Source organism: Arsenicicoccus cauae, assembly GCF_009707125.1.
In the GTDB taxonomy this organism is placed as follows: domain Bacteria; phylum Actinomycetota; class Actinomycetes; order Actinomycetales; family Dermatophilaceae; genus Arsenicicoccus; species Arsenicicoccus cauae.
Genome location: NZ_WLVL01000018.1, coordinates 1 through 55737 on the forward strand (window position 1 = coordinate 1; position 55737 = coordinate 55737).

The following is a 55737-nucleotide window of genomic DNA, read 5'->3' on the forward strand; positions in this document are numbered from 1 at the left end:
TGCGGAGTCGCGGCAGCGGCCGGCTTGTCCGAGGCGGGGGCCGGCTTGGCGGCGGGTCCCGGCGTCGGCCTCGACGTGCTGCCGGCGGCGGGTCCCGGCGTCGGCCTCGCCGTGGTGCCGGCGGCGGGCCTGGGGGCCGCCGCAGGGCTCTTGGGGGAGCCGCCGGCCTTGCCGGCGAGCTCGGCCGGGAAGGACTCCCGGATGCGGCGCACGACCGGCGCCTCGATGGTGGAGGACGCCGCGCGGACGAACTCTCCCTGGTTCTTCAGGTGCTCGAGCAGAACCTTGCTCTCGACTCCGAGCTCCTTGGCGAGCTCGTAGACCCGGACCTTAGCCACAATTCTCCTTGATCTCGGTCCGGGCGGGCGCGGAGAGGTCCTCCGCCGGTCACGGACCGTCGTTAGTGCTGGGGCATGCTCATCGCTGAGTACTCATCGGGTGCTCATAGCGTCAAACCCGCTTTCGGTTCTCATCGGACGGTGCTGTCACGGCCTCGACGGCGGGTGCCGTCAGGACCGGTCGTGCTCGCTCTCCACCCACGCCCGCAGCGCGGCGACGTCGGTCGTGACCTCCGCGCGCAGGGCACGCCCGAACGCCTTGCGACGCACGGCGAGGTCCAGGCAGGCGGGGTCCGGGTGGAGCCAGGCCCCACGTCCGGCCCTGCGCCTGCGCGGGTCCGGAACGACGTGGAGCGACCCACGCTCGTCCGGCTCCGCCACCACTCGCAGGAGAGCCGCCCGGTCACCGACACCACGGCAGCCCACGCACGTTCGGGAGGGACCCGGGGCGGACGAGGACGCGGTGGTCGCTGGACCAGACTGACCCATCCTACCGCGTCCCCGGGCGTGTCGTCGCACCGTGACGACCGGCTCGACGTGCTCCCGGGGGTGAGGGACCTCAGGCACCCTGCTCGGAACCGGCCGACGGCTCAGCCGACTCATCCGACCCGGCCGACTCATCCGACCCGGCCGACCCGGCCGACCCGGCCGCTGCCTGACCGCCACCCGCGGGGGTGTCGGGGTGGATGTCGATGCGCCACCCGGTGAGCTTGGCGGCCAGGCGGGCGTTCTGGCCCTCCTTGCCGATGGCCAGGGACAGCTGGTAGTCGGGCACCACGACCCGCGCGGCACGCAGCTTGGGGTCCACGACCTCGACCGACAGCACGCGGGACGGCGACAGCGCCGCGGCCACGAACTCGTCGGGCTGGGCGGAGTAGTCGACGATGTCGATCTTCTCGCCGTGCAGCTCGGTCATGACGGCCCGGACACGGGCCCCCATCGGACCGATGCAGGCGCCCTTGGCGTTGACCCCCGGGGTCTTGGCCGTGACGGCGATCTTGGTGCGGTGCCCCGCCTCGCGTGCGAGGGCTGCGATCTCGACGGTGCCGTCCGCGATCTCGGGCACCTCGAGGGCAAAGAGCTTGCGCACCAGGTTGGGGTGGGTGCGGGACAGCATGATCTGCGGGCCGCGGTTGCCCCGCTTGACGCTCACGCAGTAGCAGCGGATGCGATCCCCGTGGGCGTAGCGCTCACCCGGCACCTGCTCGGAGACGTGCAGCTCACCCTCGACACCTCCACCGAGCGCCACCTGGACGACGCGGGGGTTGGAGCTCTGCTGCACCACGCCGGAGAGGATGTCCCCCTCCTTGCCGCGGAAGTCGCCGAGCACCGACTCGTCCTCGAGGTCGCGCATGCGCTGGTGGATGACCTGCCGCGCCGTCGAGGCGGCGACCCGGCCGAAGTCGGCAGGCGTGTCGTCATACTCCCTCGGCTCGGGACGGGGCTCGCCCTCGGCGACCGGCTCGAGGTCCTCCAGGGCCCACACCGTGACCTTGCCGGACTTGCGGTCGAGCTCCACTCGGGCCCGGCGCGCCGCCCCCTCGGTCTTGGAGTACGCGAGGAGCATGGCGTCCTCCATGGTCTTGACGAGCACCTCGAGGGGGATCTCGCGCTCGGTGGCGAGCATCCGCAGGACCGCCATGTCGATGTCCATCAGTTCTTCTCCTCGGTCGCGCGGGTGAACTCGACCTGCACCTGGGCGCGGGCGATGTCGGGGTAGGCGAGCTGCCGGGTCGACGACGCCCCCTTGGTGGTGACCTCCAGGGCCACCTGCTCCGGGCCGGCGGCGACGATGCGTCCGGTGACCTGGCCGTCGGGGGTCGATGCCTTGACGAGACGACCGACGTTGCGGCGGAAGTGCCGCGGCTCGGTGAGCAGCCGGTCGACACCGGGCGAGCCCACCTCGAGGACGTAGGGCTGCTCGCCCATGACCTCGGACTCGTCGAGGAGCTCGCTCACGCGGCGCGTGGCGTCCGCCACGAGGTCCAGGTCCAGGGGCTCGATGGCCGTCGTGTCGTCGGCAGGGGGCGCGGTCACCAGGTCGGTGTCGACGGTCAGCCGCACGAGGCGACGCTTGCCCACCTGCTGCACGGTGAGCTGCTCGACCATGAGCCCCAGCTCGGCGAGCGCGGGGTCCAGCAGCGTGCGGACGTCCTGCTCGGTGCTCCGGGTGACCATCGTTTCCTCCGCTGTCGGTGATGTGCGCCTGCGCCGCGTCACGGCTGCGCGCGGGCCGGCAAAGTCCACACCCTATGCCATCGACCCTGCTGGAACTCTATCGAGCGGGCGAGCGGGATGACAGCGCGCGTCCGGCTGCTCTCGGGCTGTGTCACGTCCACGGGAGCCCGCTCACGGGTGGCAGGATCGCAGGCATGGTCGACCGGTCGTCCCCGCACGCCCCGCGCACCTCGCGCGACGTCGCGGCCGTGCCCTCGCGGCGCGCGGTGGTGGCGGCTGCCTCGCTCGTCCCGCTGGGGCTGCTGACCGCCTGCCGCGTCCGGCTGGAGGACGACGCGCCGCGGATCCCGCTCGTCCCGACCCGCGAGCCCACCGAGGACGAGGCGCTCCTGCTCGCGGCCTGGCGCACCGCGACGGACCTCGGCCGTATGACGACCGGCCTGGCCGGTGACGGGGCTGCGGCACCGCGCCTGCACGCCGTCCACGCCCGCACCTTCGACCAGCTGCTGCGCGACCGACGGGTGCCGCAGGCGCAGCGCGTCACGACTCCGACCCCCTCCGTCTCGACCAGCGGGTCCGACGCCGGCGCGTCCGGCACCGTCGGCACATCCGGCGCATCCGGCGCATCCGGCACCCCGGCGGACCGGGGCGCCGCCGCCCGGGCCGAGGCCGCCGCCGTGTCACCCGCCGCCCTCGCGGAGCTGGCGTCGGCCCACGCCGGCCAGCTGCCGCTGCTGGGGTCCTTCGGGGCGTGCCGCGCCCGCCTGGCGGGCCTGCTCGGGTCCCCTGCCCGCTGGCCGGAGTGGGGCACGGCTGCCTCCCCCGCCGACGGCGGGCTGCTGGCCGCGCACCGGCGAGCGCGCTACCACCTCGAGGTGGCCGCCGCCCGCACGCCGGACGACGACCGTGGAGCGGTCTCGCGCGAGCTGGCCCGGGTCGCCGGTGTCGTCGTGCGGCTGGAGTCGCGAGGCGGCTCCTCGGGGGCGCCTCCCGCCGGCTACCCGCTGCCCTTCCCCGTGCGCGACGGCGCCGCCGCACGCCGCCTCGTCACCCACGCGCTCACCACGCTCGAGACGGCCTGCGGCACGACCTGGGCTGCCGGCTCGGGGTCGACGGAGGCGGTCACGACCACCACCCGCCTCGTCGTCGACGCCGTGACCGCCGGGGATGCGTGGGGGGTGCCGCTGCGGGCGTTCCCGGGGCTCTTGTCGTGAGCGGCGCGACCCGAGACCTGGTCCCGGCATCTCTGACCGCGCTGGTGTCCGGCCGCCCGGCGGACGAGGGGGTCCGCGACCCGGTCGATGGTGACACCTGGCTGCGGCGGCTGCCCGGCACCCTGGACGAGATCCTCGCCGCGCAGGACCTCGCCGTGGACGGGCGACCACGGCACGGGGTGTCCGCGATCGTCCTACCGGTGCGCAGGCAGGGCAGACCGGCCGTCCTCAAGGTGAGCTGGCCGCACGCCGAGGCGGCGCACGAGCACCTGGCGCTGCGCGCGTGGGACGGCACGGGGGCCGTGCGCCTGCTGGCGGCCGACCCCGCCCGCTGGGCGCTGCTGCTCGAACGGCTGGACCCCGACCAGGCGCTGAGCAGTGAGCCCGTGCTCGACGCGTGCGAGACGGTGGGCCGGCTGCACGCCCTGCTCGACCGGCCAGCGCTCCCCCGCCTCGACACGGCGAGCGCCTGGTGCGGGCGCATCCGTGAGCGCCTCACGAGCTCACCCCCTCCCGTCCCGCCCAGGGTGGTCGACCAGGGGGTCCGCCTTGCCGCGGAGCTGGCCGAGGACGCAGAGGTCGACGCCCGGCTCGTGCACAGCGACCTTCACGACGGCAACGTGCTGCGCGTGCCGGAGGAAGTGGCGCCGCGGGTCGGCACCGTCGACGGCTGGCTCGCCATCGACCCCAAGCCCCTCGCCGGCGAGCTCGCCCTGACGATCGCCCCTCTGCTGTGGAACCGCTGGGACGAGGCCGTCCGCGCGCACCACCTGCGCAACCACCTGAGGTTCCGGGTGGACTACGCCTGCGACGCGGCGGGGATCAACCCGGCACGGGCGCGCGCGTGGACGATCCTGCGGGAGCTGGACAACGCCTGGTGGGCCGCGCGGGAGCCCGACGGGCACGAGCGCATCACGCAGGCCGTCGCGATCATCAAGGCCATGCAGGACTGACGCACTCGTCTGCGCCCCTCGACGCACCCGACCCGCGCTCAGGACGTGGTCGCGGCCCGTCCCGACAGCGCCGCAACCAGCCCGTCGACGTCGCGCGGTCGGGCGTCGGCGTCGAGCAGCCCGGCCCGCGCGAGGCGGGCGGCCAGCTCGAGCGGCCAAGGGCGGCGCAACCGGGCCCGCGCGACGAGCAGGTCGTCGCCGAGCACCTCCTCGACCAGGCCCTGGGTGACCGTCCCGTCGACCACCACGGCCGCGTCGTCCGCCCACGACAGCGCGAGGTCGACCTCGTGCGTGGCGAGCACCACCGTGGTCCCGTGCTCCTCGAGGCGGGTCAGGGCACCCAGCATCTCCTCGACGCCGGCCGGGTCCAGGCCCGCCGTGGGCTCGTCGAGCAGCAGCACCGCGGGGCGCATGGCGACGGCGCCCGCGGTGGCCGCACGCTTGCGCTCGCCGTAGGACAGCTGGTGCGTCGGACGATCCGCGAGATGCTCGATGCCGAGCAGGGCGAGCGCCTCGGCCACCCGCTCGCGCACCTCGGCCACGGGCAGGCCGAGGTTCATCGGCCCGAAGGACACGTCCTGGGTCACGTCGGCGCTGAACAGCTGGTCGTCGGGGTCCTGGAGCACGAGCTGCACGCGCTGCCGGTGCTCGCGCAGACCCTTGCGGGAGTAGTCGACCCGCCGGCCGTCGACCTGCACCTCGCCGGCCGAGGGCTGGTGCCCACCGCTCAGGCAGCGCAGAAGCGTCGTCTTGCCGGAGCCGTTGGCCCCGAGCAGCGCGGTGCGGCGCCCCGCCCCCACCTGCAGGTCCACCCCGGTGAGCACGGGCGGACCCCCGGGATAGGCCGCGTGCAGCGCCGTGGTGGCCAGCCGCTGCCCAATCGCCGCGAGCGGGGGGTGGTGGCAGTCCTCGCGGTGGCTCATGGCCCTCCCACCCCCGCTGAGGTGGCGAGGGACAGCACCACCAGGGACACGAGCAAGAGCATGCTGGCGACGAGGAAGCCGGCCGAGCGTCGCTGCTCGCGCGGCAGGGTGAGCAGCGCGGACTCGTAGCCCCGCCCCGCCAGCCCCTCCTCCATGCGGCGGGCCCGGTCCCACGACCGGGTCAGGGCGGCGGCGGTGAGCATGCCCGCGGAGCGCAGCGCGGCTCGGCGGCCGTGGTAGCCGAGCCGGCCGGACTGCGCCTCCCGGATCGAGCGCACGGAGTCCAGCAGCACGAACAGCAGGCGATAGGTCAGCGCCGCGATCTCCACGCAGGCGTCCGGCACGCGCACGCGACGCGCGGAGGCGAGCAGGTCGACCATGGGTGTCGTGCTGGCGAGGACGAGCACCGCCAGCGTGCCGGCCACGGCGTGGGCGGTCAGGCCCGCGGCGGCCGCCAGGCTCTCGGGCGTCACCGCGAGCGGTCCCCAGCGCCAGTATGCCGAGGGCCCGGCCCCTCCCTGGGTCGCCTCCTGGGCGCCGACGGTCACCGCCACCGACAGCCCGCTGACGACGATGAAGGCCAAGGGTCCACGAAGCGCGCGCAGCACCAGGGACACCGGCACCCGGGCCGGGCCGACCAGGACGATCACGCTGGTGAGGGCTACCAGCGGTGAGGCCGGCCAGGGGGGCAGGAGCAGCGCGACGAGCACCAGCCCCAGGCTCAGCAGCGCCTTGTCACCGACGGCGCGCGTCCGCCAGGTGCCCGCCCAGGCGGCGTCGTCGATCGCGAGCCCCGCCACCTCAGTCGGAGCCTTGCGGGCGGGGGCGGCTGCGGCCGCGCAGGTAGCCGATGACGTAGCCGAGCACGCCCGCGCCGACGGCGGCCTGCAGGGCGAACAGCCCCGACTCGACCTCGCCGCTGGGCTCGAACACGCTGCGGAACCACGGCTGGTAGTCCGGGTGGGCCTGCTCGATGGCGCTGGTGGCGGCGCTGTCCGTCCCCACGAACCGTTCCTCGGGACCGCTGCGCCGGGCGTCCAGCAGCAGCGGCACCGCGAGCAGTGCCACGAGGGCCAGCAGGCAGACGACGGTCAGCAGGTGTCGGCGTGGTCGCATGCTCAGCCCTCCGTCGTGAGGGACGGAGCGGACGCGCCGGCGCCCGGCCGCCCGGGACCGCCACGCCCGTCGAGGCCGGTCCTCGCGTCGGCCTCGCGCGGCAGCACCCCGAGGCGCCGCAGCTCGGGGGCCGCGACGTCGCGCAGCACACGGATGACGAGGACGCCGAGGACACCCTCGGCGAGGGCCAGCGGGACCTGGGTGAGGGCAAAGATGCCGAGGAACTTCGCTAGCGCCCCGGGGAACCCGCTGGCCGGGTCGGGATGAGCCAGCGCAAGCTGCAGGGCGGTCGTCGCATAGGTCGCGAGGTCGGCGGCGGCCATCGCCACGAACACGCCGCCCAGGAGGGGCAGCCCAGCGCGGCGGCATACGGCGTAGCACGAGTAGCCCACCCACGGACCGACCACGGCCATGCTCATGACGTTGGCGCCCCAGGTGGTGAGGCCTCCGTGGGCGAGCAGGAGCGCCTGGAAGGCGAGGACGATGCCGCCGAGCAGCGCCATGACAGGGGGCCCGAAGAGCACGGCGCCGAGGCCGGTGCCCGTCGGGTGGCTGGAGCTGCCCGTCACCGACGGGAGCTTGATGGCGGACAGCACGAAGGTGAAGGCGCCGGCCGCCCCCAGCAGCAGGCGGTTCTCGGGATGCTCACGGACCTGACGCACGACCTGTCGCGCTCCGTGGACGACGAACGGGGTGGCGACGGCCGTCCAGGCCGCGGCGTGCCAGGGAGGGAGGTAGCCCTCGGCGATGTGCATCTGCGCACTCCTTGAGATCGGGGATCACGCGTCCCCCTCGCGGTGGACCCGACGAGCAGTTCCTGGCTCCCGCGCCCCCGTCGGGGACCCGGTCACAGTGGCGCGACCGCGCCGGTCTCTCACCGGCTTCCTGGCACCGTCGGGCTGGTTCTCGGAGTATGCCACACCAGATGCAGGTGAGAACTCTTATCATCTGGGTGGGGGCGATCGCTAGTCTCGCCGTATGCCGACCGCGCCACCCCCTTCCCCGACCGCCCCCGACGCCGCGGGGACGACGCAGCTGCCCGCCCTCCCCGACCTGCCCGTCCGCCCCCGCACGACGCAGCGGCTGGTCCTGCGGCCCTGGCGCGACCTGGACGCCGAGGAGTTCGCGCGCCTCAACGCCGACCCGGAGGTCATGGCGTGCTTCCCCGCCCCGCTGGACCGGGCCGCCAGCGACGAGCTGCTGGGTCGCGCGCGGGGCCACGTCGACGAGCACGGGTGGGGACTGTGGGCCCTGGAGGAGCGCAGCACCGGCGCCTTCGTGGGTTTCACGGGTCTGGTCCGGCCGCGGTTCGAGGCGGCGTTCACGCCGTGCGTGGAGATCGGCTGGCGGCTCGCCCGGTCGGCGTGGGGGCGGGGCTACGCGACGGAGGCTGCCCTGGCCGCCCTGGACGTGGGCTTCCGCGAGCTCGGGCTGCGGCAGGTCGTGTCCTTCACGGCCTCGGTCAACCTGCCGTCGCGGGCAGTCATGCAGCGCATCGGCATGATGCACGACCTCGCCGACGACTTCGACCACCCGCTGATCGACCCGGCGAGCGAGCTGTGCCACCACGTGCTGTACCGCATCGACCGGGCCGACGACCACTCGAGCGGTCCGGACGACCAGGTCGTCCCGGTCGGGGCGGGGCCCGTCGACTGACCCCGTCGCCCAAGGCCACTCAGGACCCCGGGACCGGCGCGACCTCGCGGATCGCGGGTGGGGTGATGCGCGCGACGGCGCCCCACTCGCTGAACGCGATCGTGCCGGCCGTGCGGGGCGCGGAGGAGCTGAGCCGCAGCAGTCGCCCCGACCCGTCTGCTGCCACGATCGCTGTGGTCGGCCCGCCGGAGCGGAGCTCGTAGGCCTGGGTGCCCTCGTAGGAGGTCCGCCCCACGACCGTGCGGTCGCCCGGGTCGCGGAGGGCGGCCTCGACGGCGTCCAGCAGCTCGCTGAGGCTGAGGACGGCGAGCTGGTTGGCCGCCGCACCGGACAGCTGCACGAAGCGGCCGCGGGCGCTGCCGGAGAGGGCCGCGGACCGCACGAACGTCCGCCCCTCGCTGCGCACGATCTCGAACGGCGCGGACACCCCCATCGACACGGTGCCCCGGACGCTCAGCCCGTCACGCGTGCCCCGCAGGTCGAAGGTCATGGGCGCGCCCTGGACGTTGAGGGTGCCCACCGCTCGCACGCTGGTCGCCGCCGCGACGAAATCCGCGGCGGCAGCGGCGAGTCGGTCCGCCTCATCGGCCGTCGCGTCGCCTCCTGGGGCGGCGGGCGAGGACGGCTCCGGCGCCACGTCGTCGAGGCTCGGTGCCCCGAGGTCGGGGATGCTGGTCGTGGGCCCCGCCGAGGTCGCCCCGTCGTCGCCCGTCCCCCGGCCGGAGGAGGACGCGGCGGGCGGGGGACGGTTGGGAGCGCCCTGGCACCCGGCGGTCGTCACCGCGACGAGGGCAGCGACGGCGACGGTCGCCGCCGCGCGCCCCACCGGACGCCCCGGCCCGGCGAGGGCGCGGCGCGTCACGCGTCGTAGTCGAGGCGCACGTGGTCGGTGACCGGGCGCGACTGGCACGCGAGCACGATGCCGTCCGCGACCTCGTCTTCCTCGAGGGCGTAGTTGCGGTCCATGCGGACCTCTCCCTCGACCAGCCGCGCCCGGCAGGTGCCGCACACCCCGCCGGTGCAGGAGTAGGGCGCGTCCGGACGGGCCCGGAGCGTCGCGGCCAGGATGGTCTCGCCGGGGTCGGTCATCGCGATCTCGGTCGTGCGTCCGTCGAGGTTGACCGTGACCCTCGCGAGGACGCCGGTGCGCTCCCCGGCGGCGCCGACCCCGGGGTCGGTCTCGGCCCGCGGCTCGTCGTCGACGTGAAAGACCTCGAAGTGGACGTGCTCGTTGGCGACCCCCTCGGCCGCGAGGACCTCGCGGGCGTTCTCGACCAGGGAGAAGGGTCCGCAGAGGTACCACTCGTCGACCGTGTCGACGGGGACGAGGGAGTCGAAGATCCGGCGCAGCCGCTCCTCGTCCAGACGCCCGCTGAACAGGTCGACGTCACGGGCCTCACGGGACAGGACGTGCATGAGCTGGAACCGGCTGCGGTAGAGGTTCTTGAGGTCCTCGAGCTCCTCCAGGAACATGATCGAGCTCGTCGACCGGTTGCCGAACAGCAAGGTCACCCGGCTGCCGGGCTCGTCCTCGAGGACGGTCGTGAGCAGGGACAGGACAGGTGTGATCCCCGACCCGGCGACGATGGCGACGTGGTGACGGGCGCGGTCGGGCTCCGTGGGCACGACGAACGAGCCGAGCGGCGGCATGACCTCGATCGTGTCGCCCGGGCGCACCTCGTCGACCAGCCACGGCGAGACGGCACCGCCGGCCACGCGCCCGGCAGCCACCCGCAGGACCCCTCGGTCGGCGGCCGCCTTGCGGGACAGACAGATCGAGTAGGAGCGCCGCTGCTCCTGGCCGTCCCGCTCGACTCTCAAGGTGAGGTGCTGGCCGGGGGCGAAGGTGAACTCCTCTCGCAGCTCCTCGGGCACGGCGAAGGTGATCGCCGCGGCGTCGTCCGTGAGCGGCTCGACCCCGGCCACCGTGAGGGGGTGGAACTGGGGGCGGTGGCGCACGGGCTTGCTGAGCAGGGCCATCAGATCACCTTGAACTCGTCGAAGGGCTCACGACAGACGTCGCACCGGCGCAACGCCTTGCAGGCGGTGGACCCGAACCGGGCCACCTCCGTGGTCTGGTCGCTGCCGCAGCGGGGGCAGCGCACCTGGTGCCGGGTCAGCTGAACGGGCACCGGCGCGTGGGCGCTCCCGGCAGCTCCGGCAGCTCCGGCAGCTCCGGCGGTGGGCGGGGCGATGCCGAACTCGCGCAGGCGTTCGCGCCCCCGCTGGCTCATCCAGTCGGTGGTCCAGGCGGGCGACAGCTGGGTGACGACCTCCGCCGTCATGAGGGCGCGACTCGCCTCGTGCCGCACGAGGTCCTCGATCAGCCCCATGGCGGGGCAGCCGGAGTAGGTCGGGCTGAGGACGACGCGCACGAGACGCCGCTCCTCGTCGACCTCGATCGACCGCACGATGCCGAGGTCGTCGATCGTGATGACCGGGATCTCGGGGTCGGGGATGGCCCGTATGGCGTCGGCCAGCTGCTCGGCCGAGCGCCCCGACCGGGCCGGCGCCGCCACGGCGCTCACCAGGTGGCGCCGGGGTGCGAGCGTGCGATGTGCTGCATCTCGGCGAGCAGGTAGCCCATCGGCCGCGAGTGGATCCCGCGCCGACCGTCCCGGGCCGTCCAGCGGGACGGCTCGGCTGGGGTCAGGGACGCCTCGGAGAGCACGCTCGCGACATACGCGCGCACCTCGTCCTCGACCTCGCTGGGGCGCACGCCCGCCCCGGACTCCGCGGCGGCGACGGCCGCGTCGTCGTCGGCGAACAGCTCGGCGACGTACGGCTCGACCACCGCGAGGGCCGCCTGCATGCGGCGGTGCGACTCCTCGGTGCCGTCGCCCAGGCGCACCACCCAGCTGCGGGCGTGGTCGCGGTGGTAGGCAAGCTCCTTGACGGCCTTGCCCGCGACGCCGCGCAGCGTCTCGTCCTCGGACCCGGTGAGCCGCTGCATGACCGCCAGCCGAGCGGTGGCGAACCACAGCAGCCGGGCCATCTCCACGCCGAAGTCGCCGCGCTCCATCTCGACGAGGTGGACGCTGCGGAACTCGCGCTCGTCGCGCAGGTAGGCGTAGTCGTCCTCGGAGCGCCCCGTCCCGTCGAGGGACCCGGCGTAGGTCAGCAGGCTGCGCGCCTGGCCCAGGAGGTCGAGCGCGATGTTGCCGATCGCCATGTCCTCCTCGATGGCGGGGGCGTCGGCCACCCACTCCCCCAGGCGCTGGGTGTAGACGAGCGCGTCGTCCGCGAGTCCCAGGACGTAGTCCGCGAGGGTGCCCGAGGTGCCGGGCGGGGGCGGGGCACCGGGCCCGGCGACGGTGCTGGCGTTCATAGGTACTCCACGTCCTCCGGCACGTCGTAGAACGTGGGGTGGCGGTAGACCTTGTCCGCGCTGGGGTCGAAGAGCGGTCCGCGCTCGTCGGGGCTGGACGCCGTGATGCTGTCCGCCTCGACGACCCAGATCGACACGCCCTCCTGCCGGCGGGTGTAGAGGTCGCGGGCGTTGTGCAGCGCCATCGGGGCGTCCGGCGCGTGCAGGGATCCCACGTGGACGTGGGACAGACCCCGCTTGGCGCGGACGAACACCTCGTACAACGGCCAGGTGGCCTCGGTCATGCGGCACTCTCCTTCGAGCGCGAGGCCTGCTTGGCGGCATACGCGTTGGCGGCCTCTCGCACCCACACCCCGTCCTCGTGAGCCCGGATCCGGTTGCTCATGCGCTCGGCGTTGCACGGACCGTCACCCTTGAGGACCCGCCAGAACTCCTCCCAGTCGATCTGGCCGAAGTCCCAGTGACCGCGCTCGTCGTTCCAGCGCAGGTCGGGGTCGGGGAGGGCGATGCCGAGCTTCTGCGCCTGGGGTACCGTCATGTCGACGAACTTCTGGCGCAGGTCGTCGTTGCTGAACCGCTTGATGCCCCACGCCATGTTCTGCGCGGTGTGGCCCTGCTGGGCGGCCTCGCCGGAGTCCTCGGGGCCGAACATCATGAGTGCGGGCCACCACCAGCGGTTGGCGGCGTCCTGCGCCATCGCGCGCTGCTCCTCGGTACCCCGGGCGAGCACCCACAGGATCTCGAAGCCCTGTCGCTGGTGGAAGGACTCCTCCTTGCAGACGCGGATCATCGCGCGGCTGTAAGGGCCGTAGGAGCACCGGCACAACGGCACCTGGTTCATGATCGCGGCGCCGTCGACCAGCCAGCCGATCGCCCCCACGTCGGCCCAGGTCAGCGTCGGGTAGTTGAAGATCGAGGAGTACTTCTGCCTGCCCGCGTGGAGCTTGTCGAGCAGCTCGGCCTTGTCGACGCCGAGCGTCTCGGCCGCGGAGTAGAGGTAGAGGCCGTGCCCGGCCTCGTCCTGCACCTTGGCGATCAGGATGGCCTTGCGCCGCAGGCTCGGGGCGCGGGTGATCCAGTTGGCCTCGGGCCGCATCCCGATGATCTCGGAGTGAGCGTGCTGGGCGATCTGTCGGATCAGGGTCTGGCGGTAGCCCTCCGGCATGTCGTCGCGCGGCTCGATGCGCAGGTCACGGGCGATGAGGTCGTCGAACGACGTCGTGTCCCCCGGAGCTCGGTCCGCGTCGGCCGAGGCCTCGCGGGCCCGGGTGTAGTCGTCGGTCTCGGCCGCGTTCAGCGGCTCGTCCGGGTCGATGACATCGTTGCCATACATGCTGGCCAGTATCCTCGCCCGCGTCAGCGCCTGCAAAGGCGCCCGAGGCCGGTGAGGTGTCGTCCGTCACGCTACCGGCCGGTAGCTCGCAGGTCGGTCTGAGAGGATCGGTCGGTGAGCGACCACGACCACCAGCACGAGCGCGACCACCGGCACGAGCACGACCACCAGCACGAGCACGAGGGCGCCGCCGGCCCCACCGCCGACGCCAGCGTCCGTCAGGCTCGCGTCAACGACGCCCCGGCGGTGGGCACGGTCCAGTCGGCCGTATGGCGCCAGGCCTTCGCGGGGCTCATCCCCGCCGAGGTGCTCGAGGGATTCGAGCCGCTGCCCTTCGCCCGCGCCTGGCGCGCCTCGCTGGAGCAGCCGCCGTCCCCGCGCCACGTGCTGGTCGTGTCCTGCGCCGGCCCCCAGGTGCTGGGCTACGCGGCCATCGGACCGTGCGAGGACCCGGACGCCGAGGACGGCGACGGCGAGATCATCACGCTGGGCGTCCACCCGGACGCGCGCCGTCAGGGCCACGGCTCCCGCCTGCTCAACGCGGCGGTCGACCTGCTCCGCGACGGGGGTTTCGCGCACGCCTACGCCTGGGTCCCGGCCGAGGACGTCACGACACGGGCCTTCCTCGAGGCGGGGGGCTTCGCGCCGGACAGCGCCTACCGCGACCGCGTCGTGGGACCGGGCGACCAGGACCTCCTGCGGGAGATCCGCCTCACCGCCGCGCTCACCTAGCACGACCCACCGACGGGCGAGCACGATCGGAGGATCGCGTACGCCGCCCGGATGTGGGACTCCACCAGGTCTGCCGCCCGTTGGCCGTCCCCGGCGACCACGGACTCGTAGATCGCCTCGAGGTGCTCCTGCGGCTGGCCACCGAACCCGGCCCAGTCGCCGAGCGACCGCTCCGCGTCGAGGATGGGCCGGCGCAGCGACTCGCGGACGGCGACGGTCATGTCGGCCATCAGCCGGTGGCGCCCCACCTCCGCCAGCTCGACGTGGAAGTCGGTGTCCGGCGCGTTGAGCTGGGCGCCCACGCGCTGGGAGCCGGCCAGGATGCCGGACTCGACGTGGTGGACTACGGACTCGTAGCCCTCCATGCGCGCTATTGCGACAACCGGCTGGATCGATCACGCGGTCCCGGGTCTTGCAGTTGGTCTGACCGCACTCCATAGTGGCTTCAATGGTCTGACCGGAGGCGTCGGTCGACCGCGTGACCGACCTGAGAACGATGGAGTTCCCATGACCTTCCGCCCCGACCTGGACCCCGTCGGAGGCAGCCTCCTGCTGTCGGCCCTCGTGGCCCTCCTGCCCCTCGCCACGATCTTCGTGACCCTCGGCGCCCTGCGCTGGAAGGCCCACGTGGCCGGCCTCACCGCCCTCGCCGTCTCCCTGGTCGTGGCCGTGCTGGCCTTCAAGATGCCGGTCGGGCTGGCCCTGCTGTCCGCCACCGAGGGCGCGGTGTTCGGCCTCTTCCCCATCGTCTGGATCGTGTTCACCGCGATCGTGCTCTACCAGGTCACCGTGGTGAGCGGTCGGTTCGAGGACCTGCGCGCGGTGTTCAACATCATCAGCGACGACCCGCGGGTGCAGGCCATCTTGATCGCCTTCTGCTTCGGGGGGCTGCTGGAGGCCCTCGCGGGCTTCGGGGCTCCCGTGGCCATCACCGGCGTCATGCTCATGGCCGTCGGTTTCTCCGCCCTGCGCGCCGCCACCGTCGTGCTGCTGGCCAACACCGCACCCGTCGCCTTCGGCGCCATCGCCATCCCGATCATCACCGCGGGCAACCTCACCAAGATCCCGTACACCGAGATCGGCGCCTACGTCGGGCACCAGACCCCGGTCCTTGCGATGTTCGTCCCGCTGTTCCTCGTCTTCCTGGCCGACGGGCGACGCGGCCTGCGCCAGACCTGGCCGATCGCGCTCGTCACCGGCGTGGCGTTCGCCGTGGCCCAGTGGATCTCCGCGACCTGGGTGTCGGTCGAGCTGACGGACATCATCGCGTCCCTGGTCGGGCTCGCCGCGGCCGTCGTGATGCTTCGCCTCTGGCAGCCCGAGGGCCGCGACGCCGCCCTGGAGCGCATGAGCGAGGAGAAGCGCGAGGAGCGCGCGGGCATGACCGAAGAGCAGCGCGCCCAGCTGCCCAGCTCGTCCGACGCGCCCGCCGCGACCCACCTGGCGCCTTCCCGCATCGCCATGGCGTTGTTCCCCTACCTGCTCGTCATCGTGATCTTCTCGTTGTCCAAGCTGGTCTCCCCGATCAAGGCCTGGCTCGCCTCGACCGACGTCAAGGTCCGCTGGCCCGGCCTCGACGGGCACGTCCTCAACGCCGCGGGCAAGGTCAACGGCTCCACGGTCTACACCTTCCAGTGGCTCTCCAGCCCCGGCACCATGCTGCTGATCAGCACGGTGATCATCGCCCTCGTCTACCGGGTGAGCGCCCGCGACACCGCCCGGCAGCTCACCGAGACCGCCCACAAGCTGCGCTTCTCGATCCTCACCATCGCCTCGGTGCTGTCGCTGGCGTACGTCATGAACCTGTCTGGGCAGACGATCACGATCGGCACCTGGATCGCCGGGACGGGTGCGGCGTTCGCGTTCTTCTCCCCCGTCCTCGGCTGGCTCGGCACCGCCGTCACCGGCTCGGACACCAGCGCCAACGCGCTCTTCGCGACCCTGCAGCAGACCGCCGCCAAGCACGCCGGCATCGACCCCACGCTGCTCGTCGCCGCCAACACCTCCGGCGGCGTCGTGGGCAAGATGGTCAGCCCGCAGAACCTCACGATCGCGGCCACGGCCGTCGGTCTGCTCGGGCGCGAGTCCGAGATCCTGCGCCGCGTGATCTGGTGGAGCCTCGGCCTACTCGTCGTGCTCTGCCTGCTCGTCGGCCTGCAATCCACGCCCGTTCTTGCTTGGATGCTGCCATGAGCCCCGAGCGCCCCGGTGAGGGCAAGACCGTCGCGTTGTTCGCCACCTGCGTCAACGACACCATGTATCCCGGCACCCCCCAGGCCGTCGTGCGGCTCCTGGAGCGGTTGGGCTGCGAGGTCGCGTTCCCGCCCGAGCAGACCTGCTGCGGGCAGATGTTCACCAACACGGGCTACCTCGACGAGGCCCTGCCGACGGTCCGGACCTACCTCGCCGCGTTCGAGCGCTTCGACTACGTGGTGGGACCGTCGGGGTCCTGCATCGGGTCCGTCCGCGAGCAGCACCCGATGCTGGCGGAGCGGTCGGGCAGCACCGAGCTCCAGCGGCGGGTCGCCGACGTCGTGGCCAAGACCTACGACCTGCCCGAGCTGCTCGTGGACGTCCTCGGGGTCACCGACGTGGGGGCCTACTTCCCGCACCGGGTGACCTACCACCCGACCTGCCACTCGCTGCGTATCACCAAGGTCGGGGACCGCCCCTACCAGCTGCTGCGCGCGGTCCGCGGCATCGACCTGGTCGAGCTGCCGGACGCGGACCGCTGCTGCGGCTTCGGCGGGACCTTCGCGCTCAAGAACTCCGACGTCTCGGTCGCCATGACCGCCGACAAGGCCCGCCACATCGCCGACACCGACGCGGAGTACGTCGTGGCCGGAGACAACAGCTGCCTGATGAGCATCGGCGGCGTGCTCGCCCGCCAGCGCACCGGCATCCGCACCATCCATCTGGCCGAGGTGCTCGCCAGCACCGAGGAGACCATGGAGGAGCCCGTATGACCCAGCCCGCCCACCGCCTCACCCCCGCGCCGCCCTCGGGGGAGCTCGCCGACTCGCCGCCCTTCCCGGCCGCCGCGCGCCGTGAGCTGGCGAACCCCGTGCAGCGCAAGAACCTCCACCACGCCATGACCACCATCCGCGACAAGCGCGCCCGCGTGGTGGCCGAGCGGCCCGACTGGGAGCAGATGCGGGTGGCCGGCGAGGAGATCAAGGACCGCACCCTGCGGCACCTCGACCACTACCTGCTGCAGCTCGAGGAGTCCCTCACCCGGGCCGGCACGACCGTCCACTGGGCGAGCGACGCCGAGGAGGCCAACCGGATCATCGTGGGCCTGGTGCGGGACGCGCTGCGCGACCAGCCGCGCCAGGTGGACCCCACGGGGCGCGAGGTCCCCCCGGAGGTGGTCAAGGTCAAGTCGATGGCCACCCAGGAGATCGAGATGAACGAGGCCCTCGAGGCCGCGGGCATCGCCGCGTGGGAGACCGACCTGGCCGAGCTCATCGTGCAGCTGGGCCACGACCGACCCTCGCACTTCCTGGTCCCGGCGATCCACCGCAACCGCGCCGAGGTCCGCGAGATCTTCCTCGACGAGATGGGCGACTACGGCCGCCCCGCGCCGGACGACCTGGACGCCGAGCCCGCGCACCTCGCAGGGGCCGCCCGCCTGCACCTGCGCGAGAAGTTCCTGCGCGCCTCGGTGGCGATCTCGGGGGCGAACTTCGCGGTGGCCGAGACCGGCACGCTGTGCGTCGTCGAGTCCGAGGGCAACGGTCGCATGTGCCTGACCCTCCCCGAGACGCTGATCTCGGTGGTCGGGATCGAGAAGGTCGTGCCGACCTTTGCCGACCTCGAGGTCTTCCTGCAGCTGCTCCCCCGGTCCTCCACCGCCGAGCGGATGAACCCGTACACCTCGTTGTGGACGGGTCCGACGCCCGGTGACGGGCCGCAGCAGATGCACGTGGTCCTGCTCGACAACGGCCGCACCAAGGTGCTCGCCGACGACTTCGGCCGCACCGCGCTGCGCTGCATCCGGTGCTCTGCGTGCCTCAACGTGTGCCCGGTCTACGAGAAGGTCGGGGGCCACGCCTACGGCTCGGTCTACCCCGGGCCGATCGGTGCCGTGCTGACGCCGCAGCTGCGCGGCACCGCCTCCGCGGTCGACCGCTCGCTCCCCTACGCCTCATCCCTCTGCGGGGCGTGCTTCGACGTGTGCCCGGTGCGCATCGACATCCCCAGGATGCTCGTCCACATGCGCGGCAAGGTCGTCGAGGCGAAGAAGGCCGACCGGATGCCGCACTCCGAGGCGGGGGTGATGCGCGCCACCTCGTGGATGATGGCCGACCACCGGCGCTGGGGTGCCGCCATGAAGGGCTCCGGCCTGGCGGGGCGCCTGCTGGGGTCGCGGTTCGACCACTTCGGGACGCTGCCGTGGCCGGCGTCGAAGTGGACGAACGCGCGCGACGTGCAGATGCTGCCCACGGAGTCCTTCCGCGACTGGTGGGCCCGCGAGCGCGCAGATCGTCCCGGCACGCCGGGGCATGGCGGGCCTGCCGGTCCTCGGCACGACGCGTCCACCGAGGCGCACCGGGCGTCCGACCAGCGCGCGCACGGCAGCACCGAGCAGCCCGAGGCAGAGCAGCGATGAGTCGGGAGCAGATCCTCGGACGGGTCCGGGCCGCGCTGGCGGACGTGCCGCGCTCCACGCCCGAGGCGGACGTCCCCGTCGCCTGGGAGTACGCCCGCCCCACACCGGTGGACGACCTGCTTGGTCGGTTCGTCGAGCGGGTCGAGGACTACCGGGCCGTGGTGGAGCGGTGCGCCCCGGACGACGTCGGGGCCCGCGTGACGGCGGCCCTGCAGAGCCACGGTGTCGACACGGTCGTGCTCCCCGACGGGCTCGACGAGGGGTGGCGCGCCACCATCGCGGGCGCCGGGCTGTCGCTCCTCGAGGACGCGGACCTCACGGCCGCCCAGCTCAACGCGGTCGACGCCGTGGTCACGGGGGCGTCCGTGGGGGTGGCCGAGACGGGCACGATCGTGCTGGACCACGGCCCCGACCAGGGTCGTCGCGCCCTCTCGCTGGTGCCTGACGTGCACGTGTGCGTCGTGCGGGCCGACCAGGTCGTGTCGGACGTCCCCGAGGCGGTGGCCCGGCTCGCCGGTGTGGCCCGCACAGGTCGCCCGCTCACCTGGATCAGCGGGCCGAGTGCCACCAGCGACATCGAGCTGTCCCGCGTGGAGGGCGTCCACGGCCCCCGGACGCTGCACGTGATCCTCGCCGACTGACCCAGGGGCGCACCCCTGGGTCAGCGGCGGGTGCGGGCCCCGTGCCGTATGCCGGCCCCGCCCGTCAGAGCCCGAGGTAGTGCTCGAGCCCCACCGTCACGCCGGGGTGCTCCGCCACGCGCCGCACGCCCTCGACCACCCCGGGCATGAACGAGACCCGGTCGAAGGAGTCGTGCCGGATCGTCAGCTGCTCTCCCTCGGCACCGAAGAGCACCTCCTGGTGCGCGACCAGCCCGCGCAGCCGGACCGAGTGGACGGGGACGCCGTGCACGCGGGCACCCCGGGCGCCGTCGGGGTCGTGCTCAGTCGCGTCCGGCACGTCGCCCAGGCCGGTCTCGGACCGGGCGGCCCCGATCAGGTCGGCGGTGCGGGCGGCCGTGCCGGACGGTGCGTCGACCTTGCGAGGGTGGTGCAGCTCGATGACCTCGACGGACTCGTAGAAGCGGGCCGCCTGCTCGGCGAAGGTCATCATGAGGATCGCGCCGATGGCGAAGTTGGGGGCGATGAGCACACCGGTCCCCTCGGGGGCCGCCGCCACCTGGTTGCGCAGCGTCTGCAATCGCGGCTCGGTCCAGCCGGTCGTCCCCACGACCACGTGGACTCCCTGCGCGACGCAGTGCGCGACGTTGGCCGGCGACGCGTCCGGCACCGAGAACTCCACGACCACGTCCGCGCCGGCCAGGTCGCCCAGCTCGTCCCCCACGTCGAAGCGCCCGACAAGCTCGAGGCCCTCGGCCGCGTCGACCGCGTCGCAGACGGTGGAGCCCATGCGCCCGGAGGCGCCGATGACAGAGACCTTGATGATGTCGCTCACGCCGTCCACCCTAGGCGCCGGTGCGGCGGCGCGCCGCGAGCGACCAAGCGCGCCGTGGCCGGGGCGAGCGGCATACCGCGGCATAGAGTGGCAGGACCCCAACGACGAGGAGGTCGCTCGCATGACCGTCACGACCAGCGCACTGGATCGCAGCGTCGGCACCATCACCTCCCGCCGCCTGGTGGACCGGGTGTCCAAGGCCCACGACGCGTCCCACTACCTGCTCACGCCGCAGGCCGTGGTGACCGCGCGCACCGTCGATGACGTCGCCCGCACCCTCGCGGCGGCCCGGGCGGACGGCGTCCCCGTGACCTTCCGATCTGGCGGGACCAGCCTGTCCGGGCAGGCGCTCTCCGACGGCATCCTGCTCGACACGCGCACCCACTTCCGTGGCGTCGAGGTGCTCGACGGGGGCGAGCGCGTCCGCTGCCGGCCTGGCGCCACGCTGCGCTCGGTCAACGCCCACCTGGCCCGCTACCGGCGACGTCTGGGGCCGGACCCGGCCAGCGAGATCGCCTGCACCGTGGGCGGGGTCGTGGCCAACAACTCCTCGGGCATGCAGTGCGGCACCGAGCTCAACACCTATCGCACCCTCGACTCCCTGGTCCTGGTCCTGCCGAGCGGCACCGTCGTCGACACCAGCCTCCCGGACGCCGACGAGTTCCTCCGCCGCGCCGAGCCGGAGCTGTGGGAGGGGCTCGCCGGGCTGCGCGACCGGGTGCGCGCCGACCCGGACTCGACGGCGCGCATCGCGCACCAGTACTCGATGAAGAACACCATGGGCTACGGCGTCAACGCGTTCGTCGACTTCGACGAGCCGGTGCGCATCCTCGAGCACCTGGTCGTCGGGTCCGAGGGGACCCTGGGCTGGGTGGCCGAGGTCACCTTCCGCACCGTGCCCATCAGCCCCTATGCCGCCACCGCCCTGCTCGTGGTCGACGAGATCGGCCAGGCCACCGACGCCCTCGGTGATCTCGTCGGGGCCGGCGCCAAGGCCCTCGAGCTGCTCGACGCCGCGTCGCTGCGCGTCGTGCAGCGCTACCGCGAGGCGAGCCCCGAGCTGGCCGGCCTCGACGTCGACCGGCACGCGGCCCTGCTCGTCGAGGCGACCACCGACGACAGCGCGGAGCTCGACCGCCGCATCGGCGAGCTCGACGACGTCGTCGCCTCCCTCGGCCTCCCTCACCGCGCCACCTTCACCCGCGACGCGCGCGAGCGGGCGGACCTGTGGCACCTGCGCAAGGGGCTCTACACCTCGGTGGCCGGGGCCCGGCCGCAGGGCACGACCAACCTGCTCGAGGACATCGCCGTCCCGCTGGCCTCGCTCAGCGCCACGGTCGCGGACCTGACGGAGTCCTTCCGGCGCCACGGCTACGACGACGCCGTCACCTTCGGTCACGCCAAGGACGGCAACCTGCACTTCATGATCAACCCGCGCCTGGACGACCCGGCCGCGCTCGAGACCTATGAGGCGTTCACCGAGGAGATGGTGTCTCTGGTGCTCGGGCACGAGGGCACCCTCAAGGCCGAGCACGGCACCGGGCGGATCATGGCGCCCTACGTGCGCCGGCAGTTCGGGGACGAGCTCTACGCCGTGATGCAGGAGGTCAAGCGCCTCGCCGACCCGTCCGGGGTGCTCAACCCCGGGACTCTGCTCGACGACGACCCCGGCGCTCACCTGCGGCACCTCAAGACGATGCCCGCCGTCGACCCGGCGGTGGACCGCTGCGTGGAGTGCGGCTACTGCGAGCCCGTCTGCCCCTCACGGGATCTCACCACCACGCCGCGGCGCCGCATCACGCTCCTGCGCGACCTCGGCCGGCTCCCCGAGGACCAGGCCGCGGAGCTCCGCGCGGCCTACGACTACGAGGCCGTGGACACCTGCGCGGTGGACTCGCTGTGCGTCAAGGCGTGCCCGGTCGGCATCGACACCGGCCTGTTCATGAAGTCCCTCCGCGCCGACCGCCACTCGGCGAGGACCCAGCGGGCCGGCATACGGCTGGCCGAGGGCTGGGGCACCACCATGACGATGTTGCGCACGGCCTTGGCGGTCGCCGACACGGTGCCCGGGTCGCTCAAGACTGGCGCGACCAGCGCTCTGCGGCGGGTGATCTCGCCGGACGTGGTGCCGCTGGTCGGCGACGACCTGCCGGGCCGCGGACCGCGCCGCCCGGCCCCCCAGCACCCGACGGGCGCGGCGTTCGTCTACTTCTCCTCCTGCCTCGGGTCGCTCTTCGCCCCCTCCGCGGACTCGACCGGCGCGGGGGTGGTCGACGCGTTCTTCGCCCTGACCCGCCGCGCCGGGCTGGAGGCGGTAGTGCCCGACGAGCTGCAGGGCCTGTGCTGCGGCACCCCCTGGGTCTCCAAGGGCCTCACGCAGGGAGCAGATGCCATGTCCCGCAAGGTCTTCCGGGCGCTGTGGCGCGCCACGGAGCAGGGGCGGCTGCCCGTCGTGTGCGACGCCGCGTCGTGCACCCACGGCCTGGCCGACCTCGCGCACCACCTTCCGGAGGAGGATGCCGAGCGGTGGGGTCGGGTGCGGGTGATCGACGCCGTGACGTATGTCGCCCGCGAGGTCCTGCCTCACGTCGAGGTCGGCGAGCCCCTCGGCACCGTGGCCGTGCACCCGACCTGCTCGACCGTGCACCTCGGCGTGGTGGACGACCTGGTGGCCTGCGCCCAGGCCGCGGCGCGCGAGGTCGTGGTGCCCGTCGACTGGGGCTGCTGCGGCTTCGCCGGCGACCGCGGCATGCTCCACCCCGAGCTGACGGCGTCCGCCACCCGGCTGGAGGCCCATGAGCTGGACGGGCGCGCCTTCGACGCCTACGTCTCCGCCAACCGGGCCTGCGAGCTGGGCATGTCCCGCGCCACGGGCCGCCCCTACCGCCACGTCCTCGAGGTGCTGGCCGAGCGCGTCCCGGGCTGCCGCTGACGGATCGGGGCCACTCCTGGTGGGCATAGCCACCAGAAGTGGCCCCGATCCCTGGACGTGGGCCGTGGCGCGCGGCAGTCAGCCGGTCGACGCCCGGGGCGGGGCTACTCGGAACCGTAGTACTCGTCCTCCATGTCCTTGAGCGACCGCTCGAAGGACACGTCGACCTGCTGGAAACCCTTGAGCCGGTTGGCGTTGACGAGTCCCTCGTAGTACTTCTTGTCGGCCTCGGTCAGCTCGACGTCGTCGGTGAACACCGTGAGCAGGGCCCGCGGCCACAGGTGCTTGGCAAGGACGACGTTGAGCTCGATGGCCATGACCACGCCGCAGGCCGCCAGGAAGCCCCACCCCATGAGGCCGAGGACCAGGGCGAAGACGCCGTATGCGTCGCTCGATCCCTTGACCACGAAGGACACGTACGCCGTGCCGACCGTCTGCAGCGTCTGCCACCACGCCGCCGCTGCCAGGGCGCCGGGGATGGAGCGGCGCCACCGCATCGGGTGCGCCGTCGCGATGCGAAAGATCAGCAGGAAGATCCCGGCGTTGAGCACCACGGCGAGCACGGTGAGCAGGTAGGCACCCGCGGTGCCGAGGTCCAGGCCATACGCCGAGGCCGAGCTGCCGATGCCGGAGATCACGGTGGTGACGATGAGGAACAACCCCGCCGTCACGATGAGCAGCAGGGACCGGCCGCGCGAGACGAAGGGGTTGGGGCGCTGGTTGCGCGGCACCGCCCAGCACACGTTGAGGGCGTTCTGCAGCGCCTGCCCCACGCCGAGGGCGCCGTACAACGCCACCAGCAGACCGATCGCGATGGCCTTCCAGTCCCCTTGCAGCCCCTGCGTGCTCAGCTGGGTGCCGATGACCGGGAACTGGCTGAGGGCCGACTCGAGCAGGCGCTGCTCGAGCTCGGGACGGTCCTGCAGGACGAAGCCGAGGACCGAGGACAGGAGCAGGAGCAGCGGGAAGGACGACAGGAAGCCGTAATAGGTGATCAGCGCTCCGAGGTAGGGCCCCTGGTCGTCGAAGAACTTGTAGAGCACCGCGAGCGGGAAGCCGACCCCGCGGTGGCGCCGCTGGAACCGATCCACCTTGTCCACGAACGACATCCACGCTCCCTCCGTCGCAGACATTCTGCCCCGGATCGCGCGGGAGCTCCTGGTGTGGTCGACGCTGCGGCGAGCAGCCGTGCGCCGCCCGCCGCCGCGCCGCCCTGGATCAGCCCTGCTGGTCCTGCTGGCCCTGCTGGTCGCGCCCGGTCGCCGCCTGGAGCCGGTCGATGTGCTCCGAGGCCTCGGCCTTGGTCAGGTCGGCGGGGATCTGCTCTCCCGCCTGGCGCGCCAAGGAGTCCAGGTAGGACTTCTGGGCGTCGGTGGCCGGCTGGTCACCCGTCACCCAGTCGTCGGGGTCCTTGACCGGGCCGTCGGTCGGGCCGGTGCCGGCGCCCAGCATCTCGCCGTCGCCGGAGGCCTGTTGCTTGCCGGAGGCCTGCTGGTTGCCCGACGCCTGCTGGTTGCCCTGGGCGGCGAACCCTTCGCGCGCGACGGTCGGGTCACCTGCGGGCGACCCGGCCCGGGCGGGGTCCACACCGACCTGCTCGGTCCCGGTCTGGTCGGAGGACGGACCCCGCTGGCCACGTTCGGCGTTCGCGGGCACCTCCTCGGCGGCAGGCGGAGCCTCCTCCAGTGGCGGCTCGTCGAGGGGCGGGATCTGCTGGGTGGGGTCCTGTGCGTTCATGACGGTCGGCATACCCACCGGGGTGCTGTCCCCAACCCCCGTCCCCGGCCGGTCCGGTGCGCTTCGGTCCGGTGAGCACGTATGCCGGAGGGCCGGTCACCCTGTGCGGGGTGACCGGCCCTCCCTGCTGAGCCGGACGCTCAGGCTGCGGCTCAGGCGTCCTCGGAGGACGGCGTGGCCTCGTTGCCCGTGTCGCTGGAGTCGGCGAGGCGGTCCGCCTCTGGCGTGCCCTGGCCCTCCTCGACGTCGCTGCGACGGCGACGGGTGCGCGAGCGCGGGCGGCGGTCGCCGTCGCCCTCGCCGCGCTCCCCGGAGCGCTCGCGGCGGGGCCCGCGGTCACCGTTGCGGTCACCACGGTCGCTGCGCTCGCTACCACGGTCGCTGCGCTCACCACCACGGTCACCGCGCTCCGGGCGGGAGGCCCTGGCCTCCTCCGCGGCAGCGGCGTTGGCGGCCTCCTGCTCCTCGGTCAGGACAGCGGCCAGCGAGAGCTTGCCGCGGGGGTCGATCTCCTTGAGCTCGACCTGGACCTTCTGGCCCACGCCGAGGACGTCCTCGACCGCATCGATGCGCTTGCCGCCGACGAGCTTGCGCACCTCGGAGATGTGCAGCAGGCCGTCCTTGCCGGGCAGCAGCGACACGAAGGCGCCGAAGGTCGTGGTCTTGACGACCGTCCCCAGGAAGCGCTCGCCGACCTCGGGCATCTGCGGGTTGGCGATGGCGTTGACGGCCGCGCGGGCCGCCTCGGCCGAGGGACCGTCGGTCGCGCCAATGTAGACGGTGCCGTCGTCCTCGATGGAGATGTCGGCGCCGGTCTCCTCCTGGATCTGGTTGATCATCTTGCCCTTGGGCCCGATGACCTCGCCGATCTTGTCGACCGGGACCTGGACGGCGATGACGCGCGGCGCGTGCGGGCTCATCTCGTCCGGCACGTCGATGGCCTCGGCCATGACGTCCAGGATGTGCAGGCGGGCGTCGCGAGCCTGGGTGAGGGCGCCACGGAGCACGGAGGCGGGGATGCCGTCGAGCTTGGTGTCGAGCTGGATCGCCGTGACGAACTCCTTGGTGCCGGCGACCTTGAAGTCCATGTCGCCGAAGGCGTCCTCGGCGCCGAGGATGTCGGTGAGCGCGGCGTACTGCGTCTCGCCGTCGATCTCGGCGGAGACCAGACCCATCGCGATGCCCGCGACCGCGGCGCGCAGCGGCACGCCGGCGTTGAGCAGCGAGAGGGTGGACGCGCAGACCGAGCCCATCGAGGTGGAGCCGTTGGAGCCCAGCGCCTCGGAGACCTGACGGATCGCGTAGGGGAACTCCTCGCGGGTCGGCAGGACCGGCATGAGAGCGCGCTCCGCGAGGGCGCCGTGACCGATCTCGCGCCGCTTGGGCGAGCCCACGCGGCCGGTCTCGCCGGTGGAGAACGGCGGGAAGTTGTAGTTGTGCATGTAGCGCTTGCGCGTCACCGGCGACAGCGAGTCGATCTGCTGCTCCATGCGGAGCATGTTGAGCGTGGTCACGCCCATGATCTGGGTCTCGCCGCGCTCGAAGATCGCGGAACCGTGCACGCGGGGCAGCACCTCGACCTCGGCGGACAGGGCCCGGATGTCAGCGAGCCCGCGGCCGTCGATGCGAACCTTGTCGCGCAGGATGCGCTCGCGGACGAGCTTCTTCTGCACGGCGCGGTAGGCCGCCGAGATCTCCTTGTCCCGCCCGTTCAGCGGCTGGTGCGCGGCGCCCAGCTCGGCCTTGAGACGCTCCTTGAGGGCGTCGAGCTTGTCCTCGCGCTCCTGCTTGCCGGCGATCGCGAGGAGGTCCTTGAGCTCGCCCTCGGCGGCCTGCGCGACGGCCTCGTAGGCGTCGTCCTCGTAGTCGAGGAAGATCGGGAACTCCTGGACCGGCTTGGCGGCCTGCGCGGCCAGCTCCTCCTGCGCGGTGCACAGGACGGCGATGAACTTCTTGGCGGCCTCGAGACCCTCGGCGACGACCTCCTCGGTCGGCGCCTGCTTGCCCTCGTTCTTGACCAGGTCCCAGGTGCTGTCGGTGGACTCGGCCTCGACCATCATGATGGCGACGTCGTCCTGGCCGTCCTTGGTGGTGACCTTGCGGCCGGCCACCACCATGTCGAAGACCGAGCGCTCGCTGTCGCTGAAGTTGGGGAAGGCGACCCACTGGCCGTCGATCAGGGAGACGCGGACGCCACCGATCGGCCCGGAGAAGGGCAGCCCGGAGATCTGCGTGGACGCGGACGCCGCGTTGATGGCGAGGACGTCGTACCGGTGGTCGGGGTGGATCGACAGGACGGTGATGACGACCTGGACCTCGTTGCGCAGCCCCTTCTTGAAGGTCGGGCGCAGCGGCCGGTCGATCAGGCGGCAGGTGAGGATCGCGTCGGTGCCGGGGCGACCCTCGCGGCGGAAGAACGAGCCGGGGATGCGGCCCGCGGCATACATGCGCTCCTCGACGTCCACGGTGAGGGGGAAGAAGTCGAACTGGTCCTTGGGGGACTTGCCCGCGACCGTGGTCGACAGCAGCGTGGTCTCGTCGTCGAGGTAGGCGGTCACGGACCCGGCGGCCTGCTTGGCGAGGCGGCCGGTCTCGAACCGGATCGTGCGGGTACCGAAGGGGCCGTTGTCGATCGTGGCCTCGGTGAACGTGATGTCTGGACCCTCCATGGGTCCTCCTTGTCTTCGCTTAGTCGCTGACCACATCGTCGTTGTGCGGCAGCGTGTCTCCATCTGTGCGTGAGCGGCGTCAGACGCCGCCACTCACACTACGGGCTATGAAGTTGTCAGCTCGCAGGTACGCCGGAGGGAGCGGTCCCCTGATCACTCAGGAGCCGCTCCCTCCGGTGCACGACGAGAGTTATCGACGCAGACCCAGACGCTTGATCAGCGCACGGTAGCGCTCGATGTCGGTGGCCTCGAGGTAGCGCAGCATGCGCTTGCGACGGCCGACGAGCAGCAGCAGACCACGACGGGAGTGGTGGTCGTGCTTGTGGGCCCGGGAGTGCTCGGTGAGGTCCTTGATGCGCTGCGTCAGCATCGCGATCTGCACCTCGGGAGAGCCGGTGTCGCCCTCGTGCGTGGCGTACTCGGTCATGATCTTCTTCTTGACGTCTGCCTCCAACGGCATGGCGCGACTCCTTCTCCTAGCAGCGCGGTGCCCCCGGGCTCATCCCGAGGGCGCTCTTGATCCGCGGCCGGTCCACGGCAAGGTCCAAGGCTATCAGCCGGGCACAGGAGGCCCTAATCGCGCCGATGTCGCCGGCACGGCCGTCCACGCCCTACACGGGCCCGTCCCCGTGCAGCGTGTAGCCCATCAAGTACGCTCAGTGATGTCTATAGTTACTTTCGACCCGCACGGGGATGAATCGGGAGGCGCCGGGAACACCCGGCACACGTCCCACCAGCCCCACCAGTCCGGCTCCGACCCGTATCGACAGGCCACCCATGAGCAGCGCGATCCCCGAGGTGACGCACGGCGCCGTCGGTGACCGCTCGGTGCCTGCGCCGCCGGAGGCCGGGCACTCGCCTCCGCCGCCATGGGCCAACACCCCGGCCTACCGCGTCTACTCCGTCCTGGCAGCCCTCGCGGGGGCCGCCTCGCTGGCGCTGACGGTGCGATTCCCCGGCCAGGTGCTCCCGACGTCCACGGTCTACGTGGCGGGGTGCGTGGTCGTCCTGGTGGTCGTGACCACGCTGATCCTGCGCGGCGTGCGCGTGCCGGGGACCCTGGTCGGGGACCTCCCCGAGGCCCTGCTCACCACTCCCCTGCTCGCGGTCGCCCCGCACTGGGGCTACGTCGTGGCCACCGTCGCCGTCACCCTGTGGACCTGCCTGCGCTGGCGCCTCACCCCCCTCGACACGACCTTCAACGTCGGCATCGCCGCGATCTCCAGCGCCGCCGCGACCGGCGCCTACCACCTCACCGGCGGCGCTGCGCCGCACCAGATGGCCTGGCCGGTGGTGGTCGCCGCGCTCGCCGGGGTCCTCACGCAGTACGCCCTCAGCGAGGTCGCCGTCTGGATCGGCTGCGTGCTGGACGGCAAGCGCGAGCACGCCCCGACCCTCACCAGCTCGGTCACCCGGGTCGTGCCGCAGCTCATGGCCATCGGGCTCGCGTCGTGCTCCGTCGCGCTGGGGGCCCAGGGCACCCCGCTGGGCGCCCTGCTCGGCCACGCCCTGCTCGCCATCGTGCTCGTGCACCTGTCCGTCCAGGGACGCTCGGCCAACCAGCGGTGGATCGCCGAGCAGCTCTACACCGCCAGCGAGCGCCTCCGCAGCCAGACCGAGGTGGACGACGTGCCGCACGTGCTCGCCGAGGAGCTCGCCACCCTGTGGCAGACCCACGACTGGGTCGTCACCGAGCAGCCCAGCCGCGGCCAGGAGGCCTATCGGATCGGCGAGGACCAGTACATCGCGCTCGCGCCGGGCCGCGCTGTGCTGCCCGGCCCCACCCGCCAGGCCTCCGCCGCCCTCGTCGACACCGCGGCCGAGGTCAGGCGCTCCCTGGAGTTCGAGCGCGAGCTGCGGTGGCGGGCCACCCGTGATGCGTTGACCGGGCTCGGCAACCGCCACCGCCTCTGGGACGCCCTCGACGAGCGCCTCCCGGCGGCCGGTCGCGGGGCGCCCCTCGTGCTCATGTCCCTCGACCTGGACACCTTCAAGGCCATCAACGACACCTACGGCCACACCGTCGGCGACCACCTCCTCGTCGCCGTCGCCCGTCGGCTGACCGAGCACTGCGCCCCCGAGGACGTCCTGGCCCGCATGGCCGGGGACGAGTTCGTCATCCTCTCGGACGCCGCCGAGCCGGGCGAGGCCGTCCGACGGGCTCAGGTGCTCCAGCACGCGATCTCCGAGCCGTTCACCCTCGACCAGAACGTCGTCAACGTGACCTGCTCCATCGGCGTGCACCACGTGTGTCAGCCGACCACCCGCGCCAACGCCCTGTCGGCGGCCGACGCGGCGCTGACGCGGGCCAAGAAGTCCGGCCGCGGCACCGTCACCATGGCCACGCAGGAGATCGTGCTCGAGGCGCGGCGCCTGCTGCGGCTCGACGCCGAGCTGCGCGCGGCCATGCATCACGGCGAGTTCACCCTCCACTACCAGCCGATCGTCGACGCAGCGAGCGGCGAGGCCTTCGCCGTTGAGGCCCTCCTGCGGTGGGAGCGCGAGGGGGTCGTGCAGATGAGCCCCGGCGAGTTCGTCCCCTACGCCGAGGAGTCCGGGCTCATCTCGACGATCGGCCTGTGGGTGATGCGCCGTGCCTGCCTGCAGGTCAACGCCTGGAACCGCGCCAACCGACCCGACCGCCCCCTCCGCGTGACCGTCAACATCTCGACCGTCCACATCGCCCAGCCGACCTTCGTCGACGACGTCCGGCAGATCCTCGAGGACATCGGCTTCCCGCCCGAGCTGCTCATCCTCGAGGTGACCGAGACCTTCGCCACCCTGGACCTCGCGGCCTCCGTGTGCATCGGCACCGCGCTGAGCGAGGTGGGCGTCTCGCTGTGGCTGGACGACTTCGGGACGGGCTACTCCTCCTTGGAGTACCTCCGCCAGCTGCCCGTCGAGGTGGTCAAGCTCGACCGGTCCTTCCTCACCGACATCAGCACCGACCCCGGCGCCCGCCGCTTCATCGCCTCGATCGTCCAGCTGTGCCGCTCCATCGGACGTGAGCCCCTCGCCGAGGGCGTGGAGCAGGAGCAGCAGCGCCAGGTCCTGCTCGACCTCGGCTGCTCGGCGATGCAGGGCTACCTGTTCGCGCGTCCCGTCCCGGTCGAGCACCTCGTCGACGCCGTCCGGCCCCTCCCGCCGCAGGCCCGCGACGCCGACGGCGGACGCACCGCCTGAGCCGGGCCCCCTCACCTCGGTGAGCGTGGCGGGTCCCGTATGCCGGAAGGCGGGTGCCCGCGATGGGGCGACCCGCCTTCCGGCATACGGCATCCGGCCCGTGAGGGCGGACCGTCACAGGTTGATCATGTGTCCCGCGATGCCGTGCAGGGCCTCCTTGACCGCCTCGCCCAGGGTGGGGTGGGCAAAGACCACCCGGGAGACCTCGTCGGCGGTGAGGTCCCAGGTCTGCGCCGCGTTGAGGGCGGGGAGCAGCTCGGTCACGTCCGGGCCGATCATGTGGGCGCCGAGGATCTCGTTGTACTTGGCGTCCGCGACGATCTTGACGAAGCCGACGCCGTCGCCGAGGCCCATCGCCTTGCCGTTGGCCGAGAACGGGAACGACGCGGTCTTGACCTCGTGGCCGGCGTCCTTGGCCTGCTGCTCGGACAGCCCCATCGAGCCGATCTGCGGGTGGCAGTAGGTCGCCCGCGGGATGAAGCGGTAGTCGATCGGCATGGTCTCGGCGCCGGCGATGGTCTCGGCGGCCACGATGCCCTGCGCCTCGGCCACGTGCGCGAGCATCAGCTTGGCGGTGACGTCGCCGATGGCGTAGACGCCGTCGACGTTGGTACGCATGTAGTCGTCGATCTCGATGGCACCGCGCTCGGTGAGCCTCACGCCGGCCGCCTCCAGGCCGTAGCCCTCGGTGCGGGGGGCGAAGCCGATCGCGGAGAGGAGCTTGTCGGCCTCCAGCACCTGCTGGTCGCCGCCCTTGGCGGGGCTGACCGTGACCTTGACGCCGGAGCCGGTGTCCTCGACGGACTCGACCTTGGTGCCCAGCATGACCTTCACGCCGAGCTTCTTGTAGTGCTTGAGCAGCTCCTTGGACACGTCCGCGTCCTCGGTCGGGACCATACGGTCCAGGAACTCCACGATGGTCACGTCGACGCCGAAGTTCTTCATGACGTAGGCGAACTCGACGCCGATGGCGCCGGACCCGGCGATGATGATCGAGCCGGGGAGCCCGTCGTCGAGGATCTGCTCCTCGTAGGTCACGACGTTCTGGGAGACCTCGACGCCCGGGAGCATCCGGGTCACGGCACCGGCCGCGATGATCAGGTTGTCGAAGGTGATGCTCCTGGTCTCGCCGCCCTCGACCGCGACGTCCATGGACCTCGCGCCGGTGAGGGTGCCCCAGCCGTCGATCTCGGTGATCTTGTTCTTCTTCATCAGGAAGTGGACACCCTTGACGATGCCCGCGGAGACCTGGCGGCTGCGCGCGTGGGTCGGGCCGTAGGACATGGTGGCGTCGCCCTCGATGCCGTACTTCTTCTTGTCGTGGGTCAGGGTGTGCGCCAGCTCGGCGTTCTTCAGCAGCGCCTTGGAGGGGATGCACCCGACGTTGAGGCAGACTCCGCCCCAGTACTTCTTCTCGACGACCGCGACCTTCTTGCCGAGCTGGGAGGCTCGGATCGCCGCGACATACCCACCCGGGCCGGCGCCCAGGACCACCACATCGAAGTCAGCCATGGGCCCTACCCTACCCATTCCGTCGAAGGCGTCGTCCTGCCTCGCGGCGCATAACGATCCACCACCATTGGGCCCGGTGACCCGCATGGTCCTCCCTGCGCCCCGCACCGGGTCGCTAGCGTCACCATGGGGCGTCCGCCGCCCACCCCCTCCCCCTACCTCCCTGCAGGGCAGCCGGAGCACATCGAGAAAGACAGGAGACCCGGATGACCGTCAACGACGACCGCGTCCGCGCCGTGCGGAACGATCCCGACCTGCCCCCCGTGGCGGTCGAGGAACCATTCAGCCCGACGCCCGTCAAGAAGGGCGTCCTCGCCCTCATCGCCCTGGCCGCCGCCATCGGCTGGGTCATGCTGGCCGTGGTGCGCGGCGAGCACGTCAATGCCGTCTGGTTCGTGCTCGCGGCCGTGGGCAGCTATGTCATTGCGCTCACGTTCTACGCCCGCCTCATCGAGTACAAGGTGCTGCGGCCGCGCGACACCCGCGCCACGCCCGCCGAGGAGCTCAGCAACGGCAAGGACTTCATGCCGACCGACCGCCGCGTGCTGTTCGGCCACCACTTCGCGGCCATCGCCGGCGCCGGCCCCCTCGTCGGCCCCGTGCTCGCCTCCCAGATGGGCTACCTGCCCGGCACGCTGTGGATCATCCTCGGCGTCATCTTCGCCGGCGCGGTCCAGGACTACATGGTCCTGCACATCTCGATCCGCCGCCGGGGGCGCTCGCTCGGCCAGATGGCCCGCGACGAGCTTGGTCAGGTCGGCGGCTGGGCCGCCATCCTCGGCGTGCTCTCGATCATGATCATCCTCATCGCCGTGCTCGGCATCGTCGTCATCGGCGCGCTCGCCGAGTCGCCCTGGGGCGTCTTCTCCATCGCGATGACGATCCCGATCGCGCTGTTCATGGGCGTCTACCTGCGCTTCCTGCGCCCGGGCAAGGTCAACGAGGTCTCGATCCTCGGCGTCGCGCTGCTGCTGCTGGCCGTCGTCTCCGGGTCGTGGGTGGCCGAGTCGAGCTGGGGCGCCGAGCTGTTCACGCTGTCGCCACGGGCGCTGGCGCTGTGGCTGTGCGTCTACGGCTTTGCGGCGTCCGTGCTGCCGGTCTGGCTGCTGCTCGCACCGCGCGACTACCTGTCGACGTTCATGAAGGTCGGCACCATCGCCGTGCTCGCCCTCGGCATCGTCCTCACCGCCCCGCAGATCCAGATGCCAGCGGTGACGCAGTTCGCGCACACCGGGACCGGGCCCGCCTTCGCCGGCAACCTGTTCCCGTTCCTGTTCATCACCATTGCCTGCGGGTCCATCTCGGGCTTCCACGCGCTCATCAGCTCGGGCACGACGCCCAAGCTGATCGAGAAGGAGTCCCAGGCCCGGATCATCGGCTACGGCGGGATGCTGACCGAGTCCTTCGTCGCGATCATGGCGCTCATCACCGCCTGCATCCTCGACCAGCACCTCTACTTCGTCATGAACGCCCCCAAGGGCGTCACCGGCGGCACCCCCGAGACCGCGGCGACCTGGGTCAACTCCCTGCCGCTGCACTCCCCCGGCGGTGGGCCGCTCGAGCCCGCCACCGCCGACAAGATCGCGCAGGCGGCTGCCGACGTGCAGGAGAAGTCCATCGTCTCCCGCACCGGTGGCGCCCCAACCCTGGCATTCGGGATGTCGCAGGTCATGTCCTTCTTCGGCGGAGCCGGGATGAAGGCCTTCTGGTACCACTTCGCCGTGATGTTCGAGGCGTTGTTCATCCTCACCACCATCGACGCCGGCACCCGCGTCGCCCGGTTCATGTTCTCCGACGCGATCGGCAACATCCCCGGCCTCTCGAAGTTCAAGGACCCCTCCTGGCGCGTCGGCGCGTGGGTGTGCTCGGCGATCGTCGTGCTCGGCTGGGGCTCGATCCTCGTCATGGGCGTCACCGACCCGCTGGGCGGCATCAACACGCTGTTCCCGCTCTTCGGCATCGCCAACCAGCTGCTGGCCTGCATCGCCCTGTGCCTGGTCTTCACCGTCGTGATGAAGATGGGCCTGTTCCGCTGGGCGTGGATCCCGGGCCTGCCGCTCGTCTGGCTGCTCACGGTCACGCTCTCGGCGTCGTACCAGAAGATCTTCAGCAGCACCCCGGCCATCGGCTACTGGGCCAACCACGACAAGTACGTCAAGGCCCACGAGGCCGGCAAGGTCGTCGCCCCCGCCAAGTCGGCCGCCGACATGGAGGCCGTCATCCGCAACACCGTCGTCCAGGAGGTGCTGTCGGTCCTGTTCGCCGTCCTCGTGATCTTGGTCGTGCTCGCGACCATCTGGATGGCGATCAAGGCGTCGCGCGCTGGCGGGCTGCCCACCAGCGAGGAGCCGGACGTCCCGTCCCGGATCTTCGCCCCCAAGGGCTTCCTGCCGACGCCTGCGGAGAAGGCGATCTACGCTGAGTGGAAGGCCGCCGGCCTCGACCCCTCGCCCCAGGGTGTCCACCACTGACGGAGGGCATCACGTGCAGACGCTCGGCAAGACCCTCAGCGCCGCCCGGTGGTACTGGCGCGGCGTGACCGGCGCGGACGCCTACGAGCGCTACGTCGACCACCTGCGTCGGACCCACCCCGGTGCGCCGATCCCCACGGAGCGGGACTTCTGGCGGCAGAAGTACGCCGACCAGGAGCGCCACCCCACCAGCCGCTGCTGCTGAGCAGCGGCCCCGGCTGACGGCCCGTCACCCACGAGGGTGGCGGGCCGTCCGGCATACTGGCCCGATCCCTGCAAGCGCACGAGAGTCCGCGTCCGGCAGCGCACCGGGATGCGCCGGCGCCGGGTCGCGGAGCAGTACACCGCGGACGTCGAGGCCTATGTCGCCGCCGGGGGCGACGACATGGTCCAGCGGGTCATCACGGCGGTCAACCGCCTCGCCAAGCAGCTGGACCGCTGGTATGACGCGCAGCTCGCCGTCTTCCATGACCCACCGCCTCGACAAGATGGTCGACAAGGGCTGGTGCCACGCGACCCCGACCCGGACAACCGCTCGCGCGTGCTGATCACGCTGTCACGCGGGCCCGGAGTCGTCGACCGGCCAGAGCGCGCTCAGGCGCCCTGGCCCCCGAACCAGATGCCGATCTCGCGCTCGGCGGACTCCGCGGAGTCCGAGCCGTGGACGATGTTCTTCTGCACGCCCGGGCCCCAGTCGCGGCCGAGGTCGCCGCGGATCGTGCCGGGCGCGGCCTTGGTCGGGTCGGTGGCGCCGGCCAGCGACCGGAAGCCCTCGATGCAGCGGTCGCCCTCGACGACAGCGGCGGTGACGGGGCCGGAGGACATGAACTCCAGCAGCGGCTCGTAGAACGGCTTGCCCTCGTGCTCGGCGTAGTGCTGCGCCAGGCGCTCGCGGTCGGGCGTGAGGATCTGCAGCTGGGCCAGCGTGTAGCCCTTGGCCTCGATGCGGCGGAGCACCTCGCCGGTGAGTCCGCGCTCGAACCCGTCCGGCTTGACGAGGACGAGGGTGCGCTCGGTGGTGGTCTCAGTCATGGCCACACCCTATCGACCGCCCGAGCCCCCCGGCGGCCGAGGCATCGACGCGCCACGAGTGCGGACGGGCTCAGGTGGCGGAGGGGCCGGTGCTGCTCTCGGCGTCGTGCCGGCGGCGCGCCTCGTCCGCGAGGTCGTCGATCTTGTGCCCCTGGACGAGGGCGACCACCCACAGGCCGCAGAAGATCACGAACACCCAGAACATCATCGGCACCACGAGCGCCGACACGAGCGTCGCCAGGTGCAGGAACCAGCCGAGGGTCACGCCCCACGGGCGGCGCAGCATCCCGGCGTCGACGACGCAGAGCACCGCGAGGATCGAGCCGAGGACCAGCCAGGTCGTGCCCGACCCGCCCTCGGTGCGGTCCAACGACATGGCGACCAGCGCGCCGAAGAAGACGACGACCGACTCGGACGCGATGACGGCCGCGAGCAGGCGTCGGGTGAGGGCGCGCGGGACGCCGTGGAGCATCAGACCTCTCACGCGCTGGTCACCCCGAGGAGCATGCGGGCCTCGGCGGCGGTGGTCACCGAGCCGGTGACGACGACCCCGGCTCCGGCCCCGCCGGCCATGGCGTCGGCCTCGGCGAGCGCCGCGGCCTGCTCGAGCGCGTCCGGCAGGGACTCGACGACCGTGACCCGGTCGTCGCCGAAGATCTCGCGGGCCAGGCGTCCGAGCGCCCTCGGCGAGAGGGCCCGCGGTGACGTCGAGCGCGTGACGACGACCTCGTCGAAGGCTGGTTCGAGCTCCTCGAGGATGCCCAGCACGTCCTTGTCCTCGAGGATCGCGAGGACCCCGATGAGACGGGTGAACGCGAACGAGTCGCTCAGCGCGAGGCGCAGCGACCGGGCCCCCTGGGGGTTGTGCGCGGCGTCCACGATGACGGTGGGGCTGCGACGCACGATCTCCAGACGTCCGGGTGAGCTGGCCCGGGCGAACGCCGCACGGACGACCTCGGGGTCCAACGCCTGCTCGCCCCCACCGATGAAGGCCTCGACCGCCGCCAGCGCCAGCGCGGCGTTGCCCGCCATGTGCTCGCCGTAGAGGGGCAGGAGGATGTCGGGGTACTCCCCCGCCAGCCCCTTGATCGTGAGGAGCTGGCCCCCGACCGCCTGGTCGCGGGCGACGACCTCGAGCTCCTGCCCGGCCCAGGCGATCTGGGCGCCGACCTGCTCAGCCCGCTCGACCAGGACCTCGACGACCTCGGGCTCCTGCTCGGCGCTGATGGTGATGGCGCCGGCCTTGATGATCCCGGACTTCTCGGAGGCGATGTCCTCGAGGGTGTCGCCGAGGAACTTCTGGTGGTCGATGCCGATCGGGGTGATGACGCTGACCTGACCGTCGGCGATGTTGGTGGCGTCCCAGCTGCCGCCGAGCCCCACCTCGACGACCGCGACGTCCACGGGTGCGTCGGCGAAGGCGGCATACGCGACGGCCACGATGACCTCGAAGTAGCCCATGGGCCGGCCGCCCTCGGCGACGCTGCGCCCGTCGACCATCTCGACGAACGGCAGGACGTCGTCGTAGGCCGCGACGAAGCGCTCCGGGCTGATCGGCTGACCGCCGATGGCGATCCGCTCCCGTATGTCGTGCAGGTGCGGCGACGTGAATCGCCCTGTCGTCAGGCCGTGCTCGGTCAGCAGCGTCTCGATCAGCCGGGTGGTGCTCGTCTTGCCGTTGGTGCCCGTCAGGTGGATCACCGGGAACGTCCGCTGCGGGTCGCCGAGCAGCTCCATGACCGCCTGGATGCGGTCGAGCGAGGGGGTGACGTCGTTCTCGGGGATGCGCCCGAGGATGTCCCGCTCGATCTCGCGCATCCGCTTGGCCGTCGCGAGCCGCTCGGCGGCGTCGCGCTGCGCCGCGTCGGGGCGACCGCTGCGGGCCACGGCACGCTCGCCCGGGCCCAGCGGGTCCAGACCCATCAGCTCGTTGAGGTCCTCGTTGCCCGAGAGGTCGACGGCGTCGTGGCCGTCGGTCTCCTCGGTGCCGTCGGTGCCCTCGTAGACGCCATAGCCGTCGCGGTCGTCGGGCAGGTCGTGCCGGTCGTTGCTCACGGGAGCCTCTTCACCAGGATGCGTGCGTGGTAGCCGTCGCCGACCTCGACCTCGGTGACGCCGTCACCGTCGATCGCGAGCAGGTTGGGCGCGGAGCCGAACTGGCTGGCCAGGGTCTCCTCGACGAGCAGGTCCTGGTGGTGGACCGTCGCGTCGTAGACCTCCTGGGCGCCGGTGACCGTCAACGAGATCCGGTCGGACACCTCGAAGCCGGCGTCGCGACGCGCCTGCTGGACGGCGCGGACGAGGTCGCGCGCCACGCCCTCGCGCGCGAGCTCGGGGGTGACCTCGGTGTCGAGGACCACGAAGCCGCCGCCGGGCAGCATGGCCGTCGCGTGGTGGTCCGGGCCGTCGCCCGCGCTCACCGTCTCGAGGGTGAACTCGCCCTCGTGCAGCTCGAGACCACCGGCGGTGACGACGCCGTCGGAGGCGACCGACCAGTCGCCGGACTTCGAGCCCTTGATGGCGCGCTGCACGTCCTTGCCGAGCCGGGGACCAGCGGCGCGCGCGTTGACCGTGAGGCGCTGCGAGATGCCGAAGTCCTCCTCGCTGACCTCCCCCACGTCGCGCAGCGTGACCTCGCGGACGTTGACCTCGTCCCTGACGATGTCGGCGAAGGCGGCGAGACCGGCGGCGTCCTCGGTGACCACGGTGAGGTCGGCGAGGGGCAGGCGGACGCGGAGGTTCTGGGCCTTGCGCAGCGAGGACGCCACCGAGCAGATGTCGCGGGCGCGGTCCATGCGCGCGACCAGCTCGTGGTCGCTCGGCAGCTGCGTGGCGTCCGGCCAGTCGGTCAGGTGGACCGAGCGGCCGCCGGTGAGGCCGCGCCAGATCTCCTCGGTGACCAGCGGCAGCAGCGGCGCGCAGGTGCGGGTGACGACCTCGAGGCAGGTGTAGAGCGTGTCGAACGCCTGCGTGGTCGCCTCGCGGTCGGCACCACCGGTGTCCCAGAAGCGCTCCCGCGAGCGGCGGACGTACCAGTTGGTCAGCACGTCCAGGAAGCCGCGCATGGTCTCGCAGGCGGACGCGACGTCATACGCGTCCATCTGCTGCTGCATCGCCTCCACGAACTCCCGCAGCTTGGCCAGCAGGTAGCGGTCGAGCAGGTCCCTGGAGCCGGTCGACCAGTGCGCCTCGTAGCCGCGCCCGCCGTCGAAGGCGTTGGCGTAGAGCGTGAAGAAGTACCAGGTGTTCCACAGCGGGATGAGGACCTGACGGACCCCGTCGCGGATGCCCTTCTCGGTGACGATCAGGTTGCCGCCGCGCAGGATCGGGCTGGACATGAGGAACCAGCGCATCGCATCGGCGCCGTCCCGGTCGAAGACCTCGGACACGTCCGGGTAGTTGCGCAGCGACTTGCTCATCTTGGCGCCGTCCGAGCCGAGGACGATGCCGTGAGAGACGCAGCTGCTGAAGGCGGGTCGGTCGAACAGCGCCGTCGCGAGGATGTGCAGCGTGTAGAACCAGCCGCGCGTCTGCCCGATGTACTCGACGATGAAGTCGCCCGGGAAGTGGTGCTCGAACCACTCGGCGTTCTCGAAGGGGTAGTGCACCTGGGCGAAGCTCATCGACCCGGAGTCGAACCACACGTCCAGGACGTCCTCGACGCGGCGCATCGTGCTCTGGCCGGTCGGGTCGTCGGGGTTGGGCCGGGTCAGCTCGTCCACGAACGGACGGTGCAGATCAGGCTCGCCGTCGTGGTTGCGGGGCACCCGGCCGAAGTCGCGCTCGATCTCCTCGAAGGAGCCGTAGACGTCGATGCGTGGGTACGCGGGGTCATCGGATCGCCACACGGGGACCGGGCTGCCCCAGAAGCGGTTTCGCGTGATCGACCAGTCGCGGGCGTTCTCCAGCCACTTGCCGAACTGCCCGTGCTTGATGTGCTCGGGGGTCCAGGAGATCTGCTCGTTGAGCTCGAGCATGCGGTCCTTGAACGCCGTGACCTCGACGAACCAGCTCGACACGCCCTTGTAGATCAGCGGCTGACGGCAGCGCCAGCAGTGCGGGTAGGAGTGGTCGTAGGTCTCGCGGCGCACGAGGACGGTCCCCTCGGTCGCCGCCCCGGTCTCCCCCTCGCCGCGCGTGGCGGCCTTGAGGTGGTCCATGACGTGCGGGTTGGCGTCGAAGACGAGCATCCCGGCGTAGTCGACGACGGGGTGGGTGAACCGGCCGTCGGCGCCCACGGGCATGACGGGCTCGATGCCCTCACGGTCGGTCACGACCTTGTCGTCCTCGCCGAACGCGCCGGCCGTGTGCACGAGCCCCGAGCCGTCGGTGGTCGTGACGAACTCCGCCTCGACGATGCGGAAGGCGTTGTCGTGCCCCAGGTAGTAGGAGAAGGGCGGCTGGTAGTGGTGGCCCGCGAGCTCGGACCCCTTGAGCCGCTTGACGATCCGCGACCCGACGTCGCCCTTGGGGTCGCCGGTCAGCTCCCGGGCGTAGGACGCGAGCCGCGCCTCGGCGAAGACATAGCGCTCGGTGCTGCCCGTGGGGACGTCCGACTCGACCACGACGTAGTCGATGTCCCCGCCGACCATGATCGCGAGGTTGGACGGCAGGGTCCACGGCGTGGTGGTCCAGACGACGGCCAGCGCCCCGTCGAGGTCGTCGTCCGGGCCGTTGCCCTCGATCCGCAGGCCCACCGTGACGGCCGGGTCCTGGCGCACCTGGTAGACGTCGTCGTCCATGCGCAGCTCGTGGTTGGACAGGGGGGTCTGGTCGTTCCAGCAGTAGGGCAGGACGCGGAAGCCCTCGTAGATCAGGCCCTTGTCGTAGAGCGTCTTGAACGCCCAGAGGACGCTCTCCATGTAGTCCGGGTTGAGCGTCTTGTAGTCGTTGTCGAAGTCGACCCACCGCGCCTGGCGCGTGACGTAGTCCTGCCACTCGTCGGTGAACGTCAGGACGGACTCGCGGCACTTGGCGTTGAACGCGTCGATGCCGAGCTCGACGATCTCGTCCTTGGTCTTGATGCCGAGCTGGCGCATGGCCTCGAGCTCGGCGGGCAGGCCGTGCGTGTCCCAGCCGAAGCGCCGCTCGACATGCCGGCCGCGCATCGTCTGGTAGCGCGGCACGATGTCCTTGACGTAGCCCGTCAGCAGGTGGCCGTAGTGCGGCAGGCCGTTGGCGAAGGGCGGGCCGTCGTAGAAGACGAACTCGTTGGCGCCGTCCTCCCCCAAGGGCCGGTTGGCCACCGACGCCTGGAAGGTCCCGTCCTCGTCCCAGTAGCGCAGGATGCGCTCCTCGATCTCCGGGAAGCGCGGGCTCGGGACCACGCCGGAGGGCGCGGCGGGCAGCTGCGGGTCGGTGGAGACCTTGGGGTAGGTCATGGGTGGGGCTCCCTGGGGACGAGTCGCGGTGATCCGGACGGTGCTGATCACGAGGACGATCGCGCCGTGCGGCGCTCCCGCGGTGCCACCTCGCTTGCCGGGCACGGGATCTCGTCATACGGGGCTCGTATGACGACCGCGGCCGGCCGCTCTGGTCGAAGGCTGTGACGGGCCCACCCGTCCGGGTCTAGTAGGCGCTGCGCTGGTGGCGGAGCGCCGTTCTTCCGGAGACTCGCCGGTGATAGCGGCTCAGACGTCTGTGGCCCCAGTCTATCGGAGACCGCAGGGACACCTCGAATCCCCACCTCTCGCTACTGTGTGCCAATGCGGTCACCTGCTTGCTGCTAGCCCAATCGCGAGTCCTGGCAATGGAATTGACCCGATGGCCAGGGTCGGCCTGGCAGCCGGGAGGTGGTGGCGGATGGACGTGGAGCAGCTCCTGGGAGCGCCTGACGTGACCGCCGCCGTCGAGGCCCTCCTCGTCGCCGTGGCCGACGCGTATGCCGCCGCGCAGGCCCGCTCCGGGTCGCCGGTCTCGCCGCGGACACCCCCTGAACGCGCGAGTCTCGCGCGCCTGGTCACCGCCGAGCGCGCGGTGGGGCTGCTCGCCGCCGAGGGCCTGGTCGCGCACGAGAGCCTCGTCGCGGCGATCGCCGACGAGGTCGAGGTCGAGCACTGCTCCCTCGGGCGCCCGTCCGCCCGGTCGCGGGTCCTGGACGACGCACGCGTCCTGGCGGGCGACGAGATCGTGGCCGCGACGGGGCTGGGGGTGCACGAGGTCCGGCGTCGCTCACGGGGGGTCACCGCTCCCCCGGTGGTGCGCGAGCGCCTGCTGAAGCGATGCGCACGGGGTCCGCGACGCTGCAGCGCGCGACCACGGTGGTCGACGAGGTGTGCTCGAGCAGCCTGCCCGCGCGAGGTCGACGCCCTCCCCGACGCGGCGGCGGCCCGGCGTGCCCGCCTCGGTCGCGCGTGACATCGCCCTGCGCCCGGGGACCGTCGGGCACCGCCTGGTCCACGACCCGGTCACGGGGGTCGCCATGGACCGGACCGCGAGCGGCTATCGCATCCCGCAGGGCCTGCGAGACGACGTGGTGGCCCGGGACGTGACCTGCCGGGCGCCCGGGTGCGCGCAGGGGTGACCCCGGTGAGCCGGCGATCCCCGCCCGCCGGACCTGTCTCCTGCGGAGGACCTGCTGGGCCGTCACGCGAGACGGCTCACGGCGCCCGACGTCCTGCGCCGGCTCGGGCTGCACGGCGCGGGCGATCAGGGCGCTCCCGGTCCCGGAGGGTGTGCGCCGACCTCGCTGCAGGCGGACCTGGCGTGGCCGGAGCGGGCGGGGCGCCTGGAGGTGACCACTCCGGCGCGCCCGTGGCCCCCGCCGGAGTCACCGCCGTACTGACGGCGCCGGCCCTGCCCGCCGGAGCGCACGGCATACGGCCTCAGGGGCGCCAGTCCGGGCGCAGGGGAAAGCTGCTGGCGCCGTCGGCGCCCACCTTGGTGGCGAGGACCTGGTGCAGCTGCAGCCAGTTGGCCTCGAAGGCCATCCGCGAGCCGGCCATGTAGAGGCCCCAGACGCGCGCCGTGGCCAACCCCGCGTCGGCGACGCAGAAGTCCCAGGAGTCCACGAGGTTCTGGCACCAGCGCTGCAGGGTGAGGGCGTAGTGCAGCCGGAGGTTCTCGTCGTGCTGCACCTCGAAGCCCGCGTCGTGGCAGGCGCTCATCACCAGTCCCGGCGGGGCGAGCTCGCCGTCGGGGAAGACATAGCGGTCGGTGAACGGCTCGGGACGGAACCCCGCCCGGCCGTCGGCGCGCGTGATGCAGTGGTTGAGCAGCCGACCGCCCTCGCGCAGCCGGCCGTGCAGGAAGCGGAAGTAGCCGTCGTAGCCACGCACCCCGACGTGCTCCGTCAGGCCGATCGAGCTGACGGCGTCGAAGTCCCCCTCGGTGACGTCGCGGTAGTCGGCGTGCCGGACCTCCACCTGCCCGGACAGTCCGGCGCGCCCCACCGCCTCCCGCCCCCACGAGGCCTGCTCGCGGGACAGGGTCACCGCCAGCACCGACACCCCGTGCTCGCGGGCGGCATGCATCGCCATCCCTCCCCAGCCGCAGCCGACGTCGAGCAGCCGCTGGCCGGGACGCAGCGCGAGCTTGTCCGCGACGAGGGCGAACTTGCGCTCCTGCGCCTGCTCGAGCGTCGCGTCGGGGCTGTCGAAGACGGCGCAGGTGTAGGCCATCGACGGGCCGAGGACCCGCTCGTAGAAGGCGTTCGACACGTCGTAGTGCGACGAGATCGACGCGGCGGCACGCTGTCTCGGGTCCAGCGAGCGCACGGCGCGGCGCCAGCGCGGCAGGGCCTCCATCGCCGGCGCCGGGGGCGGGACGACCACGCGCGGGCCGAATCCCCGCAGCAGCGCGGCCAGCTCCTTGGGGGCGGGTCGTCGGCTCCGGACCTCGCGCTTGATCCGCCGGAAGAGCTCGTAGGGGTCCCCCTCGTGCACACCACGCAGGACGAGGTTGTCGGTGAGGTAGGCCCGCGCCATCCCGAGGTCCCCCGGGGCCGAGACGATGTAGCGCAGGCCCTCCTCGCTCGCGACGTGCACCGCGACGTCGCTGTCGCGGGGGCCGAGGTCGGTCCCGTCATACGCCGTCAGCCGCAGCGGCAGCGGCCCCTCGGTCACGGCCTCCACCAGGTCGCCCACGCGGGGCGTGCCCCCGGCCCTCGCCATCATCGACCACACACCTTGTCGTACATCGTCGGGAAGCGGCCGGACGGGTCGTACCGGTCGCGGACGGCGCGCCAGGCCGGCCCGCCGTAGAGGCGGTCGAAGGTGGCGCGGTCGTAGCAGGCGTCGGAGTAGAGGGACTTGTGGCCGTCCAGGGCACTGACCTGGTCCTCGATCATCCGGTTGACGTCGCCGTCGCGGCGGCCCGGCTCGATCGGCACCGTCCCCCAGAAGCCGACGTTGACGTAGGTGCGCCCCGGCTCGAGCGGGTAGAGCGGCCAGGACCTGGCGGCGCGGGCGCCCCCCGGCCCGTCGACCTCGCGAAGGCGCAACGGGCACAACCAGATCGGTCGCATGGGCACGTGCTCGAGGAACCACCCCACGAACTCCTCGAGCCGCTCCAGCGGCACCTCCACGTCCTGCACCACCCGCTCCCGCTCGGGCAGGCCGCGGCGCCGGTCGATGGCCGCCGCGACGCCGAAGCGGTTCTCCAGCCGCACGATCCGGTGGTAGACGTCGCTGCGCCGCCACCGGCGCGGCCACGCGCGCCGCACCAGCGGATGCTGCGCCCCGAACGCGCCCGAGCACCAGAACCAGTCGGTGTCCCAGCGCCACAGGTAGTCCACCCCGCTGAGCCGGTCCCGGTCGTAGCGCTGCAGCGAGCGGTAGTAGACGTCCTGGCCGGTGTAGTCGCTCGCTGGGCTGACGGTGTCGCTGTCGAAGGTCGCCAGCGTCAGCACCGCCTCGCCCGGCCCGAAGACCACCCCGTCCATCGCGTCGACGGGCTGCCGCTCGTAGCTGCGCTCCTTGCTCACCCGGGCCACGAGCCGCACCAGCTCGCCGAGGTCGCTCAGGTGCAGGTGCCGCAGCGCGACCTGCCGGCCCAGCGGCTGCAGCTCGATCCGCAGCCGGGTGGCGTAGCCGAGGCTGCCGTAGGAGTTGGGGAAGGCCGCGAACAGGTCGGCGTGCTCCCCGTCGGGCCGGGCTGTGACCACGTCGCCGGACCCGGTGAGGACGTCCAGCTCGAGCACCGACTCGTGCGGGAGGCCGTTGCGGTAGGACGTGGCCTCGATGCCCAGCCCACTGACGGCGCCGCCCAGGGTGATCGTCCGCAGCTGCGGCACGACCAGCGGCATCAGCCCGTGGGCGGCGGTGGCCTCGACGAGGTGCTCGTAGGTGCACATCCCCTGGACCTCGGCGACCCGGGCGACCGGGTCGACGTGCAGGACCCGGGTGAGCCCCGAGACGTCGAGCCCCCGCGGTGCGCGCCCGCGCGGGCGGAACAGGTTGGTCGTCGCCTTGGCCAGGCGCACCGGATCACCGGCGGGTATGGCGGCCAGCGACTCCCGCAGCCGGGCCACCCCGGCCGCGTGGTCGACGAGCTGGCGGTGCGGCCCCATGCCCCGACGCTACGACTGCCCGGACCTCGCCGCCACCCCCCGACCACATGGTGAACGGGCGTTCACCATGTGGGGGTTCGCGGGTGCGCGTCAGGCCAGCCCGAGCCCCCGCGCGCCCTCCCACAGCGACTCGCGCACGTCCGGGTGGGCGGCGTTCTCGATGATGTTGCGGGCCTGGACCTTCTCCGGGTGGCCGAAGACCTCGGCGACGCCCTGCTCGGTGATGACCGCGGAGTGCTGGAAGGACGTCGTCGGCTCGGTGAGCATCGGCACGATCGTCGACACGTCGGCCTTGGGGTGCCAGGACCGCAGCGCCATCATGGCCTGGCCACCCCTGGAGTGCAGCGCCCCGACGATGAAGTCCGTCTGCCCGCCGAAGCCGGAGTGGATGCGGGCGCCGATGCGCGAGGCGTTGGCCTGCGAGAGCAGGTCCACCTGCAGCGCGGTGTTGATGGAGGTCATCTGCGGCTGCTTGGCGATCTGGCCCGGGTCGTTGGTGATCTCGGTGCGGCGCATGATGATCCGGTTGTTGAGGTGGCACCACTGGTAGAGCGCCTCGCTGCCGAACGCGAACGACGCGACGATGGGTCGCATCTCGTCGAGGGCCCCCACGCGGTCGAGCAGCAGCACGCCGTCGGAGAACATCTCGGTCCAGATGCCAAGGTTGTGCCGGCGGGCGAGGCCGGGCAGCGTGGCGTCGGGGACCGCGCCGATGCCCAGCTGGAGCGTGGCGCCGTTGCCGACCCGTCCGGACACCAGCTCGCCGATGAGCGAGGTCGCGTCGTCGGGCTTGGCCTGGGGCTGGACGGCGGCGATCGAGGCGTCGGCCTCGATGAAGGCGTCGAAGATGTCGACCGGGAACTCGCCGTCGCCGTAGGTGTAGGGCATGTGCTTGTTGATCTGCGCCACCAGGATCCCGCCGCGCTCCTTGACCGCCTCGATGGCGGCGACCATGACGTTGACCTCGACGCCGAGCGACACCTTGCCGCCGATGGGGGCGCTCACGTGGACGGCGACGACGTCCGGGGCGAGGGTGGTGCGAAAGAGCATGGGCACCAGGGACAGTCGGGTCGGCGTGTAGTGCAGCGTGGGGAGCTTGCGCATCCCCACCCCGACGAAGCAGGACTCGTGCTCGACGCCCTCGCGGGTGGAGATGCCGGCCGGCGCGTTGAGCATGTTGAGCCGATAGGTGGGCAGCGCCTCGTCGACGATCTCGAGCAGCGCCCAGGGGGGCACGTGGTTGCCCGTGGCCACGACGCGGGGGTTCTCGGGGGCGCGCTCGAGCAGGGACTTCATCTGGGCGGTGCTGATCACGTTCATGGTCCTAGCCTGCCGGACGGCCCTGGCGGGTCGGCAGGCACCCCCCCGGCATCACCGGGTCGTGGTGGAATGGCGCCATGAACCTCCCCGACGTCGATGCCTCGGCCGCCTGGCTCAGCCACGAGACTCTGGAGCAGGCCCGCGAGCGCCTGCCCATCCTGTACGTCGATGTCGTGCCCGTGCGCGTGGACGACCGGGGCGAGGTCACCCACCTCGGGACGCTTCTGCGCGTGTCCGGCAACGGCGAGATGGCTCGCGAGCTGGTGAGCGGGCGCGTGCTCTACCACGAGCGGCTGCGGGACGCGCTGCTCCGGCACATCGAGAAGGACCTCGGGCCCCTGGCGATGCCGCGGATTCCTGTCAGCCCTCAGCCGTTCACGGTCTCGGAGTACTTCCCCACCCCGGGCGTCACGCCCTTCCACGACCCGCGCCAGCACGCGGTGGCGCTGGGCTATGTCGTGCCCGTGGCCGGGGACTGCGCGCCCTCCCAGGACGCCCTGGACCTGGCCTGGCTCACCCCCCGCGAGGCGTGCAGCCGCGCCGTCGCCGAGGAGATGGGCCGTGGCCACGCGACGCTGCTGCGTCAGGCCCTCGCTCACCTCGGCTTCGCGGTCTGACCTACCCCCGGTAGTCCGATCGACCGGCCTTCGCACCCCAGGCCGATGGTCCTACCCCCGGCGGGTTCACGAGTAGTCGGCCCACACCCGCTGCTGCTCCCCGTCGACGGTCATGACGCCACCGTGCGGGAGGATCCACTGTGGCCGGGTGTGACCGAAGGGGATGCCCACGCACACCACGGCGTCCGGGTTGTACCGCGCGATCATCTGCACGGCCGCCTCCCGCTGGGCGGCCCGCAGCCGAGCCCGGTCCTCGACCCCCGGGCGTACCTCGAAGCTCGACACCGGCGGGCGCGCCACCAGCACCGCGTCGACGGCGGCCAGCAGACCCCGCTCCCCCATCGACCGCAGGATGCGACCGACATCGACGGCGGAGGGCAGCTCCTCGGAGGTCTCGACCAGCAGCACCCCGCCGTCGAGCACGCCCGGGTCGGCCGGGAAGCGCCCCGCCGTCAGGATCCACTGCAGCACCTCCAGGCAGCCACCCCAGGTCGGGCCGGTGACCGCGCGCCGCGGACCGTGCCACGTCCAGGGCTCCGTCGGCTCGCGCGGCCCGCCCTCGGTCAGCGCCCGCGGGTCGCCCCAGTCCAGGCCCAGGTCCTGCGACTCCCCCGGATCCGTGATCTCCAGCCGCTCCCCCGTCAGCAGCGCCGCTCGCAGCGACGCCGCATGCACCTCGTCCACGCCCGGCCCCGGGCCCAGGTGCACCTGCGAGGAGCCGCCGTAGAAGCTCGCCACGCCCGCGCCCCACAGCCACGCGTGCAGGTTGGTGTTGTCGCTGGTGCCGAGGAAGGGCTTCGGGTCGCGGCGCACCACCTCGGGGTCGAGGTGCGGGACCACGGTGATCTGGTCGTCACCGCCCACCACGGCCAGCACGGCGCGGACCTGCGGGTCGGTGAAGGCCGCCATGAGATCCCGCGCCCGGTCCTGCGGCGAGGCCCCGAGCTCGCGCGTCGTGGGGTACTCCACCGGTACCAGCCCGGTCACCTCAGCGAGGCGACGCATCCCCTGCTCGTGCACCTGCGGGTAGACGGCAGGCGCGGCGAAGGACGGGGAGACCACGGCGATGCGGTCCCCCGGTGACGCCTTGGGCGGGAGGGCGAGGGGGTGCGGCATACGGCCATCGAACCATCCCCGCGAGACCGCCGTCTGCACGATCAGCAGGGTGGCCCTGCCTGCCGTATGACGTCCACCGCCCGCCGCCGGCCGGGGGCGACTGCCCGAGGGAGGTCAGCCCTGGACGCCCTTGGTGCGCAGCCGCGCCTCCAGCACCGCCGCCTCCTCGGGAGTCGGCGCCGTGCCACCGAGACGCGCCGGCACCAGGTGACGCTCGGCCTCGGGCACGGGCGGGTAGACGTCCTGCAGCTCGTGCAGCATCCGCGTGATCGTGTCGCGCACGTGCGCGGTCACCTCGACGACGTCGTCCTCGGGCCGCACCCGGATCGGCTCGCCCACCGTGATGCCGATGGGCACGTTGGTGCGACCGAGCCGCTTGGGGTGGCCCTTGGTCCACACCCGCTGCGAGCCCCAGATCGCCACGGGGAGGATCGGCGCGCCCGTCGCCTGCGCCATCCGCACCCCGCCGCTCTTGAACGCCTTGGGCTCGAAGGACATCGAGATGGTCGCCTCCGGGAAGACGCCCACGATCTCTCCGGCTCTGAGGGCGTCCAGGGCGTGCCCGTAGGACGCCGCCCCGGCCGCCCGGTCCACCGAGATGTGCCGCATCCCCCGCAGCAGCGGGCCGCTCACCGGGTGACGAAAGACGCTCTCCTTGGCCATGAACCGCACGAGGCGACGCGACGGGAGAGCCGCCAGACCGGCATACGTGAAGTCGAAGTAGCCGGTGTGGTTGATCATCATCACCGCCGGCCCGGTCTCGGGCACGTGGTGCTCCCCGGTGATCCGGAAGCGCAGTCCCTGCAGCGCGAAGACCCCCTTGAACGCCTCGACCACGGGGGTGTAGACGGGATCACGTCGCAGCATCTGCCAGAAGCTCGCCATGGGGCAGACCCTACCGGCGGGTCACCCTGGTCGGGACGGGACCCGGGCGACGGCATACGGATTGGCCGTCCGCGCTCGCGCTCTGGGATGATCACGCCCATGACCACTGACACGCCGCGCACCCACGTCCCGGACAAGCCGTCGCTCGACGGCCTGGAGGACAAGTGGCTGCAGGTATGGCGTGACCAGGGCACCTACCGCTTCGACCGGGCGCGGGCGATGGACCTGCCCCGCGAGCAGATCTGGGCGATCGACACGCCCCCGCCCACCGCGTCGGGGTCGCTGCACATCGGGCACGTCTTCGGCTACACGCAGGCCGACTGCCTCGCGCGCTACAAGCGGATGACCGGGCACGAGGTGTTCTACCCGATCGGGTGGGACGACAACGGCCTGCCGACCGAGCGGCGCGTGCAGAACTACTACGGCGTGCGCGGCGACGCGACCCTGCCCTATGTCGAGGGCTTCACCCCGCCGCACGAGGGCGCCGACGGCAGGTCGGTCAAGGCCGCCGACCAGGTCGCGATCAGCCGGGCCAACTTCATCGAGCTGTGCGACATCCTGACCGTCAAGGACGAGGTGACCTTCGAGGACACCTTCCGCTACCTCGGGCTGTCCCTCGACTGGGACGTGCAGTACCGCACCATCGACGACCACTCCCGCGCAACCGCCCAGCAGGCCTTCCTGCGCAACCTCGCGCGCGGCGAGGCCTACCAGGCCGAGGCGCCGGGCCTGTGGGACGTGACCTTCCAGTCCGCGGTGGCGCAGGCCGAGCTGGAGGCGCGGGACTACCCGGGCGCCTACCACCGGGTGTCCTTCCACGCCGCCGACGGGGACACGGTCGCCATCGAGACCACCCGCCCCGAGCTGCTGCCCGCGTGCGTCGCGCTGATCGCGCACCCGGACGACGAGCGCTACCAGGGGCTGTTCGGTATGACGGTCCGGTCGCCCCTCTTCGGGGTCGAGGTGCCCGTGCTCGCCCACCCGGCCGCCGAGATGGACAAGGGCGCCGGCATCGCCATGTGCTGCACCTTCGGCGACCTGACCGACGTCCAGTGGTGGCGCGAGCTGCAGCTGCCGACCCGCTCGGTCATCACCCGCAACGGGCGCATCCAGGCGGAGACGCCGGACTGGATCACCTCCGAGACCGGCCGCAAGGTCTACGCCGAGATGGCGACCAAGACGACGCACTCCGCCCGCGAGGCGGTCGTCGCGGCGCTGCGCGAGTCCGGCGACCTGGACGGCGAGCCGAAGAAGACCCAGCGCAAGGCCAACTTCTTCGAGAAGGGCGACAAGCCCCTCGAGATCGTCACCTCGCGCCAGTGGTACATCCGCAACGGGGGCCGCGACGAGGACCTGCGCGAGGCGATGCGGGCCCGCGGCCGTGAGCTGGACTTCCACCCGTCCTACATGCGCTCGCGCTATGACAACTGGGTCGGCGGGCTCAACGGCGACTGGCTGATCTCGCGGCAGCGGTTCTTCGGCGTGCCGATCCCGGTGTGGTACCGCGTGGATGACCAGGGCGAGGTGCTGTGGGACGAGCGGATCGTCCCCACCGAGGAGCAGCTGCCCGTCGACCCGGCCTCGCAGCCGGCCCCGGGGTATGACGAGTCCCAGCGCGGTCAGGCGGGCGGTTTCGTCGGGGACGCCGACGTCATGGACACCTGGGCCACCTCGTCGTTGACCCCTCAGATCGCTGCGGGCTGGCGCGCGGGCGGGCAGGGCTCGGACCCCGAGCTCTTCGCCAAGATCTTCCCCTTCGACCAGCGGCCGCAGGGCCACGACATCATCCGCACCTGGCTCTTCGCCACCGTGGTGCGGGCCCACCTGGAGCACGGCTCGCTGCCCTGGACCAACGCCACGATCAACGGCTGGATCCTCGACCCCGACCGCAAGAAGATGTCCAAGTCCAAGGGCAACGCGACGACGCCCAAGGACATGCTGCAGCAGCACGGCACCGACGCGATCCGCTACTGGGCCGCCGCCGCCCGCCTCGGCACCGACACGGCGCTGGACGAGGCGCAGATGAAGGTCGGGCGCCGCCTGGCCATCAAGCTGCTCAACGCCAGCAAGTTCGCGCTCGGGTTCGGCGAGGTGTCCGGAGACCTCGAGGCCCAGGTGACCGAGCCGCTGGACCGGGCCATGCTCGCGTCCCTGGCCGAGGTCGTGGACGCGGCCGGCAAGGGCTACGAGGCGATGGACTACACCCGCGCCCTCGAGGCCACCGAGACCTTCTTCTGGACCTTCTGCGACGACTACATCGAGCTCGTCAAGGACCGGGCGCACGGCGGACGCGGTGACGCGGGCGCCGCCTCGGCCCGGGCGGCGCTGCGGATCGCGCTCGACGTCCTGCTGCGCCTCTTCGCCCCGGTGCTGGTCTACGCCACCGAGGAGGTGTGGAGCTGGTTCCGCGAGGGGACCGTCCACCGTCAGCCCTGGCCGACCATCGACGAGCTGAGCACCGTTGCAGCGCAGGGCGACTCGTCGCTGCTCGACACCGTGTCCGCCGCGCTGATCGGGGTGCGCAAGGCCAAGTCCGAGGCCAAGGTCGGCATGCGCAGCGAGATCACCGCGATGACCTTGACCGCCCCCGCGGCCCAGGTCGAGCAGCTGCGCCTCGCCGAGGCCGACCTGCGGGCCACCGGCACCATCACCGGCCTGGAGTATGCCGAGGGCGACACGCTCGCGGTGAGCGACGTCGAGCTGATCCCCGCCGAGAAGCGCGCCAAGGCCTGACCCCACGGATTCGTCCGGTCCCTACCCCCACCGCCCCTTCCCCACCGCCGAGTGGTCAGTTCCCGACGTCGACGACTGACCACTCGGCGGCGTCGGCGCGTGGACCCGGAGCACGTCCCACCACCAGCCACGGCCGGCTCCAGCCGGCCAGCGACAACCGCCCCGCCACGAACGCCGAGAGATCCAGCTCCAGCACCTCGCCGGCGGACGGCTCGAAGACGTCCACCCCCACGCCGTCGGCGGCGGGCACGAGCATCGTCACGTGGCGAGGCAGCCACCGGCTCCCGACATACAGCAGGACCGGTCCGTCCGAGGCGAGAGAGCTCTCCCAGCGGCGCAGCAGCTCGGCGCGCGCCGACCGGCCGGCCCAGCGGATGACCCGCCAGCGCACCCCGCGACGGCCCACCCCGAGCAGCCGGGCCAGCTCACGCGCGGCTCCCCACGGCGGGGTCCCCAAGGCGCGGGGCCAGGGCACCTGCCAGGAGGTCGGCGTCGCCAGGAGGCGGTTGGTGCGGTTGCGCACGGTCAGCTCCTCGGCGGCCAGGCCCCGGCGCCGCACCCGCTCGGCATAGGCAGTGTCGGTCAGCATGCGGGCCACCACCAGGCAGATCGAGCCGCAGGTCGTCGGCGTCGACTGCTGCGGGGCGGGCCTGCCACGGCGCAGGGCGAAGGCGGGAGCCATGGCACCACCTCACCACGTCGGCGCTCTCACGCCCACCCCCCAGCACATCCCGAGCCGGCGGACGTGGCAGGATCACGGGGCACGCAGCGATCGGGGGTGGAGCACGGTGAGCACGCGTAGGGGCTTGGGGCTGCTGGCCGTCGTGCTGGCGCTGGTGGGGATCGCCCTCGTGTGGGCCACCGTGCGGGGGCCGACGCTGATCACGTCGAGGTCGCTCACCACCGCCTCCCCCGAGCGCGATGCCCAGGACCCGCGGGCCGTGCCCGCCTCCGGGGTCGGCACCCCGACCGTGACCCCCGCCCAGGCGCACGGCGGGGACGGGTGGGAGGGGCTGCCCGGCTGGCTCCCCTGGCTGCTCCTGGCCGCGGCACTGGTGCTCGCCGTCGTCGTCGGCCGTCGGGTCCTCCGACGGGCGCGGGCGCTGCCGCGGGACGAGCGCGACGACGCCCCGCTGGCCCCGGACCTGGCGCCCGAGCCCGTGCTCGACGAGGAGGCCGCACGACAGCAGCGGGCCGCCCTGGCCGGCGGCACGCCCCGCAACGGCATCGTCGCCTGCTGGGTGGAGCTGGAGCGCCTCGCGGCGGCCGCGGGCAGCACCCGGCGCGCGGCCGAGACGTCCGCGGAGTTCACCCGCCGCGTCCTCGCGGAGCAGCACGTGCCCGAGGACGCGATCGCCGCCCTGGCCGAGGCCTATCGCGAGGCGAGGTTCTCCAGCCACGAGGTCGGCGAGGAGCTGCGAAGCGCAGCCGGTCTGGCGCTCGACCGCCTGCACGACGCGCTGCTCGGCCACGCCGCCCCCACCGGCCCCGCCGCCGCTCACCGCGGGGAGGGGCGACCATGAGCCGCACCCTCGTCCGCCGGACCCTGCTGGCGCTCGTCCTGTGCCTCGTGGTCCTGGGTGGCGCCGCCCTGCTCGGCCTGCGGCTCCACCCGGTCGTCGTGCCCGCCGCCCTGGCAGCGGTCCTCGCCACCTCGTGGCGGCTCGCGGACCGGGCGCGCGCCGAGCACCCCGGGTGGTCGGCGCCGTGGGCGCGGGACCGGGAGGTCCACGCCACCCCCACCCACGACCGGCGGCTCAGCGCGCTGGCCTGGGCGGTCCACGGCCTGCGCGACGGACGCACCTGGGAGCGCACCCTCTCGCCGCTGCTGGTGGACCTGGTCGACCACCGCCTGCTCACCCGCCACGGCGTGGACCGCGCCACCGACCCCGACCGCGCGAGGCAGCTGCTCGGCCCCGAGCTGACCCGCCTGGTCGATGACCCGCTGACCCCTCCGCGCTCGCAGGGAGCGCTCACGACCCTGATCGCGAGGATCGAACAGCTATGACCAGCAACGACTCCCGTCCCACCGACGTCACCGGCACGTGCGCCCGGGTCCTTGACGCGGTCGAGACCGCCGTCGTCGGCAAGCGGCCGGCTCTCGAGCTCGTCCTCGCCGGCATCCTCGCGGGCGGTCACGTGCTGCTCGAGGACTACCCCGGCCTGGGCAAGACGCTCGCCGCGAGGTCCTTCGCCCAGGCGCTCGGGCTGCGGTTCACCCGAGCCCAGTTCACCCCGGACCTGCTCCCCTCGGACCTGACCGGGTCGTTCCTCTACAACCAGGCCACCCACGAGTTCGAGTTCCGCGAGGGGCCGTTGTTCACCGGGCTGCTGCTGGCCGACGAGATCAACCGCACCCCGCCCAAGACCCAGGCCGCCCTGCTCGAGGCGATGCAGGAGCGCCAGATCACGGTGGAGGGCCGCACCTTCCGGCTGGCCGAGCCCTTCCACGTGCTCGCCACCGCCAACCCCGTCGAGCACGAGGGCACCTATCCCCTGCCCGAGGCCCAGCTCGACCGCTTCCTGCTGCGGGTCTCCTTCGGCTATCCGACGCCCGAGGAGGAGTCAGAGGTGGTGCTCCGTCGCCTCGGGCGCCGGTCCGAGGCGCAGCAGGTCGAGCAGGTCCTGGCGCCCGGCGAGCTGCTCGAGGCCCAGCGCGCGACCGAGCTGGTCGAGGTCGACCCCACCGTCGTCGACTACTGCGTGGACCTGGTCGCGGCCACCCGCCGGCACGGGTCGGTCCAGGTCGGCAGCTCTCCCCGCGGCTCGCTGGCTCTCGTGACGGTGGCCCGCGCGTATGCCGTGGTGCGGGGCCGGGACTACGTCACGCCGGAGGACGTCAAGCACGTCGCCGTCCCCGCCCTCGCGCACCGGCTCACCGTCAAGCCCGAGCTGTGGATGACCCAGGTGTCCGGCGCCACCATCGTGCGGTCCCTGCTCGACAGCGTGCCGACGCCCGCCGCCCTCACCGGTGGCCTCAGCCGATGACGGCACCCATCCGTGACGGGCGCGCCGGCGCGGCGACCCGGCAGGCGGGCTGGTCGGCGACGCCGCACCACCTCGGCGTCGTGGGGGTGGGCGTAGCCCTCGCGGTCGCTGCCGTGCTCGGTCACCGGATGGACCTGCTGGTGGTCGCCACACCGCTGCTCGTCGTCGCCGTCCTGGGCGCGCTGGGCCGCCCCGAGCGACCCAGCCGGCTGCGGACGGCGGTCCGGTCGGACCGGCTGCGCGAGGGGTCCACGACGACGGTCACGGTGGACGTGGAGCACGACCCCCGCGCGGAGGTGCTGGGTGTGGATCTGGCGCCGAGCGACCGGCTCCGTCCCGCAGTGCCGCACGGCGCCACCAGCACCCTCCTCGACGGCGCGCGGCACCACGGCGAGCATCTGGTGTCGCCGACGGTGTGGGGGCGGCACTCCGTCGTCCGCGGCGAGGTGCGGCTGTCGTCTGCCTGGGCGGCGCACAGCAGCAGGTTCCGGGCCGGCGAGGGCCACCGGCTGCTCGCGCTGCCCTCCCCCGAGCGGCTGCCGTTGCGCTCCGACCAGCTGCGCCCCGCGCAGCAGCTCGGGCGGCACCTGTCCCGGCGCGCGGGCGAGGGCTCGGAGTTCGCCGAGATCCGCCCCTTCCGCCCCGGCGACCGCGTCCGGCGCATCCACTGGCCGACCTCCGTCCGCACCGGCAGCCTGCACGTCCGGACGATGTCTGCCGAGCAGGACGCCCAGGTCATGCTGCTGGTGGACGTGCTGAGCGACATCCCGCACGCCGACCCGGGCGCGCCGAGCAGCGTCGAGGCCGCGGTGCAGGCAGCCGCGCACGTCGCCGGCCACTTCAGCGCCGCCGGGGACCGGGTCGGGCTGCGCGTGCTCGGGGACGCCACCATCCTCCCCGTCGCGGCCGGGACGGGCGGGCGGCACCTGCAGCGGCTGCTCGGCGCCCTCGCGACCGTGGACCCCGCCAGCGACCGGCAGCCGGACGTGCAGCAGCTCAGCCTGGGGCTGACACCCGGCTCCCTGCTGCTGGCTCTCACCCCGCTCACCTCGCGCGTGGTGGTCGACGCCGTCGTCGCCCTCTCGCGGCGCGGGCTCGACGTGGCGTGCATCGACGTCACCCCCACCGCGACGACGACGGACGAGGACGTCGAGGCGGTCGCGTGGCGCCTGCTCACTCTCGAACGCCTCCGCACG

51 protein-coding genes and 1 riboswitch (1 of these 52 only partly in view) are annotated in these 55737 nt (G+C 72.5%); of the genes, 20 read left to right on the forward strand and 31 right to left on the reverse strand.

Translation table 11 applies throughout. The annotated features are described in order from the left end of the window. From GGG17_RS04255 to rimP, 4 genes are all read right to left on the reverse strand, one after another. A partial coding sequence (locus GGG17_RS04255; RefSeq protein WP_311966407.1) for a translation initiation factor IF-2 N-terminal domain-containing protein occupies positions 1-338 on the reverse strand: 338 nt, incomplete at its 3' end. A 171-nt stretch (positions 339-509) separates the two neighbouring features. Further along, positions 510-959 carry a YlxR family protein gene (locus GGG17_RS04260; RefSeq protein ID WP_311966408.1) on the reverse strand — a complete coding sequence of 150 codons (450 nt, stop codon included), beginning with the start codon at positions 957-959 and terminating at the stop codon, positions 510-512. Beyond that, entirely contained in the window at positions 898-1992 is a 1095-nt protein-coding gene (gene nusA / locus GGG17_RS04265) for a transcription termination factor NusA (protein ID WP_154592551.1), read from the reverse strand. The genes GGG17_RS04260 and nusA overlap by 62 nt, the downstream gene beginning before the upstream one ends. After that, positions 1992-2516 (reverse strand): ribosome maturation factor RimP, encoded by a 525-nt coding sequence (gene rimP / locus GGG17_RS04270; RefSeq protein WP_154592552.1) that lies wholly within the window; start codon positions 2514-2516, stop codon positions 1992-1994. Before rimP ends, nusA begins: the two co-directional genes overlap by 1 nt. A 194-nt stretch (positions 2517-2710) precedes the next feature. Here rimP and GGG17_RS04275 point away from each other — a divergent pair, with 194 nt between their 5' ends. Both GGG17_RS04275 and GGG17_RS04280 read left to right on the forward strand, forming a co-directional pair. Beyond that, positions 2711-3730 (forward strand): ferritin family protein, encoded by a 1020-nt coding sequence (locus tag GGG17_RS04275; RefSeq protein ID WP_195849111.1) that lies wholly within the window; start codon positions 2711-2713, stop codon positions 3728-3730. Beyond that, positions 3727-4683, forward strand: coding sequence for an aminoglycoside phosphotransferase family protein (locus GGG17_RS04280; RefSeq protein WP_195849112.1), 957 nt, complete (start codon positions 3727-3729; stop codon positions 4681-4683). Before GGG17_RS04275 ends, GGG17_RS04280 begins: the two co-directional genes overlap by 4 nt. A gap of 38 nt (positions 4684-4721) precedes the next feature. On the opposite strand, the gene GGG17_RS04285 is transcribed toward GGG17_RS04280, so the two are convergent. From GGG17_RS04285 to GGG17_RS04300, 4 genes are read right to left on the reverse strand one after another with little or no spacing between them, the layout of a single operon-like run. Next, entirely contained in the window at positions 4722-5606 is an 885-nt protein-coding gene (locus GGG17_RS04285) for an energy-coupling factor ABC transporter ATP-binding protein (protein WP_154592555.1), read from the reverse strand. Further along, a complete protein-coding gene (gene cbiQ, locus GGG17_RS04290; protein WP_311966409.1) occupies positions 5603-6406 on the reverse strand; it encodes a cobalt ECF transporter T component CbiQ in 804 nt (267 codons plus the stop codon). The genes GGG17_RS04285 and cbiQ overlap by 4 nt, the downstream gene beginning before the upstream one ends. Position 6407: 1 nt before the next feature. Beyond that, on the reverse strand, positions 6408-6722 hold the full coding sequence (locus GGG17_RS04295) for an energy-coupling factor ABC transporter substrate-binding protein (protein WP_154592556.1): 315 nt from the start codon (positions 6720-6722) through the stop codon (positions 6408-6410). Between the two features lie 2 nt (positions 6723-6724). After that, positions 6725-7477, reverse strand: coding sequence for an energy-coupling factor ABC transporter permease (locus GGG17_RS04300; RefSeq protein WP_154592557.1), 753 nt, complete (start codon positions 7475-7477; stop codon positions 6725-6727). Between the two features lie 36 nt (positions 7478-7513). Continuing rightward, a riboswitch (cobalamin riboswitch) is annotated at positions 7514-7660 on the reverse strand. Positions 7661-7700: 40 nt separating this feature from the next. Between GGG17_RS04300 and GGG17_RS04305 the strand changes: the two genes are divergently transcribed. After that, entirely contained in the window at positions 7701-8378 is a 678-nt protein-coding gene (locus tag GGG17_RS04305; protein ID WP_154592558.1) for a GNAT family N-acetyltransferase, read from the forward strand. 19 nt (positions 8379-8397) lie between these two features. Here GGG17_RS04305 and GGG17_RS04310 read toward each other — a convergent pair whose 3' ends face one another. Genes GGG17_RS04310 through paaA form a run of 6 tightly spaced genes read right to left on the reverse strand, consistent with a single transcriptional unit; the run spans position 8398 to position 13039 of the window. After that, positions 8398-9240, reverse strand: a complete 843-nt coding sequence (locus GGG17_RS04310) for a hypothetical protein (RefSeq protein ID WP_154592559.1) — start codon at positions 9238-9240, stop codon at positions 8398-8400. Further along, positions 9237-10358, reverse strand: coding sequence for a 1,2-phenylacetyl-CoA epoxidase subunit PaaE (paaE, locus tag GGG17_RS04315; protein WP_195849113.1), 1122 nt, complete (start codon positions 10356-10358; stop codon positions 9237-9239). Before paaE ends, GGG17_RS04310 begins: the two co-directional genes overlap by 4 nt. Beyond that, positions 10358-10906: a 1,2-phenylacetyl-CoA epoxidase subunit PaaD gene (gene paaD, locus GGG17_RS04320; RefSeq protein WP_311966410.1), complete on the reverse strand. Its 549-nt coding sequence runs from the start codon at positions 10904-10906 to the stop codon at positions 10358-10360. The genes paaE and paaD overlap by 1 nt, the downstream gene beginning before the upstream one ends. Then, the gene (gene paaC / locus GGG17_RS04325) at positions 10903-11706 is read right to left on the reverse strand and encodes a 1,2-phenylacetyl-CoA epoxidase subunit PaaC (protein ID WP_154592561.1); all 804 of its coding nucleotides are present in this window, start codon (positions 11704-11706) and stop codon (positions 10903-10905) included. The genes paaD and paaC overlap by 4 nt, the downstream gene beginning before the upstream one ends. Further along, positions 11703-11990 carry a 1,2-phenylacetyl-CoA epoxidase subunit PaaB gene (paaB, locus tag GGG17_RS04330; RefSeq protein ID WP_154592562.1) on the reverse strand — a complete coding sequence of 96 codons (288 nt, stop codon included), beginning with the start codon at positions 11988-11990 and terminating at the stop codon, positions 11703-11705. The genes paaC and paaB overlap by 4 nt, the downstream gene beginning before the upstream one ends. Next, complete coding sequence (gene paaA, locus GGG17_RS04335; protein ID WP_154592563.1) at positions 11987-13039, reverse strand: 1,2-phenylacetyl-CoA epoxidase subunit PaaA; 1053 nt, start codon at positions 13037-13039, stop codon at positions 11987-11989. Before paaA ends, paaB begins: the two co-directional genes overlap by 4 nt. 114 nt (positions 13040-13153) lie before the next feature. Here paaA and GGG17_RS04340 point away from each other — a divergent pair, with 114 nt between their 5' ends. After that, positions 13154-13771: a GNAT family N-acetyltransferase gene (locus GGG17_RS04340; protein WP_311966411.1), complete on the forward strand. Its 618-nt coding sequence runs from the start codon at positions 13154-13156 to the stop codon at positions 13769-13771. On the opposite strand, the gene GGG17_RS04345 is transcribed toward GGG17_RS04340, so the two are convergent. Next, complete coding sequence (locus GGG17_RS04345; protein ID WP_154592564.1) at positions 13768-14136, reverse strand: FCD domain-containing protein; 369 nt, start codon at positions 14134-14136, stop codon at positions 13768-13770. The two genes, GGG17_RS04340 and GGG17_RS04345, sit on opposite strands and share 4 nt — an antisense overlap. Positions 14137-14278: 142 nt before the next feature. Here GGG17_RS04345 and GGG17_RS04350 point away from each other — a divergent pair, with 142 nt between their 5' ends. Genes GGG17_RS04350 through GGG17_RS04365 form a run of 4 tightly spaced genes read left to right on the forward strand, consistent with a single transcriptional unit; the run spans position 14279 to position 19024 of the window. Continuing rightward, positions 14279-15964: an L-lactate permease gene (locus GGG17_RS04350; protein ID WP_154592565.1), complete on the forward strand. Its 1686-nt coding sequence runs from the start codon at positions 14279-14281 to the stop codon at positions 15962-15964. Continuing rightward, on the forward strand, positions 15961-16737 hold the full coding sequence (locus tag GGG17_RS04355; RefSeq protein ID WP_154592566.1) for a (Fe-S)-binding protein: 777 nt from the start codon (positions 15961-15963) through the stop codon (positions 16735-16737). The genes GGG17_RS04350 and GGG17_RS04355 overlap by 4 nt, the downstream gene beginning before the upstream one ends. Next, on the forward strand, positions 16734-18383 hold the full coding sequence (locus GGG17_RS04360; protein WP_082176893.1) for a lactate utilization protein B: 1650 nt from the start codon (positions 16734-16736) through the stop codon (positions 18381-18383). The genes GGG17_RS04355 and GGG17_RS04360 overlap by 4 nt, the downstream gene beginning before the upstream one ends. Continuing rightward, on the forward strand, positions 18380-19024 hold the full coding sequence (locus tag GGG17_RS04365) for a LutC/YkgG family protein (RefSeq protein WP_154592567.1): 645 nt from the start codon (positions 18380-18382) through the stop codon (positions 19022-19024). Before GGG17_RS04360 ends, GGG17_RS04365 begins: the two co-directional genes overlap by 4 nt. Before the next feature lie 64 nt (positions 19025-19088). On the opposite strand, the gene dapB is transcribed toward GGG17_RS04365, so the two are convergent. Next, positions 19089-19838 (reverse strand): 4-hydroxy-tetrahydrodipicolinate reductase, encoded by a 750-nt coding sequence (gene dapB, locus GGG17_RS04370; protein WP_311966412.1) that lies wholly within the window; start codon positions 19836-19838, stop codon positions 19089-19091. Positions 19839-19959: 121 nt separating this feature from the next. Between dapB and GGG17_RS04375 the strand changes: the two genes are divergently transcribed. Then, positions 19960-22770: an FAD-binding and (Fe-S)-binding domain-containing protein gene (locus tag GGG17_RS04375; RefSeq protein WP_154592568.1), complete on the forward strand. Its 2811-nt coding sequence runs from the start codon at positions 19960-19962 to the stop codon at positions 22768-22770. 104 nt (positions 22771-22874) lie between these two features. Here the strand turns inward: GGG17_RS04375 and GGG17_RS04380 are convergent, their stop codons facing one another. The 4 genes from GGG17_RS04380 to rpsO form a co-directional block, all read right to left on the reverse strand. Beyond that, on the reverse strand, positions 22875-23879 hold the full coding sequence (locus GGG17_RS04380; protein ID WP_154592569.1) for a YihY/virulence factor BrkB family protein: 1005 nt from the start codon (positions 23877-23879) through the stop codon (positions 22875-22877). Between the two features lie 109 nt (positions 23880-23988). Further along, positions 23989-24507, reverse strand: coding sequence for a DUF3072 domain-containing protein (locus GGG17_RS17320; protein ID WP_375804500.1), 519 nt, complete (start codon positions 24505-24507; stop codon positions 23989-23991). 152 nt (positions 24508-24659) lie between these two features. After that, positions 24660-27176, reverse strand: a complete 2517-nt coding sequence (locus tag GGG17_RS04390; RefSeq protein WP_154592570.1) for a polyribonucleotide nucleotidyltransferase — start codon at positions 27174-27176, stop codon at positions 24660-24662. A gap of 190 nt (positions 27177-27366) precedes the next feature. Then, positions 27367-27636: a 30S ribosomal protein S15 gene (rpsO, locus tag GGG17_RS04395; protein ID WP_154592571.1), complete on the reverse strand. Its 270-nt coding sequence runs from the start codon at positions 27634-27636 to the stop codon at positions 27367-27369. 317 nt (positions 27637-27953) lie between these two features. Between rpsO and GGG17_RS04400 the strand changes: the two genes are divergently transcribed. Next, on the forward strand, positions 27954-30359 hold the full coding sequence (locus tag GGG17_RS04400) for a putative bifunctional diguanylate cyclase/phosphodiesterase (protein ID WP_195849114.1): 2406 nt from the start codon (positions 27954-27956) through the stop codon (positions 30357-30359). Between the two features lie 114 nt (positions 30360-30473). Here GGG17_RS04400 and lpdA read toward each other — a convergent pair whose 3' ends face one another. Further along, complete coding sequence (gene lpdA, locus GGG17_RS04405) at positions 30474-31871, reverse strand: dihydrolipoyl dehydrogenase (RefSeq protein WP_154592573.1); 1398 nt, start codon at positions 31869-31871, stop codon at positions 30474-30476. Between the two features lie 206 nt (positions 31872-32077). Here lpdA and GGG17_RS04410 point away from each other — a divergent pair, with 206 nt between their 5' ends. Both GGG17_RS04410 and GGG17_RS04415 read left to right on the forward strand, forming a co-directional pair. Continuing rightward, positions 32078-34342, forward strand: a complete 2265-nt coding sequence (locus GGG17_RS04410; RefSeq protein WP_154592574.1) for a carbon starvation CstA family protein — start codon at positions 32078-32080, stop codon at positions 34340-34342. 13 nt (positions 34343-34355) lie between these two features. Beyond that, the gene (locus tag GGG17_RS04415) at positions 34356-34547 is read left to right on the forward strand and encodes a YbdD/YjiX family protein (RefSeq protein ID WP_288797910.1); all 192 of its coding nucleotides are present in this window, start codon (positions 34356-34358) and stop codon (positions 34545-34547) included. A 389-nt stretch (positions 34548-34936) separates the two neighbouring features. On the opposite strand, the gene ndk is transcribed toward GGG17_RS04415, so the two are convergent. The 4 genes from ndk to ileS all read right to left on the reverse strand — a co-directional run bounded on the left by ndk (position 34937) and on the right by ileS (position 40755). Continuing rightward, entirely contained in the window at positions 34937-35374 is a 438-nt protein-coding gene (gene ndk, locus GGG17_RS04420; protein WP_154592576.1) for a nucleoside-diphosphate kinase, read from the reverse strand. Positions 35375-35444: 70 nt separating this feature from the next. Next, positions 35445-35846 carry a DUF4233 domain-containing protein gene (locus GGG17_RS04425; protein WP_154592577.1) on the reverse strand — a complete coding sequence of 134 codons (402 nt, stop codon included), beginning with the start codon at positions 35844-35846 and terminating at the stop codon, positions 35445-35447. Between the two features lie 8 nt (positions 35847-35854). Continuing rightward, complete coding sequence (locus tag GGG17_RS04430; RefSeq protein WP_154592659.1) at positions 35855-37297, reverse strand: bifunctional folylpolyglutamate synthase/dihydrofolate synthase; 1443 nt, start codon at positions 37295-37297, stop codon at positions 35855-35857. 128 nt (positions 37298-37425) lie between these two features. After that, complete coding sequence (gene ileS, locus GGG17_RS04435; RefSeq protein WP_154592660.1) at positions 37426-40755, reverse strand: isoleucine--tRNA ligase; 3330 nt, start codon at positions 40753-40755, stop codon at positions 37426-37428. Between the two features lie 382 nt (positions 40756-41137). On the opposite strand from ileS, the gene GGG17_RS04440 reads away from it, so the two are divergent. Continuing rightward, positions 41138-41731, forward strand: a complete 594-nt coding sequence (locus GGG17_RS04440) for a hypothetical protein (protein ID WP_154592578.1) — start codon at positions 41138-41140, stop codon at positions 41729-41731. Next, entirely contained in the window at positions 41709-41897 is a 189-nt protein-coding gene (locus GGG17_RS04445; RefSeq protein ID WP_154592579.1) for a hypothetical protein, read from the forward strand. Before GGG17_RS04440 ends, GGG17_RS04445 begins: the two co-directional genes overlap by 23 nt. A 301-nt stretch (positions 41898-42198) precedes the next feature. Here GGG17_RS04445 and GGG17_RS04450 read toward each other — a convergent pair whose 3' ends face one another. The 3 genes from GGG17_RS04450 to GGG17_RS04460 form a co-directional block, all read right to left on the reverse strand. Beyond that, positions 42199-43488, reverse strand: coding sequence for an SAM-dependent methyltransferase (locus GGG17_RS04450; RefSeq protein WP_154592580.1), 1290 nt, complete (start codon positions 43486-43488; stop codon positions 42199-42201). Continuing rightward, complete coding sequence (locus GGG17_RS04455) at positions 43485-44882, reverse strand: FAD-binding oxidoreductase (protein WP_154592581.1); 1398 nt, start codon at positions 44880-44882, stop codon at positions 43485-43487. Before GGG17_RS04455 ends, GGG17_RS04450 begins: the two co-directional genes overlap by 4 nt. 90 nt (positions 44883-44972) lie before the next feature. Further along, the gene (locus GGG17_RS04460) at positions 44973-46202 is read right to left on the reverse strand and encodes an acetyl-CoA hydrolase/transferase family protein (protein WP_154592582.1); all 1230 of its coding nucleotides are present in this window, start codon (positions 46200-46202) and stop codon (positions 44973-44975) included. 77 nt (positions 46203-46279) lie between these two features. Here GGG17_RS04460 and GGG17_RS04465 point away from each other — a divergent pair, with 77 nt between their 5' ends. Then, entirely contained in the window at positions 46280-46819 is a 540-nt protein-coding gene (locus GGG17_RS04465) for a DUF4916 domain-containing protein (RefSeq protein ID WP_154592583.1), read from the forward strand. Positions 46820-46885: 66 nt separating this feature from the next. On the opposite strand, the gene GGG17_RS04470 is transcribed toward GGG17_RS04465, so the two are convergent. Next, positions 46886-47935, reverse strand: coding sequence for a S66 family peptidase (locus tag GGG17_RS04470; protein WP_154592584.1), 1050 nt, complete (start codon positions 47933-47935; stop codon positions 46886-46888). Between the two features lie 114 nt (positions 47936-48049). Next, positions 48050-48820, reverse strand: coding sequence for a lysophospholipid acyltransferase family protein (locus tag GGG17_RS04475; RefSeq protein ID WP_230082673.1), 771 nt, complete (start codon positions 48818-48820; stop codon positions 48050-48052). Between the two features lie 99 nt (positions 48821-48919). Between GGG17_RS04475 and valS the strand changes: the two genes are divergently transcribed. After that, positions 48920-51553 (forward strand): valine--tRNA ligase, encoded by a 2634-nt coding sequence (gene valS / locus GGG17_RS04480; RefSeq protein ID WP_154592585.1) that lies wholly within the window; start codon positions 48920-48922, stop codon positions 51551-51553. Positions 51554-51608: 55 nt separating this feature from the next. Here the strand turns inward: valS and GGG17_RS04485 are convergent, their stop codons facing one another. Next, positions 51609-52235 (reverse strand): hypothetical protein, encoded by a 627-nt coding sequence (locus GGG17_RS04485; RefSeq protein WP_154592586.1) that lies wholly within the window; start codon positions 52233-52235, stop codon positions 51609-51611. Between the two features lie 106 nt (positions 52236-52341). On the opposite strand from GGG17_RS04485, the gene GGG17_RS04490 reads away from it, so the two are divergent. The 4 genes in view from GGG17_RS04490 to GGG17_RS04505 are tightly spaced (each overlapping or abutting the next) and all read left to right on the forward strand, a layout consistent with a single transcriptional unit that may run on beyond the window. After that, positions 52342-53076, forward strand: coding sequence for a DUF4129 domain-containing protein (locus GGG17_RS04490; protein WP_154592587.1), 735 nt, complete (start codon positions 52342-52344; stop codon positions 53074-53076). Then, the gene (locus GGG17_RS04495) at positions 53073-53561 is read left to right on the forward strand and encodes a hypothetical protein (protein WP_154592588.1); all 489 of its coding nucleotides are present in this window, start codon (positions 53073-53075) and stop codon (positions 53559-53561) included. The genes GGG17_RS04490 and GGG17_RS04495 overlap by 4 nt, the downstream gene beginning before the upstream one ends. After that, positions 53558-54541 carry an AAA family ATPase gene (locus GGG17_RS04500; protein ID WP_154592589.1) on the forward strand — a complete coding sequence of 328 codons (984 nt, stop codon included), beginning with the start codon at positions 53558-53560 and terminating at the stop codon, positions 54539-54541. The genes GGG17_RS04495 and GGG17_RS04500 overlap by 4 nt, the downstream gene beginning before the upstream one ends. Next, on the forward strand, positions 54538-55737 hold the 5' portion of the coding sequence (locus GGG17_RS04505) for a DUF58 domain-containing protein (RefSeq protein WP_154592590.1). The gene runs 111 nt beyond the window's last position; only the first 1200 of its 1311 coding nucleotides appear in the window; its start codon is at positions 54538-54540; the stop codon falls past the right edge of the window. The genes GGG17_RS04500 and GGG17_RS04505 overlap by 4 nt, the downstream gene beginning before the upstream one ends.

Excerpts from the sequence above, each read along its gene's own strand:
- GGG17_RS04400 (WP_195849114.1), top strand. The coding sequence starts at position 27,954 with ATGAGCAGCGCGATCCCCGAGGTGACGCACGGCGCCGTCGGTGACCGC.
- GGG17_RS04430 (WP_154592659.1), bottom strand. The coding sequence starts at position 37,297 with ATGGGTCTGGACCCGCTGGGCCCGGGCGAGCGTGCCGTGGCCCGCAGC.
- GGG17_RS04345 (WP_154592564.1), bottom strand. The coding sequence starts at position 14,136 with ATGGAGGGCTACGAGTCCGTAGTCCACCACGTCGAGTCCGGCATCCTG.
- GGG17_RS04350 (WP_154592565.1), top strand. The coding sequence starts at position 14,279 with ATGACCTTCCGCCCCGACCTGGACCCCGTCGGAGGCAGCCTCCTGCTG.
- paaA (WP_154592563.1), bottom strand. The coding sequence starts at position 13,039 with ATGTATGGCAACGATGTCATCGACCCGGACGAGCCGCTGAACGCGGCC.
- GGG17_RS04425 (WP_154592577.1), bottom strand. The coding sequence starts at position 35,846 with ATGCTCCACGGCGTCCCGCGCGCCCTCACCCGACGCCTGCTCGCGGCC.
- GGG17_RS17320 (WP_375804500.1), bottom strand. The coding sequence starts at position 24,507 with ATGAACGCACAGGACCCCACCCAGCAGATCCCGCCCCTCGACGAGCCG.
- paaC (WP_154592561.1), bottom strand. The coding sequence starts at position 11,706 with ATGAACGCCAGCACCGTCGCCGGGCCCGGTGCCCCGCCCCCGCCCGGC.
- GGG17_RS04390 (WP_154592570.1), bottom strand. The coding sequence starts at position 27,176 with ATGGAGGGTCCAGACATCACGTTCACCGAGGCCACGATCGACAACGGC.
- rpsO (WP_154592571.1), bottom strand. The coding sequence starts at position 27,636 with ATGCCGTTGGAGGCAGACGTCAAGAAGAAGATCATGACCGAGTACGCC.
- paaB (WP_154592562.1), bottom strand. The coding sequence starts at position 11,990 with ATGACCGAGGCCACCTGGCCGTTGTACGAGGTGTTCGTCCGCGCCAAG.
- GGG17_RS04275 (WP_195849111.1), top strand. The coding sequence starts at position 2,711 with ATGGTCGACCGGTCGTCCCCGCACGCCCCGCGCACCTCGCGCGACGTC.
- lpdA (WP_154592573.1), bottom strand. The coding sequence starts at position 31,871 with ATGGCTGACTTCGATGTGGTGGTCCTGGGCGCCGGCCCGGGTGGGTAT.
- GGG17_RS04305 (WP_154592558.1), top strand. The coding sequence starts at position 7,701 with ATGCCGACCGCGCCACCCCCTTCCCCGACCGCCCCCGACGCCGCGGGG.
- GGG17_RS04460 (WP_154592582.1), bottom strand. The coding sequence starts at position 46,202 with ATGAACGTGATCAGCACCGCCCAGATGAAGTCCCTGCTCGAGCGCGCC.
- GGG17_RS04295 (WP_154592556.1), bottom strand. The coding sequence starts at position 6,722 with ATGCGACCACGCCGACACCTGCTGACCGTCGTCTGCCTGCTGGCCCTC.
- paaE (WP_195849113.1), bottom strand. The coding sequence starts at position 10,358 with ATGGCCCTGCTCAGCAAGCCCGTGCGCCACCGCCCCCAGTTCCACCCC.
- rimP (WP_154592552.1), bottom strand. The coding sequence starts at position 2,516 with ATGGTCACCCGGAGCACCGAGCAGGACGTCCGCACGCTGCTGGACCCC.
- GGG17_RS04470 (WP_154592584.1), bottom strand. The coding sequence starts at position 47,935 with ATGCCGCACCCCCTCGCCCTCCCGCCCAAGGCGTCACCGGGGGACCGC.
- GGG17_RS04455 (WP_154592581.1), bottom strand. The coding sequence starts at position 44,882 with ATGGGGCCGCACCGCCAGCTCGTCGACCACGCGGCCGGGGTGGCCCGG.
- ndk (WP_154592576.1), bottom strand. The coding sequence starts at position 35,374 with ATGACTGAGACCACCACCGAGCGCACCCTCGTCCTCGTCAAGCCGGAC.
- GGG17_RS04495 (WP_154592588.1), top strand. The coding sequence starts at position 53,073 with ATGAGCCGCACCCTCGTCCGCCGGACCCTGCTGGCGCTCGTCCTGTGC.
- nusA (WP_154592551.1), bottom strand. The coding sequence starts at position 1,992 with ATGGACATCGACATGGCGGTCCTGCGGATGCTCGCCACCGAGCGCGAG.
- GGG17_RS04410 (WP_154592574.1), top strand. The coding sequence starts at position 32,078 with ATGACCGTCAACGACGACCGCGTCCGCGCCGTGCGGAACGATCCCGAC.
- GGG17_RS04285 (WP_154592555.1), bottom strand. The coding sequence starts at position 5,606 with ATGAGCCACCGCGAGGACTGCCACCACCCCCCGCTCGCGGCGATTGGG.
- GGG17_RS04440 (WP_154592578.1), top strand. The coding sequence starts at position 41,138 with ATGGCCAGGGTCGGCCTGGCAGCCGGGAGGTGGTGGCGGATGGACGTG.
- GGG17_RS04500 (WP_154592589.1), top strand. The coding sequence starts at position 53,558 with ATGACCAGCAACGACTCCCGTCCCACCGACGTCACCGGCACGTGCGCC.
- GGG17_RS04450 (WP_154592580.1), bottom strand. The coding sequence starts at position 43,488 with ATGATGGCGAGGGCCGGGGGCACGCCCCGCGTGGGCGACCTGGTGGAG.
- GGG17_RS04300 (WP_154592557.1), bottom strand. The coding sequence starts at position 7,477 with ATGCACATCGCCGAGGGCTACCTCCCTCCCTGGCACGCCGCGGCCTGG.
- GGG17_RS04360 (WP_082176893.1), top strand. The coding sequence starts at position 16,734 with ATGACCCAGCCCGCCCACCGCCTCACCCCCGCGCCGCCCTCGGGGGAG.
- GGG17_RS04260 (WP_311966408.1), bottom strand. The coding sequence starts at position 959 with ATGAGTCGGCCGGGTCGGATGAGTCGGCTGAGCCGTCGGCCGGTTCCG.
- GGG17_RS04475 (WP_230082673.1), bottom strand. The coding sequence starts at position 48,820 with ATGGCGAGCTTCTGGCAGATGCTGCGACGTGATCCCGTCTACACCCCC.
- GGG17_RS04375 (WP_154592568.1), top strand. The coding sequence starts at position 19,960 with ATGACCGTCACGACCAGCGCACTGGATCGCAGCGTCGGCACCATCACC.
- valS (WP_154592585.1), top strand. The coding sequence starts at position 48,920 with ATGACCACTGACACGCCGCGCACCCACGTCCCGGACAAGCCGTCGCTC.
- GGG17_RS04380 (WP_154592569.1), bottom strand. The coding sequence starts at position 23,879 with ATGTCGTTCGTGGACAAGGTGGATCGGTTCCAGCGGCGCCACCGCGGG.
- GGG17_RS04355 (WP_154592566.1), top strand. The coding sequence starts at position 15,961 with ATGAGCCCCGAGCGCCCCGGTGAGGGCAAGACCGTCGCGTTGTTCGCC.
- ileS (WP_154592660.1), bottom strand. The coding sequence starts at position 40,755 with ATGACCTACCCCAAGGTCTCCACCGACCCGCAGCTGCCCGCCGCGCCC.
- GGG17_RS04485 (WP_154592586.1), bottom strand. The coding sequence starts at position 52,235 with ATGGCTCCCGCCTTCGCCCTGCGCCGTGGCAGGCCCGCCCCGCAGCAG.
- GGG17_RS04365 (WP_154592567.1), top strand. The coding sequence starts at position 18,380 with ATGAGTCGGGAGCAGATCCTCGGACGGGTCCGGGCCGCGCTGGCGGAC.
- GGG17_RS04465 (WP_154592583.1), top strand. The coding sequence starts at position 46,280 with ATGAACCTCCCCGACGTCGATGCCTCGGCCGCCTGGCTCAGCCACGAG.